The organism is Serratia sp. NA_13, assembly GCF_052691735.1.
In genome coordinates, this window is the sequence record NZ_JBQZFV010000010.1 from 56,878 (window position 1) to 113,214 (window position 56,337).

General features: G+C 55.0%; 55 protein-coding genes, 1 tRNA gene and 1 pseudogene (2 of these 57 cut by a window edge). 33 read left to right on the forward strand and 24 right to left on the reverse strand.

Features of this window, described 5'->3' with window-relative positions; genetic code table 11:
- The 3 genes from lysS to ACUTSU_RS14800 form a co-directional block, all read left to right on the forward strand.
- Positions 1-997 carry the 3' portion of a lysine--tRNA ligase gene (lysS, locus tag ACUTSU_RS14790; protein WP_445651967.1) on the forward strand. 521 nt of this gene lie to the left of the window's left edge, so 997 of the gene's 1,518 nt are visible here — the last part of the coding sequence; its start codon lies off the left edge, out of view; its stop codon occupies positions 995-997.
- A gap of 168 nt (positions 998-1,165) precedes the next feature.
- Positions 1,166-1,239 (forward strand) — tRNA-Gly (locus ACUTSU_RS14795).
- Between the two features lie 197 nt (positions 1,240-1,436).
- Positions 1,437-1,793, forward strand: coding sequence for a putative T6SS immunity periplasmic lipoprotein (locus ACUTSU_RS14800; protein WP_445651966.1), 357 nt, complete (start codon positions 1,437-1,439; stop codon positions 1,791-1,793).
- Between the two features lie 84 nt (positions 1,794-1,877).
- Here ACUTSU_RS14800 and ACUTSU_RS14805 read toward each other — a convergent pair whose 3' ends face one another.
- From ACUTSU_RS14805 to ACUTSU_RS14815, 3 genes are all read right to left on the reverse strand, one after another.
- The gene (locus ACUTSU_RS14805; protein ID WP_445654336.1) at positions 1,878-3,119 is read right to left on the reverse strand and encodes a cysteine desulfurase-like protein; all 1,242 of its coding nucleotides are present in this window, start codon (positions 3,117-3,119) and stop codon (positions 1,878-1,880) included.
- Positions 3,116-3,730: a 2OG-Fe dioxygenase family protein gene (locus ACUTSU_RS14810; RefSeq protein WP_445654337.1), complete on the reverse strand. Its 615-nt coding sequence runs from the start codon at positions 3,728-3,730 to the stop codon at positions 3,116-3,118. The genes ACUTSU_RS14805 and ACUTSU_RS14810 overlap by 4 nt, the downstream gene beginning before the upstream one ends.
- A gap of 207 nt (positions 3,731-3,937) precedes the next feature.
- The gene (locus ACUTSU_RS14815; protein ID WP_445654361.1) at positions 3,938-4,729 is read right to left on the reverse strand and encodes an oxidoreductase; all 792 of its coding nucleotides are present in this window, start codon (positions 4,727-4,729) and stop codon (positions 3,938-3,940) included.
- Between ACUTSU_RS14815 and ACUTSU_RS14820 the strand changes: the two are divergent.
- Positions 4,677-5,177, forward strand: a pseudogene (locus ACUTSU_RS14820) (helix-turn-helix domain-containing protein); the annotation flags it as partial. The gene ACUTSU_RS14815 and the pseudogene ACUTSU_RS14820 sit on opposite strands and share 53 nt — an antisense overlap.
- 15 nt (positions 5,178-5,192) lie before the next feature.
- Here the strand turns inward: ACUTSU_RS14820 and ACUTSU_RS14825 are convergent.
- The gene (locus tag ACUTSU_RS14825) at positions 5,193-5,321 is read right to left on the reverse strand and encodes a hypothetical protein (protein ID WP_445651963.1); all 129 of its coding nucleotides are present in this window, start codon (positions 5,319-5,321) and stop codon (positions 5,193-5,195) included.
- A gap of 438 nt (positions 5,322-5,759) precedes the next feature.
- On the opposite strand from ACUTSU_RS14825, the gene ACUTSU_RS14830 reads away from it, so the two are divergent.
- Complete coding sequence (locus ACUTSU_RS14830) at positions 5,760-7,100, forward strand: anaerobic C4-dicarboxylate transporter (protein ID WP_135317806.1); 1,341 nt, start codon at positions 5,760-5,762, stop codon at positions 7,098-7,100.
- 327 nt (positions 7,101-7,427) lie between these two features.
- Here ACUTSU_RS14830 and cspE read toward each other — a convergent pair whose 3' ends face one another.
- From cspE to ACUTSU_RS14850, 4 genes are all read right to left on the reverse strand, one after another.
- Positions 7,428-7,640: a transcription antiterminator/RNA stability regulator CspE gene (cspE, locus tag ACUTSU_RS14835; protein ID WP_445651961.1), complete on the reverse strand. Its 213-nt coding sequence runs from the start codon at positions 7,638-7,640 to the stop codon at positions 7,428-7,430.
- 1,161 nt (positions 7,641-8,801) lie between these two features.
- Positions 8,802-9,107, reverse strand: a complete 306-nt coding sequence (cbpM, locus tag ACUTSU_RS14840) for a chaperone modulator CbpM (RefSeq protein ID WP_261123881.1) — start codon at positions 9,105-9,107, stop codon at positions 8,802-8,804.
- Positions 9,100-10,029 carry a curved DNA-binding protein gene (cbpA, locus tag ACUTSU_RS14845; protein ID WP_445651960.1) on the reverse strand — a complete coding sequence of 310 codons (930 nt, stop codon included), beginning with the start codon at positions 10,027-10,029 and terminating at the stop codon, positions 9,100-9,102. The genes cbpM and cbpA overlap by 8 nt, the downstream gene beginning before the upstream one ends.
- Positions 10,030-10,184: 155 nt before the next feature.
- The gene (locus tag ACUTSU_RS14850; protein WP_445654338.1) at positions 10,185-10,559 is read right to left on the reverse strand and encodes a DUF308 domain-containing protein; all 375 of its coding nucleotides are present in this window, start codon (positions 10,557-10,559) and stop codon (positions 10,185-10,187) included.
- Positions 10,560-10,691: 132 nt separating this feature from the next.
- On the opposite strand from ACUTSU_RS14850, the gene ACUTSU_RS14855 reads away from it, so the two are divergent.
- Positions 10,692-12,458 carry an ABCB family ABC transporter ATP-binding protein/permease gene (locus ACUTSU_RS14855; RefSeq protein ID WP_445652026.1) on the forward strand — a complete coding sequence of 589 codons (1,767 nt, stop codon included), beginning with the start codon at positions 10,692-10,694 and terminating at the stop codon, positions 12,456-12,458.
- 45 nt (positions 12,459-12,503) lie between these two features.
- Here ACUTSU_RS14855 and ACUTSU_RS14860 read toward each other — a convergent pair whose 3' ends face one another.
- Positions 12,504-12,893 carry a tautomerase family protein gene (locus tag ACUTSU_RS14860; RefSeq protein WP_445654339.1) on the reverse strand — a complete coding sequence of 130 codons (390 nt, stop codon included), beginning with the start codon at positions 12,891-12,893 and terminating at the stop codon, positions 12,504-12,506.
- A gap of 140 nt (positions 12,894-13,033) precedes the next feature.
- On the opposite strand from ACUTSU_RS14860, the gene ACUTSU_RS14865 reads away from it, so the two are divergent.
- Positions 13,034-13,984, forward strand: a complete 951-nt coding sequence (locus ACUTSU_RS14865; RefSeq protein ID WP_445651958.1) for a LysR family transcriptional regulator — start codon at positions 13,034-13,036, stop codon at positions 13,982-13,984.
- 64 nt (positions 13,985-14,048) lie between these two features.
- Here the strand turns inward: ACUTSU_RS14865 and lldD are convergent, their stop codons facing one another.
- The 3 genes from lldD to ACUTSU_RS14880 form a co-directional block, all read right to left on the reverse strand.
- Entirely contained in the window at positions 14,049-15,191 is a 1,143-nt protein-coding gene (gene lldD / locus ACUTSU_RS14870) for an FMN-dependent L-lactate dehydrogenase LldD (RefSeq protein WP_445651957.1), read from the reverse strand.
- A gap of 23 nt (positions 15,192-15,214) precedes the next feature.
- Entirely contained in the window at positions 15,215-16,795 is a 1,581-nt protein-coding gene (locus tag ACUTSU_RS14875; protein ID WP_445654340.1) for an L-lactate permease, read from the reverse strand.
- Between the two features lie 334 nt (positions 16,796-17,129).
- On the reverse strand, positions 17,130-18,050 hold the full coding sequence (locus ACUTSU_RS14880; protein ID WP_445651955.1) for a LysR family transcriptional regulator: 921 nt from the start codon (positions 18,048-18,050) through the stop codon (positions 17,130-17,132).
- 153 nt (positions 18,051-18,203) lie between these two features.
- Between ACUTSU_RS14880 and ACUTSU_RS14885 the strand changes: the two genes are divergently transcribed.
- From ACUTSU_RS14885 to ACUTSU_RS14895, 3 genes are all read left to right on the forward strand, one after another.
- Complete coding sequence (locus ACUTSU_RS14885; protein ID WP_445651954.1) at positions 18,204-19,856, forward strand: multidrug ABC transporter permease/ATP-binding protein; 1,653 nt, start codon at positions 18,204-18,206, stop codon at positions 19,854-19,856.
- 390 nt (positions 19,857-20,246) lie between these two features.
- A complete protein-coding gene (locus ACUTSU_RS14890) occupies positions 20,247-20,360 on the forward strand; it encodes a YmiA family putative membrane protein (RefSeq protein WP_445651953.1) in 114 nt (37 codons plus the stop codon).
- An 11-nt stretch (positions 20,361-20,371) separates the two neighbouring features.
- The gene (locus ACUTSU_RS14895; RefSeq protein ID WP_445651952.1) at positions 20,372-20,545 is read left to right on the forward strand and encodes a hypothetical protein; all 174 of its coding nucleotides are present in this window, start codon (positions 20,372-20,374) and stop codon (positions 20,543-20,545) included.
- On the opposite strand, the gene ACUTSU_RS14900 is transcribed toward ACUTSU_RS14895, so the two are convergent.
- Positions 20,535-20,867 carry a hypothetical protein gene (locus ACUTSU_RS14900; protein ID WP_445654341.1) on the reverse strand — a complete coding sequence of 111 codons (333 nt, stop codon included), beginning with the start codon at positions 20,865-20,867 and terminating at the stop codon, positions 20,535-20,537. The genes ACUTSU_RS14895 and ACUTSU_RS14900 overlap by 11 nt on opposite strands.
- Before the next feature lie 16 nt (positions 20,868-20,883).
- On the reverse strand, positions 20,884-21,315 hold the full coding sequence (locus ACUTSU_RS14905) for a hypothetical protein (protein ID WP_445654342.1): 432 nt from the start codon (positions 21,313-21,315) through the stop codon (positions 20,884-20,886).
- A 514-nt stretch (positions 21,316-21,829) separates the two neighbouring features.
- Here ACUTSU_RS14905 and agaR point away from each other — a divergent pair.
- Genes agaR through agaF form a run of 6 tightly spaced genes read left to right on the forward strand, consistent with a single transcriptional unit; the run spans position 21,830 to position 26,511 of the window.
- Positions 21,830-22,603, forward strand: a complete 774-nt coding sequence (gene agaR / locus ACUTSU_RS14910; RefSeq protein ID WP_445651949.1) for a transcriptional repressor AgaR — start codon at positions 21,830-21,832, stop codon at positions 22,601-22,603.
- A gap of 23 nt (positions 22,604-22,626) precedes the next feature.
- The gene (locus tag ACUTSU_RS14915) at positions 22,627-23,910 is read left to right on the forward strand and encodes a D-tagatose-bisphosphate aldolase, class II, non-catalytic subunit (protein WP_445651948.1); all 1,284 of its coding nucleotides are present in this window, start codon (positions 22,627-22,629) and stop codon (positions 23,908-23,910) included.
- Between the two features lies 1 nt (position 23,911).
- The gene (gene agaV, locus ACUTSU_RS14920) at positions 23,912-24,388 is read left to right on the forward strand and encodes a PTS N-acetylgalactosamine transporter subunit IIB (protein ID WP_445651947.1); all 477 of its coding nucleotides are present in this window, start codon (positions 23,912-23,914) and stop codon (positions 24,386-24,388) included.
- 14 nt (positions 24,389-24,402) lie between these two features.
- Positions 24,403-25,182, forward strand: a complete 780-nt coding sequence (agaW, locus tag ACUTSU_RS14925) for a PTS N-acetylgalactosamine transporter subunit IIC (protein ID WP_445651946.1) — start codon at positions 24,403-24,405, stop codon at positions 25,180-25,182.
- Positions 25,172-26,065, forward strand: coding sequence for a PTS system mannose/fructose/sorbose family transporter subunit IID (locus ACUTSU_RS14930; protein WP_445651945.1), 894 nt, complete (start codon positions 25,172-25,174; stop codon positions 26,063-26,065). The genes agaW and ACUTSU_RS14930 overlap by 11 nt, the downstream gene beginning before the upstream one ends.
- Before the next feature lie 11 nt (positions 26,066-26,076).
- Positions 26,077-26,511: a PTS galactosamine/N-acetylgalactosamine transporter subunit IIA gene (gene agaF, locus ACUTSU_RS14935; RefSeq protein WP_445654343.1), complete on the forward strand. Its 435-nt coding sequence runs from the start codon at positions 26,077-26,079 to the stop codon at positions 26,509-26,511.
- A 39-nt stretch (positions 26,512-26,550) separates the two neighbouring features.
- On the opposite strand, the gene ACUTSU_RS14940 is transcribed toward agaF, so the two are convergent.
- Positions 26,551-28,287: an ABC transporter ATP-binding protein/permease gene (locus tag ACUTSU_RS14940; RefSeq protein ID WP_445651943.1), complete on the reverse strand. Its 1,737-nt coding sequence runs from the start codon at positions 28,285-28,287 to the stop codon at positions 26,551-26,553.
- Between the two features lie 190 nt (positions 28,288-28,477).
- On the opposite strand from ACUTSU_RS14940, the gene ACUTSU_RS14945 reads away from it, so the two are divergent.
- On the forward strand, positions 28,478-29,185 hold the full coding sequence (locus ACUTSU_RS14945) for a tetratricopeptide repeat protein (protein ID WP_445651942.1): 708 nt from the start codon (positions 28,478-28,480) through the stop codon (positions 29,183-29,185).
- A gap of 48 nt (positions 29,186-29,233) precedes the next feature.
- Here ACUTSU_RS14945 and ACUTSU_RS14950 read toward each other — a convergent pair whose 3' ends face one another.
- Together ACUTSU_RS14950 and ACUTSU_RS14955 are read right to left on the reverse strand one after the other, a co-directional pair.
- Positions 29,234-29,884 (reverse strand): DsbA family protein, encoded by a 651-nt coding sequence (locus ACUTSU_RS14950; protein ID WP_445651941.1) that lies wholly within the window; start codon positions 29,882-29,884, stop codon positions 29,234-29,236.
- A gap of 75 nt (positions 29,885-29,959) precedes the next feature.
- On the reverse strand, positions 29,960-30,844 hold the full coding sequence (locus ACUTSU_RS14955; protein ID WP_445651940.1) for an MBL fold metallo-hydrolase: 885 nt from the start codon (positions 30,842-30,844) through the stop codon (positions 29,960-29,962).
- Between the two features lie 109 nt (positions 30,845-30,953).
- On the opposite strand from ACUTSU_RS14955, the gene ACUTSU_RS14960 reads away from it, so the two are divergent.
- Both ACUTSU_RS14960 and ACUTSU_RS14965 read left to right on the forward strand, forming a co-directional pair.
- Positions 30,954-31,862 (forward strand): LysR family transcriptional regulator, encoded by a 909-nt coding sequence (locus ACUTSU_RS14960; RefSeq protein ID WP_445651939.1) that lies wholly within the window; start codon positions 30,954-30,956, stop codon positions 31,860-31,862.
- 315 nt (positions 31,863-32,177) lie between these two features.
- On the forward strand, positions 32,178-33,332 hold the full coding sequence (locus ACUTSU_RS14965; RefSeq protein WP_445651938.1) for an MFS transporter: 1,155 nt from the start codon (positions 32,178-32,180) through the stop codon (positions 33,330-33,332).
- On the opposite strand, the gene ACUTSU_RS14970 is transcribed toward ACUTSU_RS14965, so the two are convergent.
- Entirely contained in the window at positions 33,322-34,245 is a 924-nt protein-coding gene (locus tag ACUTSU_RS14970) for a LysR family transcriptional regulator (protein ID WP_445654344.1), read from the reverse strand. The genes ACUTSU_RS14965 and ACUTSU_RS14970 overlap by 11 nt on opposite strands.
- Positions 34,246-34,377: 132 nt before the next feature.
- On the opposite strand from ACUTSU_RS14970, the gene lysA reads away from it, so the two are divergent.
- A complete protein-coding gene (gene lysA / locus ACUTSU_RS14975) occupies positions 34,378-35,640 on the forward strand; it encodes a diaminopimelate decarboxylase (RefSeq protein WP_445654345.1) in 1,263 nt (420 codons plus the stop codon).
- 112 nt (positions 35,641-35,752) lie between these two features.
- Here lysA and ACUTSU_RS14980 read toward each other — a convergent pair whose 3' ends face one another.
- Positions 35,753-36,763: a LacI family DNA-binding transcriptional regulator gene (locus tag ACUTSU_RS14980; protein WP_445651935.1), complete on the reverse strand. Its 1,011-nt coding sequence runs from the start codon at positions 36,761-36,763 to the stop codon at positions 35,753-35,755.
- Positions 36,764-36,916: 153 nt separating this feature from the next.
- Between ACUTSU_RS14980 and ACUTSU_RS14985 the strand changes: the two genes are divergently transcribed.
- On the forward strand, positions 36,917-37,372 hold the full coding sequence (locus ACUTSU_RS14985; RefSeq protein WP_445651934.1) for a GNAT family N-acetyltransferase: 456 nt from the start codon (positions 36,917-36,919) through the stop codon (positions 37,370-37,372).
- Here the strand turns inward: ACUTSU_RS14985 and galR are convergent.
- Positions 37,369-38,388, reverse strand: a complete 1,020-nt coding sequence (gene galR, locus ACUTSU_RS14990; RefSeq protein ID WP_445651933.1) for an HTH-type transcriptional regulator GalR — start codon at positions 38,386-38,388, stop codon at positions 37,369-37,371. The genes ACUTSU_RS14985 and galR overlap by 4 nt on opposite strands.
- Positions 38,389-38,607: 219 nt before the next feature.
- Between galR and ACUTSU_RS14995 the strand changes: the two genes are divergently transcribed.
- The 3 genes from ACUTSU_RS14995 (at position 38,608) to lplT (ending at position 44,660) form a co-directional block, all read left to right on the forward strand.
- On the forward strand, positions 38,608-40,866 hold the full coding sequence (locus tag ACUTSU_RS14995; protein WP_445651932.1) for a molybdopterin guanine dinucleotide-containing S/N-oxide reductase: 2,259 nt from the start codon (positions 38,608-38,610) through the stop codon (positions 40,864-40,866).
- A gap of 444 nt (positions 40,867-41,310) precedes the next feature.
- Entirely contained in the window at positions 41,311-43,464 is a 2,154-nt protein-coding gene (gene aas, locus ACUTSU_RS15000; RefSeq protein ID WP_445651931.1) for a bifunctional acyl-ACP--phospholipid O-acyltransferase/long-chain-fatty-acid--ACP ligase, read from the forward strand.
- Positions 43,464-44,660 carry a lysophospholipid transporter LplT gene (gene lplT, locus ACUTSU_RS15005; protein WP_445651930.1) on the forward strand — a complete coding sequence of 399 codons (1,197 nt, stop codon included), beginning with the start codon at positions 43,464-43,466 and terminating at the stop codon, positions 44,658-44,660. Before aas ends, lplT begins: the two co-directional genes overlap by 1 nt.
- 40 nt (positions 44,661-44,700) lie before the next feature.
- Here lplT and ACUTSU_RS15010 read toward each other — a convergent pair whose 3' ends face one another.
- From ACUTSU_RS15010 to mutH, 4 genes are all read right to left on the reverse strand, one after another.
- Complete coding sequence (locus ACUTSU_RS15010) at positions 44,701-45,741, reverse strand: NADP(H)-dependent aldo-keto reductase (protein WP_445651929.1); 1,041 nt, start codon at positions 45,739-45,741, stop codon at positions 44,701-44,703.
- A gap of 198 nt (positions 45,742-45,939) precedes the next feature.
- Positions 45,940-46,158 carry a YgdI/YgdR family lipoprotein gene (locus ACUTSU_RS15015; protein WP_445651928.1) on the reverse strand — a complete coding sequence of 73 codons (219 nt, stop codon included), beginning with the start codon at positions 46,156-46,158 and terminating at the stop codon, positions 45,940-45,942.
- 168 nt (positions 46,159-46,326) lie between these two features.
- Entirely contained in the window at positions 46,327-47,043 is a 717-nt protein-coding gene (locus ACUTSU_RS15020) for a TerC family protein (RefSeq protein WP_445651927.1), read from the reverse strand.
- Between the two features lie 95 nt (positions 47,044-47,138).
- A complete protein-coding gene (mutH, locus tag ACUTSU_RS15025; RefSeq protein ID WP_445651926.1) occupies positions 47,139-47,825 on the reverse strand; it encodes a DNA mismatch repair endonuclease MutH in 687 nt (228 codons plus the stop codon).
- 696 nt (positions 47,826-48,521) lie between these two features.
- On the opposite strand from mutH, the gene rppH reads away from it, so the two are divergent.
- From rppH to recC, 9 genes are all read left to right on the forward strand, one after another.
- Positions 48,522-49,049, forward strand: coding sequence for an RNA pyrophosphohydrolase (gene rppH, locus ACUTSU_RS15030; protein WP_012146527.1), 528 nt, complete (start codon positions 48,522-48,524; stop codon positions 49,047-49,049).
- A gap of 12 nt (positions 49,050-49,061) precedes the next feature.
- Positions 49,062-51,308, forward strand: a complete 2,247-nt coding sequence (gene ptsP, locus ACUTSU_RS15035; RefSeq protein ID WP_445651925.1) for a phosphoenolpyruvate--protein phosphotransferase — start codon at positions 49,062-49,064, stop codon at positions 51,306-51,308.
- Between the two features lie 192 nt (positions 51,309-51,500).
- Complete coding sequence (gene lgt, locus ACUTSU_RS15040; RefSeq protein ID WP_445651924.1) at positions 51,501-52,373, forward strand: prolipoprotein diacylglyceryl transferase; 873 nt, start codon at positions 51,501-51,503, stop codon at positions 52,371-52,373.
- A gap of 7 nt (positions 52,374-52,380) precedes the next feature.
- Positions 52,381-53,175, forward strand: a complete 795-nt coding sequence (gene thyA / locus ACUTSU_RS15045) for a thymidylate synthase (RefSeq protein WP_445654346.1) — start codon at positions 52,381-52,383, stop codon at positions 53,173-53,175.
- A 199-nt stretch (positions 53,176-53,374) separates the two neighbouring features.
- A complete protein-coding gene (locus ACUTSU_RS15050) occupies positions 53,375-53,881 on the forward strand; it encodes a prepilin peptidase-dependent protein (RefSeq protein WP_445651922.1) in 507 nt (168 codons plus the stop codon).
- A complete protein-coding gene (locus tag ACUTSU_RS15055) occupies positions 53,869-54,447 on the forward strand; it encodes a prepilin peptidase-dependent protein (protein ID WP_445651921.1) in 579 nt (192 codons plus the stop codon). The genes ACUTSU_RS15050 and ACUTSU_RS15055 overlap by 13 nt, the downstream gene beginning before the upstream one ends.
- Positions 54,444-54,890 carry a YgdB family protein gene (locus tag ACUTSU_RS15060; RefSeq protein ID WP_445651920.1) on the forward strand — a complete coding sequence of 149 codons (447 nt, stop codon included), beginning with the start codon at positions 54,444-54,446 and terminating at the stop codon, positions 54,888-54,890. The genes ACUTSU_RS15055 and ACUTSU_RS15060 overlap by 4 nt, the downstream gene beginning before the upstream one ends.
- Positions 54,880-55,233: a prepilin-type N-terminal cleavage/methylation domain-containing protein gene (locus tag ACUTSU_RS15065; RefSeq protein WP_261110397.1), complete on the forward strand. Its 354-nt coding sequence runs from the start codon at positions 54,880-54,882 to the stop codon at positions 55,231-55,233. Before ACUTSU_RS15060 ends, ACUTSU_RS15065 begins: the two co-directional genes overlap by 11 nt.
- 33 nt (positions 55,234-55,266) lie before the next feature.
- A protein-coding gene (gene recC / locus ACUTSU_RS15070; protein ID WP_445654347.1) for an exodeoxyribonuclease V subunit gamma crosses the window boundary here: on the forward strand, positions 55,267-56,337 show its start. The gene runs 2,301 nt beyond the window's last position; only the first 1,071 of its 3,372 coding nucleotides appear in the window; the start codon lies at positions 55,267-55,269; the stop codon falls past the right edge of the window.

Here is a 56,337-nt window from a genome sequence, read left to right on the forward strand (position 1 = left end):
GATTGCCAACGACGAATCGCGCAAGACCTTCCAGGTGCGTTCTCAGATCATGGCGGCAATGCGTAACTTCATGGTGGAACGCGGTTTCATGGAAGTCGAAACCCCTATGATGCAGGTGATCCCGGGTGGGGCTTCTGCTCGTCCATTCGTGACTCACCATAATGCGCTGGACATCGATATGTACCTGCGTATTGCTCCAGAGCTGTACCTGAAGCGTCTGGTGGTCGGTGGTTTTGAACGCGTATTCGAAATCAACCGTAACTTCCGTAACGAAGGCGTTTCTCCGCGTCATAACCCAGAGTTCACCATGATGGAACTCTATATGGCTTACGCGGATTACAAAGATCTGATCGAACTGACCGAGTCGCTGTTCCGCACCCTGACCCAGAACGTGCTCGGCAATACCCAGGTGCAGTACGGTGATGAAGTATTCGACTTCGGCAAGCCGTTTGTGAAGCTGACCATGACCGAGGCGATCAAAAAATACCGTCCGGAAACCGATCTGGCTGACCTGGCTGATATGGGCAAAGCGGTGGCTATCGCTGAATCCATCGGTATCAAGGTTGAGAAGAGCTGGGGTCTGGGCCGCGTAGTGACCGAGATCTTCGAAGAAGTGGCGGAGAGCCATCTGATTCAGCCGACCTTCATCACTGAATACCCGGCAGAAGTTTCGCCGCTGGCGCGCCGTAACGACGTTAACCCGGAAATCACTGACCGCTTCGAGTTCTTCATCGGCGGCCGTGAAATCGGCAACGGCTTCTCCGAGCTGAATGACGCAGAAGACCAGGCGCAGCGTTTTGCTGACCAGGCTAATGCGAAAGACGCAGGTGATGACGAAGCGATGTTCTACGACGAAGACTACGTTACCGCGCTAGAGCACGGCCTGCCACCAACCGCAGGTCTGGGCATCGGTATCGACCGTATGGTGATGCTGTTCACCAACAGCCACACCATTCGCGACGTGATCCTGTTCCCGGCAATGCGCCCACAGAAATAACTTCGTAGTAATGAATATCAACCGGCATAGGTGACTGTGCCGGTTTTTTTTCGTCTGATGAGTGAGAATAGAGCCTATTACCGCTAACTGCTTAAAACACCAGCAGTTACGCGTTATCTCCGCTTGCCCGACAGGGATAACCGGTTATAATGGCAGTCGCACACCGATGCGGGTGTAGTTCAATGGTAGAACGGCAGCTTCCCAAGCTGCATACGAGGGTTCGATTCCCTTCACCCGCTCCAAAATCTCCTTATAAATCAACTTTTTGATTTATAAGCGCTTCAAGCAAAGGTGATTTCTCACCTACAATGCTTTCAGCCCCATTGAACGACATCCGTAACTGTCACTGTTTGGTGTGTAGTTGATCTGCGAGCATATTAAACCGTTGGCGGTCGTTCCTGCGTCTCCAGAAAATCGTAACAGGGAAGGGGCGTTAATCATGAAAAATAGAATGTTGCTGGCTGTCGTATTCCTCTTAACGGGATGCCCTGGGCCAGGTGACCAAATGGTAGATCGAGAATCTACAACGGCATTTATCAAAGACAATCATGTTTGTGTGGTGTCGCCACTGGAGCCACAGGAACGGATCACTGCTATTCAAATCAACAGCGATAAAAACGACTCTCTTCACAAGATTTTTGATGACAAGCCTGTTTATGTACCGAAGGGGGAGTGTCTTCCTGTGTTCGGATTTAAGTTTACATCTGGAGGGCGGTATACCTTCGCGTACGATGTTCAATCTAAGAAATTAGAGTCACATTTAGTCACTGCTGAATTTTCTTATCCCAAAGAATAAGGGGCATTGCGCCCCTGTCATGGAGTGACTCCGATTCCATAGACAATATCTGTCCTCACGACTTGGCGTCCCCTCCTATAAACTTTACGCATGGAGCAAGCGTTCGCTGGCGAGCACCTCAAACAGCATGTCAATTTCCTGCTGAGTATTGTAATGCATCATCCCGATGCGCAACACGCCGCCGCTGTCCTGCAGGTTCAACCGCCGGATTAACCCCAATGCATAGAAGTGTCCGCTGCCAGCGCAGATATTGTGCCGGCCAAGTCGACGGGCAATTTCCTCAGGCGCATGGCCGATAAAGGTCAGAGCAAAGGTCGGCGTGCGACGGTGAATGTCTGCCTGCGAGGTACCGTAAAGCTGCACTCCGTCGACGTTCTGCAGGCCTTGCAGGAAGTATCTGCACAGGTTCTCTTCATGGCGGTGATAGTCGGCAAAACTTTCCTGCAAACGCTGCCTTAAAGGAGCGCCTGGCGTACCCCATTGCGCCAGGTAGTCAATGGCTGCCGTTACGCCGGCCAACCCTTCGAAACTTTGGGTGCCGGTCTCAAAACGGCCTGGGCCGATGTCGGTGGCCGGCTCGACTTTATAGGGTTGCAGCCGTTGCAGCCATTGCGGCGCGATATAGGCCATGCCGAGATGCGGGCCAAAGAACTTATAGGCAGAACACACCAGAAAGTCGCAACCCAGCGCCTGCACATCGATCAGGTTATGCGGAGCATAATGCACTGCGTCGACATAAACCTGTGCGCCGACCCGGTGGGCGGCTTCGGTGATAGCTTTAATATCGACAATGCTGCCGGTGACATTAGATGCATAGCTGACCGCGACCAGGCGCGTTTTAGCGGTGATTTTTTCGCACAGCCGGGCGGTATCCAAAGAACAATCCGATTGTTGCAGGGGGATTTGATGCACTGTGACCTGTTTGTCATTTGCCGCCTGCTGCCAGCTGGAGACATTGGCGTAGTGATCCAGCTCGGTAACGATGATCTCGTCTCCGGCTTGCCAATCACGGCTAATGATGCGGCTGAGGTGGAACGTCAGCGAGGTCATGTTCATGCCAAAAACGATATTGTCGGGCGAGGGTGCATTCAAGAAGGCGCGCACCGATTCCCTTGCATTATTCATCACCTCGGTTGTTTTATGGCTGGAAAAATAATGACCGCCCAGATTGGCGTTATATTTCCCCAAGTAGTGAGTCATTTTCTCCAGCACGCCTTGCGAAACTTGGGAACCGCCAGGCCCATCGAAAAAGATAACGGGTTTATCATCATAGCGTTGGGCTAGTGCACTAAACTGAACCCGGACGAGTTCGGGAGTAAATGTCATGCTTTTTTCCCCTGTGCGGTCAGAACAAACAGATCAAGATGCCCCTCTTGTTCTGGGACAACGGCGCTGATCGGCGTGGCGTTATGCCATAGCTTACTGTCCGCCAGCAAAACGGCCTCACCGTCCGCCAACACTTTTTTAAAGAACGGGGGCTGGTGATTATCGGCATATAGCATGATCTCGCCGCCGACAATATTCTGCCGATGGATACCAATCATCGCGATATGGTCAAAACCATCCTGATGGATCCCTTCCGGCGCCACCTGCGTTTCATGATCAATAGCGACAACGCGCATCTGGTGGATTTCTATTTCCGTTCCTTCAGGTAAATCATTGCTTTCAGCAAACAGATTGCACATTTCTTCCATGCCAGCGCTTTGCAATACGGCTACGTCAATCGGCTCGAAATGGCGAACCACATTGCCCTGAAAGTGGTTGATTTCATCCGACTGAACGAAATTACGCGGACCAATCTCAACCACATGACCATCGAGATGTTTGACGACCGAATAGCGGCGTAAGCGGTACTTCCCGTCGGCGTGTTGTGTATGGGGTAATCCGGAAAACGACGGCATTAATTGTTGGGTGGCCTGGTGGCTAAGTGCAGTCATACTTATTACATTTTCGTGTTTATGTAACATAATCACCTCAAATATGAATCAAGACTGACTTTGTAGGGAGGTATTTCGATTGAATTGTAGTCGACACTATTGCCAACGCAATTTTTAGCCAGTGCCGACTACCTTCAAGCTATATGTTGCTGTAAACAAGAATGAACGCAGGCAGTATTAACCGTCGGTTGAACGGCTGACAGTTTCTCAGGCATCGATATCGCTGTTCATTTGCTGCAGTTTTTCTCTGACATACATGAGGGCATCGCTGCCCAGCAGCAGAAATGCCGGGGGCTCAGGGGTATTGATGAGTTGCAGGATGGCTTTGGCAGCCTTAATCGGATCGCCCGGTTGATGGCCGCTGCGTTTTTCGCGTGTTTCACGGATTGGCCCGAAGCTCTGATCGTAATCACTGATGCTACGTGCTGATCGTACCATCGAACGTCCTGCCCAGTCGGTTCGGAAAGCTCCGGGCTGGATGGCGGTGACTGCAATATTAAAGGGCTTTAGCTCTTTGGTCAGCGTTTCGGAAATACCCTGCAAGGCAAATTTGCTGCCGCAATAGTAGCTGATCCCCGGCAGGGTAATGAAGCCGCCCATGGAGGTCACATTGAGAATATGGCCGGCCCGACGCGCCCGAAAATAAGGCAGGAAGGCTTTAATTACGGCTACCGCACCAAACACGTTGACCTCAAACTGGTGGATAGCATCAGTTAACGGCGACTCCTCCATAGTTCCTTCGTGGCAATAACCGGCATTATTGACCAGTACGTCAACGGCCCCCAGTTCCTGTTCTACGGCATTGACCAGCGGGGCAATCGCAGCGAAATGGGTGACATCGAGAATGTGGCCAAAGCTGCGGTCCGGTGCCAGGGCTTCGAATTCATCTTTGGCCTGCTGGTTGCGTAATGTTTCTACCACGCGGTGACCTGCTTTCAGCGCTTCTCTGCAGGTAATGGCTTCACCGCTGGATGCCGAGATATTGGGGCCGGCGATGATGCGGGAAATTTATTATCGCGTAATGACCGGGGCGCAGGGGCAGATGTTGCGAAATGCGCTGACCACCCAGGGGCAGTTTGGCAAAGTGGCGAAAGCGTTGCGAAAATTGCATGCCGAATATGATTCTCATCTGGATGTGAATGCGCTGGCGAAAGAGGCGGGAATGAGTCTGCCAACATTCCATAGCCATTTCAAAACGGTGACCAATATGTCCCCGATGCAATATTTGAAGTCTACGCGACTACATCAGGCCAGATTACTGATGCTGCGAAATAATCTCTCCGCTTCAGCAGCCTGCGTGCGCGTGGGGTATGAAAGTGTTTCTCAGTTTAGTCGTGAGTTTAAACGCCTGTTCGGGCTAACACCGCTTAATGAAGTTGAACGTATGAGGCACAACTTTTCGCTACCTGCGCCAGTGACCCCTTCTGATTTTATTTCTTCTCATTGACCGGGATCCTGCGTTTTAAGAAATGGCGACCAGAGCACCGATGATGGCGATCATCAGGATCCAAAACCATTTGGAGGTTTTTCCCGGTCTCCATTCTTCGCCATATTTAACCTGGTAATCGGGTTTGCGATCCTTGCTTTTCATCCTGTTTTCCTGGACGCCCATATCCATAAACACGTTGGTTTTATTTTAAGATGAGTCCTAATGTTATTGAATTTAAAACTGTTTTTTGGGTAAAAATCCTAATTTTGCATGGCTATGTTGAATGGTCTTATGAAGGAGGAGGAACGGCAGTCTGATATCGAACTGAGGGGACTTCTACGGCTTTCATCCTTGGGTGATGTCTCGTCGGCAGTCTTAAGGGATATTTATAGCTATATTTATTTACCGAGAATGATGGCAATTAATTTCTATTTTTTTACAAAAAAAACATAAAAATAACCGTATTTAAACAAACTGGTTTTCACTTGATTATCTGGTCTTTTTTTAACTAAAAAAACTATCTATATGTGATCGCTATCCCTCAATGAAAATGAAAAGAAGTTAATTATTAACCTTCTTAACAATAATAATGAGGTTAGCATGTTATTTACCATTCAGCTTATTGTCATACTGATCTGTCTATTTTATGGGGCCAGGAAAGGTGGGATTGCACTGGGGCTGCTCGGCGGTATTGGATTAATCATCCTGGTTTTCGTTTTTCATTTACCCCCCGGGAAACCGCCGGTGGATGTCATGCTGGTTATCATTGCCGTAGTGGCCGCATCGGCGACGCTGCAGGCATCAGGTGGGCTTGACGTGATGCTGCAGATTGCCGAGCGTATGCTGCGCCGCAATCCTAAATATGTTTCCATTGTCGCTCCCTTCGTGACCTGCATCCTGACCATTCTTTGCGGCACCGGGCATGTGGTATACACCATTTTGCCGATTATTTATGATGTGGCAATCAAAAATAACATTCGCCCGGAAAGGCCGATGGCAGCCAGTTCTATCGGGGCACAGATGGGTATTATAGCCAGCCCGGTATCCGTCGCTGTGGTATCGCTGGTCGCCATGCTGGGTAATTTTACCTTCAATGGTAAACACCTCGAGTTCCTCGATTTGCTGGCCATTACTATTCCCTCGACCCTGTGCGGCATTCTTGCTATCGGTATCTTCAGTTGGTTCCGGGGTAAGGATCTGGATAAGGATGAAAAGTTCCAGAGCTTCATTTCAGACCCGGAAAACTATAAATACGTTTATGGCGACACGGCAACCTTACTGGATAAGAAATTGCCTACCAGCAACTGGGTAGCCATGTGGATTTTTCTGGCAACCATAGCCATTGTTGCGCTATTGGGCGCTTTTTCTGAACTGCGGCCATTAATTAATGGAAAACCACTTTCCATGGTATTGGTTATCCAGATGTTTATGCTGTGTGCAGGTGCAGTAATTATTATCGCGACCAAAACGAATCCGGCCAATATCTCAAAAAACGAGGTTTTCCGTTCAGGAATGATTGCCATAGTGGCGGTTTACGGTATTGCCTGGATGGCCGAAACCATGTTTGGCGCGCATCTGGAAGAGATAAAGTCTGTACTGGGAACCTTGGTGAAAGAGTATCCCTGGGCCTACGCGATCATTTTGCTGCTGGTTTCCAAGTTTGTTAACTCGCAGGCCGCTGCACTTGCCGCCATTGTCCCTGTCGCATTGGCTATCGGTGTTGATCCGGCCTATATCGTGGCCTCTGCCCCCGCCTGCTATGGCTACTATATATTACCCACCTACCCAAGCGATCTGGCGGCCATTCAGTTCGATCGCTCCGGGACAACCAACATCGGGCGGTTCGTCATCAACCACAGTTTCATCATGGTGGGTTTGATCGGAGTGTCCGTATCTTGCGTGATGGGTTGGGTGCTGGCTGCAGCATACGGCTTCTTGTAACGGGGTGGGCGCAACGCTGGATAATGCTGTTTGTTGATGAATCACTCTTTTTCTTAGATGTGAAATGCAAAAAAACCGCTCAAAGCGGGTTTCAGACTGATGACAAACCTCATTCCTGCCCAGAGCGAGTAGAGGCCGATAAACAAAAATCAGGAAAATCAATTTATTGATTTTCGGCTGCTCACCACAAAGCAGGAAAAACCACGCTTTTTCCTGCTTTGTCAGCAACCTAAAACCCGCTCAAAGCGGGTTTTTTTATCACTAATGCTTAACTGCTCAGGCTGGTGCCTTCATCGCTATCGTAAGTATTAGCGAGATTATCGGCGATTAAAGCGCGATAACATTAACAGCAGATGGGCCTTTAGCGCCGTTCTCAATCGAGAACTCTACATTCTGACCTTCATCCAAGGTTTTAAAATCGTTGCTCTGGATGGCGGAGAAATGTACGAAGACATCTTTGCTGCCATCTTGTGGAGTGATAAAGCCGAAGCCTTTGTCAGCATTAAACCATTTTACTAAACCAGTCATTTTGTTAGACATAGATATATCCTTTTCATTTTTTTGAGCCACTCAGCGTGGCGAACATGGCCTGTTTTGCAGATTTTTACTTATGGGGCACTTAGGAGGAGGCTCATGAAGAAGGGTATCTAGAGATAACGCTTGAACTGAGAACTGCTTTACTAAAACTGCTTTCATAAGGTCTGTGTTCCAAACCGATGCCGCCATAGTAGGCTTGGTTTGATTTATTAAGCAAGGATTAATTTTTTTAATGTCATTGGCAGGTCAATATTGCCTTGGCACCGCATGAGTGATGATGACAGGGCTCAGGCTGGGTGGCGGGCATCTTTTTATCGTCATGTGGCTGATGCATAAAAGATAAAAGCCCTGACAATGGTTGCCAGGGCTTTTAAGGTACTATCAACTTCAAATTTAACATTAATGAACTTACTGATTTCTTACTGCTAAGGTACTACCATTAAATGTACATGTTTATCACAGATAATATTAGGCGAACTAAAACCTCCCCTATATTTACCAGTTTACGTTTATCATCAATCTTAATAGATATTCAAAGATTGATGGCTCAACCAGGTACATCTCCCCTCGCGATATAGACTCTTTGATGCGTGGCCTCACCTCTATTGCGATCTGTTGCAAAAAACTGAAGAATCGCAAACAAAAAAACAATTAGAACATAGCCTTACATCATCGCGTTTTGGTACACACCCTGCGATTGTAGGTACTGACTACATGGCCTGAAAGCGTCATCAATAGAGATTTTTGCTTTTCTCAATACCGATGCCCATACAAAAATGCTTCGTGGCCTTTATCGCAAAAATAACTGTAATAACTAATCTTCAATACTTCTACTATTATCAACTAGCTATTGTTGCGCTGTTGATGATTACTAATCTACTGGTTTTTTAAGGGGTGTCAATACTGTTTTTAATAACATGTTTTTAATGACATGTATTTATTAACAGTATTTATAATAATCATCGATTAAGCATCATGGAACGCTTATTTTCAGCCCAGAATCTGGAGCCTCAGGGGAATTTATTATGCTCGAAATTGGTTCGGCCAGGGCAGGGTAAAACTTATTTTTTATTAATTAAGGAAAAAAAATTATAGTTGGGGCAATAGGGAAAGGCAGTGCCTGACATCGCCCGCCGCCGAAGCCACGGGCTGGTTTTAACCCTATCAGGGCTTGCCGATGAAGCGGGCCAACCGTTGATGCAATTGGCTGTTTTCTTTACGCAAATGCTCAATTTCTTCCAGCAGCGTCAGCGTAACCGCAATGCCGGGCCAATCCAGAGCCAGCTCGCGGTGCAACTGCTCTGCACGATGGAAGGTGATTAAAGCGCGATCGTCAAAGATCCACTCTTCAGTCGCGGGATCTCGCGGCTGGATCACACCCAGCCCGACAATTTCCGTTAGCTCATCCTGTGAAACACCGGTGTGCAGGCAAAACTCGGTAATGGTGAAAGTTACTGTTACGTTAGCCATTTTGCTTACTCCACTCTTTGCGTGGATCGAAGGTCTGCTGGGCTTCTGACAACTGTTGCCATAGCGCTGCGCTTTTTTCGTCCGACTTCGGTGGCATCATAACCTTGATCACGGCATACAAATCCCCGGTTTCTTTTTTGCCGACCAGGCCTTTTCCCTTGATGCGCAAGCGCTGCCCGGTTTGGCTACCGGCAGGAATGGTCAACAGGATACTGTCTTTCAGAGTAGGGACCGGCACCTTGGCGCCGAGCGCCGCTTCCCACGGGGCGACGGGCAGCACGATTTCCAGATTGTGACCGACGATGTCGAACAGTGGATGCGGAGCAATGCGGATGATCAGATACAGATCGCCGCTGGCGCCACCGTCAGTTCCTGGTCCGCCCTGGCCTTTCAGACGAATGCGTTCCCCATCGCCGACGCCGGCGGGGATTTTCACATTAAGGGTTTTAGGGATTTCCTGCTCCACTATGCCGAAAGCGTTATACACCGGCAGGGTGTAGCGAATAGTGCGGGTTTGCTCGGCCTGGGTTTCTTCCAGGAATATAGCCACTTCCATTTCAACATGTTGGCCGCGCATGCCCTGACGCCGCTGACGATGTTGCTGAGCACGGGCATGTTCGCCGAACATGGAGGAGAAAATATCGGAAAAATCTTCGGCGTTATGGGCACTGCCATGCTGTGTCTGGCGGCCAAAGTTGGGATCGTTACGGTGCTCCCGCAGTTGATCGTATTCGGCGCGGCGTTCGTCGTCTTTTAGCACTTCATAGGCTTCGGCGACCTGTTTGAACTGTTCTTCGGCATTCGATTCGGTGCTGACGTCGGGGTGATACTTTCGCGCCAGTCGGCGATAGGCAGTTTTGATTGCCTTGAGATCGTCCGCTGGCTTAACCCCTAAAATGGCGTAGTAGTCCTTGAATTCCATAGCGTTATCATCTCACTTCAATCTTTCGTCAGGGGGATAGTTGAACCTGTATTGGGTGAAACTTTACTCTTAGTCGGGTCGTTTGTCGTGGACGTACCGATGTAATCAGGTGGTTTGGCAAGCTAAAAGCGGAGCCGGGCGGCTCCGCAGCGGTATCACGTCCGTTTCAAGAGTCGGGCAACCTGGAATAGGCTGAAAGAACTGAACAGCATTTCAATGCCGACAATGGTGGTGACCAACACCACCGACGTCGCGGGATCGGCGCTAAGCAGCAGCCAGGCAATCGTCAGATCCAAAACGCCAATCACCAGTTGCAACCAACTGCCTTTAACTTCACGCAGCTTATAGCCGGCAATCAGCCGCACAATCCCGCCGATCATCGGCCAGGTATTTTGCAGTCGGTTGGCAACCATGGCGAAAATCAGCCCGAATCCGCTCAGCAACAAAAAAATCTCCACAACCATACTGATTGTCGCGCCGGAGGCAAAGGGGCTGAACAGGCAGAAAAGGCCGCCTTGAGGATGATGCATGGCTGCGGTGTATTTCTTCCCGTATCAAAAAGAGCCGTCCAGGTGGATTAGGTAAGGTTTTTCATGGCATACGTGCCAGAATAGAGATAAAACCGATGCCGCTATGCTGAGCGAGATAATAGATATCCGATGATGGCTCCTTCCCGTTTGCTGAAATTCCTGCTGCCTTATCTTTGGCCTAAAGATAACCCCAAACTGCGTTATTACCTGGTTATCGCCTTTGCTTTCATGGTGATTTCCAAGGTCAGTATTACGCTGGTGCCGCTGGCATACAAAGCGATGATCGACTCCCTGAGTGGCGAAACCGCCAAAATACTGGCCATCCCCATAGGATTAATTTTGGCCTATGGCGTTGCCCGTATCGGCGGGGCGTTATTTGAAGAATTACGCAACGTGATGTTTGTGCATGTCAGCCAGAATGCAACCCGATTACTGGGGCTTCGGGTTTTCAGACAGTTGCACGCGTTGAGCCTGCGCTTTCACCTGGAGCGCCAAACCGGTGGGCTGTCGTTATCGATTGAACGCGGCACTCAGGCGGTGGCAACCGTGCTTTCGCGGCTGCTGTTCTCCATTTTCCCAATCCTGTTCGAAATCACCCTTGTCGCGGTGATCATGTGGCATCTGTTAAACGGTTGGTTTGCGCTGGCCATTTTGCTGACGGTCGGCTGTTATATCCTGTTTACCGTGATGGCAGTCAGTTGGCGCAGTCGCTTTCGGCGCGAGCTGAATCAGGCGAATGCCGATGCCAATACCAAGTCTATCGACAGCCTGCTCAATTATGAGACGGTAAAATACTTCGGTAACGAAGACTTCGAGGCCGAGCGTTTCAATATGTCGCGCCGGTTGTATGAATATGCCGCCATCAAAAACCAGTTCAGTTTTACCGCCCTGAACCTCGGGCAAACTGCCATTATTTCCATCGGACTGATCGTGATGATGGCGATGGCGGCGCAGGGTATTGTTCAGGGGCGCATGACGATTGGTGACTTTGTATTGGTGAATGCCTATCTTCTGCAACTTTATCAGCCGCTGAATTTCTTTGGTTTTATTTATGCCGAAGTCAGGCAGGCGCTGATCGATATGGAAAACATGTTCGATTTGTTGCAGGAAGAGCAGGAGATCGTCGATCGGCCGGATGCGAAGGCGTTACACCTGACTGCCGGCGAGGTGAGTTTCGACTCGGTCAGCTTTGGTTATGATGCGCGTAGACCGATCCTGAAAAACGTCAGCTTCACTATTCCGGCCGGTAACACGGTCGCGGTGGTCGGTGCTTCGGGGGCGGGAAAATCCACGCTGTCCCGGCTGCTGTTTCGTTTCTATGACGTGAGCGGTGGCTCGGTCTCGATTGACGGCCAGGATATCCGCAGCCTGAAACAAGCCAGCCTGCGCGCGGCGATCGGCATCGTGCCGCAAGACACTGTGTTGTTTAACGATACGTTGGGCTACAACATTGGCTACGGTAAAACCGGCTCGAGCCAGGAAGAGATCGAGCGGGCCGCCAGGTTGGCGCATATACATGAGTTTATCGTCAGCCTGCCCGACGGCTACCAGACCCGGGTGGGGGAGCGTGGGCTTAAGTTGTCCGGCGGTGAAAAGCAACGGGTGGCGATTGCCCGTACTATCCTGAAAAACCCGGCGATTTTGGTGTTTGACGAAGCGACCAGCGCACTGGATACCCAGACCGAACGCGAAATCCAGTCGCATTTGCGTGAAGTGAGCCGTGACCACACCACGCTGGTGATTGCGCACCGTTTATCGACGGTGGTCGACGCCGATGAAATTATCGTGCTGGAGGCCGGTGAAATCGTTGAGCGCGGTCGGCATGAAGCCCTGCTGGCAGCCAACGGCCGCTATGCCGCGATGTGGCAAAACCAATATAACGACGAACAGCAGCCCTGAGGGCGTTTAACCCCAGGCGGTAGATAACGCCTGGGGAATGGCCGGTTAAAGATCGCCGGTCAGATACTGCGCCACGCCGTTCGCGAAACTCCAGTCACCTTTGTCGTTAGTGGTGACAGACACCATCAGGTCACTGCCTTCAATCCCACAACTCTCCTTAAGCTCACGGCTGAGCTCGGCATAAAACCGCTGTTTCTGCTGCTCGGGCCGCGGGCTGGTAATCACCCGTACCACCACCAAATTGCGGGTGCGCGTCAGGTTCAGGCCGGTGTCTTCAATCACCATGTGATGAGCTTTGTTTTCATGAACAATCTGGTAGCGGTCACGTGATGGCACCTCGAAGGCGCTGAGCACTGCACGGTGGGCGGCATCGAGCAGGGTTTTCAGTTCGGCTTCGCTGCGGCCCTCAATGACTTCAAAGATAAGTAATGGCATTTTTATAATCCTGTCAGTGGGTTAATCTCGATGTGAGGCAGCGAGTTATCTTCGCCCTGGAGAACCTATCTTAGCGAAGCGCCGACAGGGGAAGAAGCGCTATACTTGAACTCATTGTTTACAAAAATGAACAGTCGACGATGAAAAACCCAAATGTAGAAACCCTGTGGACCCATTTGCACTGGCTCACCGTGCTGGCTGAGCAGGGGAGTTTTACCCGTGCGGCGGAACGGCTGGATGTCAGCAAAGCGGCGATGAGTCAAAAAATCAAAGAGATTGAAATGCTGGCCGGGGTGCCTCTGGTACAGCGCACGACTCGCAGCGTCAGGCTGACCGATGCCGGGCTGCGGTTGGTGGAGGAAGTGCGCCAGCCTTTCGCGCAGATAAAGCAGAGTTTTTCCGGCATTTGTGATTCGACCGGGCCGCTGCGTGGCTCGGTGCGGGTGACGGCACCGGTGGCATTTGCCCGCCAGCAGTTGGTGCCGCGCATTACCGGTTTTTTGCGTGCCAACCCAGAGGTACGGGTACAGCTTGAGGTGTCCGATCGGTTGGTGTCGTTAACCGGCGAAGGGTTCGATTTGGCGATCCGCCACAGTGACCAGCTGCCCGATACCCATGTTGCTTGGCGACTTTGCCCAACCGCCACCCTGGCGGTGGCGTCGGCGGATTATGTGCAGCGTCAAGGCATGCCGGTTTCACCGGCCGATCTGCAACGGCATCAGTGTCTTTATTATCCCCGCAGCAGTGAACCCCCAAGCTGGAGCTTTGTCGCCAAACAGGCAGCACAGAGCAAGACAGAAAAGATTCGGGTACCGGTCAGCGGCCCGTTTGCCACCAATAACAGCGAATCGATACGTGATGCGGCAGCGGAAGGCTTGGGCATTGCCCTGTTGCCAGACTTTAGTGCGCAGCAGGCATTGGCGGACGGCAGATTGATCGAGGTATTACCGGCCTGGCGGCCGGTCGATGCCTTTGCTGACAGTCTGTATGTGGTACGCCCTTATGCGCCGCAGGTCTCGCGGGTCGTGGCAGAATTCAGCCGTTATCTGCGCGGTGCCTTTGCCGGGGGCTTTTCGTCTGCCGGATGCTGAACTGCCAGCGTGACCACTCATCAAGGCTGGCGCAATGGTAAGGCTAATGATAAGAAGGATGTCATTAACGCAACCCCTGAACCAGCGAGTCGGTGTTAATGTCTGCAATGGTTTTCGCGCCGATCAGCGTCATGGCAACGCGCATTTCTTTATCGATCAGCTCGAGCAGGTTGGCGACGCCGGCCTGCCCGGCGGCGGCCAGCGCATAGGCAAAGGCACGCCCCAATAGCACGCCGTCGGCACCCAGAGCAATCATGCGCACCACGTCCAGCCCGCTGCGAATACCGGAGTCGGCCAGCAGAGTAATCTCGCCTTTAACCGCTTCGGCAATCGCCGGCAGCGCATGAGCGGTAGACAATACGCCGTCCAGCTGGCGGCCACCATGGTTGGACACCACAATACCGTCGGCACCAAAGCGCACTGCATCTTTGGCGTCTTCGGGATCCAAAATGCCTTTGATGATCATCGGGCCTTGCCAGAACTCGCGGATCCAGTCCAGATCCTTCCAGGAGATTGAGGGATCGAAGTTGGCACCCAGCCAGCCGATATAGTCTGCCAGACTGGTAGGTTTGCCGCGATAGGCCGAAACATTACCCAGATCGTGCGGCTTGCCGCACAGCCCTACGTCCCAGGCCCACTGCGGATGGGTCACCGCCTGTAGTATGCGGCGAGCGGCGGCATTGGGGCCACTCATGCCGGAGTGGGCGTCGCGGTAACGCGCACCGGGCACCGGCATATCGACGGTGAATACCAGGGTTTTCACCCCGGCGGCTTTGGCGCGTTCAAGCGCATTGCGCATAAAACCCCGGTCTTTCAATACGTACAGTTGGAACCACATTGGCCGATCGATTGCCGGTGCCACTTCTTCTATCGGGCATACCGAGACCGTTGACAGAGTAAAAGGGATGCCTTTCTGCGCGGCGGCTTTAGCCGCCTGCACCTCACCGCGGCGGGCGTACATACCGGTCAACCCGACCGGGCCGAGGATCACCGGCATCGCCAGTTTTTCACCGAACAGGCTGGTTTCCAGGCTGAGGTCGGACATATTGCGCAGTATGCGCTGGCGTAGCGCGATGCCCGCCAGGTCTTCCGTGTTGCGCCGCAGCGTATGTTCCGCGTAGGCCCCGCCGTCAATATAGTGAAACAGAAAAGGCGGGAGCTTAGCCTGAGCTGCGGCCCGGTAATCGGTGGAAGCGGAGATAATCATATTTTTACCTTATTTCTTTACGCTCAGAGAATCATGATCTGCGCCATCACTGCGGCGATTCCCCCGTACACCAGCAAGGGTAATACGGTTTTTTTAATAATTTTCCCCTCGGCATTGCCGATCCCGAGGATTGAGCAAACGGCGATAATATTGTTCAGGCATACCATGTTACCCATGGCACCGCCAACGGACTGTAGTGCCAGCGTCAGGTTGACGTTTAGCCCGCTGCTTAGGGCGATCGAATGCTGAATGCCGCCGAATGTCAGATTGGAAACGGTATTGGAGCCTGAAAAGAACGCTCCCAGGGCGCCGAGGAAGGATGAGAACAGCAGCCAGCTTTCTCCGGTAAGTGAGGCCAGTGTCTTGCCAATAAGGATCACCGGAGCCTTGTCGCCGCCCAGCATCATCAGGTTGACCATCACCAGGGCACCAAACAGGGCGATAAAGGGTTTGGCTATGCGCCCACCGGTTTCTGCGAACATTTGTTTTACCTGCCTGCCGTTCAGTCGGAACAGGGGAATGCACAGCAATACCACCAATAAAAAAGGAATTAATGCAGGGACATACAGCGTTTTGTAGCTGGCGGCGGCGGAAGTGCCTAACACCTGCTGCAATTCAACGATCAGAGCATTGCTGACGCGTAACTCGCCCAACCCGCTGAGCTTGCCCTGCCATAAAGGCGTGCTGCTATTGAGGAGTGCCTTAATCCCCAACTGGTGAATGCGCGTCACTATCAAAATAGCAATCAGCAGCAGAATTGGCGTCATTGCTTTTATTACTTGAATGAACTCCACCGGTTGGGAATCGGTTTTGCCTTCGCAACGGGTCAGGCCAACGCCGGTACGCGCGAACAGAACCGACAGCATCAGACCAATGGCACCGCCCACCAGAGCCGGGAATTCATAATTAACCTGGGCCAGCAACAGATAAGGCACCGTACAACTTAAGACGCTGAGTAAAATAAAGGGCAGATTGAGGCGAATTTCACTCCAGGAAACGATAAAGCGCAGGGCCAGTAATGGGATAACAAATCCGGCGACAAAGTGGATCAACGCAGTCTGACGGCCAATTTCCAGCAGGCTGGCGTCGGACAAGCCCAAGTTGGCAAAGCCGAACCAGGTAGGGGTACCGACGGCACCGAAGGAGACGGGAACCGAGTTCATGATCAGCGTCAGCAGCGTTACGCGCAGGGGGTTAAAGCCCAACCCAACCAGAATGGGCGCGGCAATGGCGGCTGGGGTGCCAAACCCGCTGGCACCTTCAATCATAAAGGCAAATGCCCAGCCGATGATCATTAACTGGGCTACAGGGTTAGGGCTGATATTTTCCAGCCAACGGCGAACCACATTTTCCGCACCGCTGATTTGCATCAGTTTATTGAGCAAGATTGCACCGGCAATGATGGTTATCGGGGTGAAAACCGATACCAGTGCGGTGATGATATTGGCGTGCAACAGCAGTGGCAGACTATCGAACCAAAACATCTGCACCCCATACACCACGGCGGCCGTTAAGGGAAGCGCGATATAAGAGGGAATACCGCGTTTTTTGGTCATCATCCAAATCAGCAGGACGATGGGCGCAATACTGAAAAGTAGGGACATAGAAGCCTCAGCGTTATTATTGTTATTTGTGGAGGTATGTAGCCGAAAGGTTAATTACCGCAACATTTTCATTCTAATCACAACGCTGGCTGATGTTCTATTCTGCAATTTTCCAAAATGGAGAGATGGGGCGATATAGCGACTTTTCGGAACCTTTCTTTATCAAGGGGGGAGTTTTTATTGTATTAAAAATCAGATGGATAGAATAAATCATTGTGTGATGAATGTGTGAGATCACATTGATTACACAACAATTATCAATGGATTATATTCAAATGTGGGGTAATCCCGTTGGCTCGCTCACGAGCCGGGCAGAATAATTATGTGACCCACTTCAAAAATAGTGGCTGATATTTTGGTAGGCGGTGATGATATGTTCGGTTAATAAACGGGTCTTTAACGGCAAATTGCGGGTGTAAGGGTAAACCGCATAAACGCCTAATACCTTGCCGCAGTGGCCGCTCAAAACCTCCACCATGGTACCTTCTTGTAAATCCTTGTACACCATGCAGCGTGGCACCATGGCAATGCCATAACCGCCGAGCACCGCTTTGCGGATCGCCCTGGCATTATTGGCGGACAGGTTGCCCTTGACCTGCAGTTCGTAAATCTCGTTGCTGCCTGGCTGCTTCATCAACCAGTTGTCGGTACCGCTTTCCTGATAGGTATAGGTCAGGCAGTTATGCTTGAGCAGGTCGCCTGCTGCTTGCGGCTCAGAATATTGTTGCAGATAGCTGGGCGAGCATACGATCACCCAGCGAGAGTTCAGGATCGGACGGGCAATCAGGCTGGAATCCGGCAGGGTGCCGGTGCGGATCGCCAGATCTATCCCTTCATTAACCAGATCGACGAAGCGATTTTCCAGCCGCATTTCCACTTTCAGGTTCGGGTGAAGGGTACAGAATTCCGCCACGCTTTCACTTAACAACAATTCCCCTGAAATGGTCGGCACCGACATGCGGATGATGCCGGTCAGTTCATCACTGTTTTCACTGATGACGTTCAAGGCTTCCTGAGTTTTTGCGCTGATTTCTTTGGCCTGACGATACAGGCTTTGGCCGTTTTCGGTTAGCGTCAGGCTGCGGGTGGTGCGGTACAGCAGGCGTGCGCCGAGGGACTTTTCCAGGCGACCGATGCGCTTGCTAACCACCGAACTGGTGATACCGGCGGTTTCAGCGGCTTTGCTGAAAGAACCACAGTCCACAATCAGGGCGAACAGGATCAGGTCGTTGGCATATTCATGTGTGGGTAACATCGGTGGGGTTTTTCCTCGTCCCGGAGTAACCGCCAGTGTAAATCCTCAGGTTCAGGAAGCCAACGCCGGCGACAAAATGAGAATTGTTATTGATATCACTTTGTGGCCGCTTACAATGCCTGCCATCTCAAGATTTCAGGTTAAGGGTTCTTCATGGAGTTGCTACGGGTGGTTTACCGCCAGTATCGCTGGCCGTTTCTGGCGGTAATGGCGTTGACCATGGCCAGTGCGGCACTGGGTATAGGCATCATCGCCTTTATAAATTTGCGGCTGATGACGGTGGCGGGCAACCCGCTGGCGGTATTGCCGGAGTTCCTCGGGCTGCTGGCGCTGCTGATGGTAGTCACGCTGGGTTCGCAACTGGCGCTGACCACGCTCGGCCACCATTTTGTGTTCCGGCTGCGCGGCCAACTGGTGAAACAGATCCTGGATACCGATATTGAGCGGATAGAGCAACTAGGCAGCGCCTCACTGTTGGCGAGCCTGGCCAGTGATATACGTAATATCACCATTGCCTTTGTTCGCCTGCCGGAGCTGGTGCAAGGGGTGATATTGACGCTGGGGTCGGCGGCCTATCTGGGCTGGTTATCTCCGCAGATGCTGGCGGTCACTGCCGTTTGGGTCGCGGTGACGGTATTGGGCAGCGGGTGTCTGGTATCGCGGGTGTATCGTCATTTGACCAGCGTGCGAGAGGCTGAAGAGCACCTCTATGAACACTATCAGTCTGCGATTGAAGGCCGCAAAGAGCTGGCATTGAACCGCGATCGTGCAAAAGCGCTATACCGGCAGGCCTACCAGCCGGATGCCGAAGATTATCGGCAGCACATCATCCGCGCCGATACCTACCATCTCAGTGCGGTGAACTGGTCGAATATCATGATGCTGGGTGCGATTGGTTTGGTGTTTTATATGGCCAACAGCCTGGGCTGGGCCGATACTACTGTCGCGGCAACTTACTCGCTGACGTTGCTGTTCCTGCGTACCCCGTTGCTGCAGGCTGTGGGGGCATTCCCGACGCTGATTGCTGCCGAAGTCGCCTTCGGCAAGGTCAAAGCGCTGCGACTTGCCGATTATCAACCCGAGTTTCCTGCGGTAGCAGCCAAAGCTTGGCAAACCCTGGAGCTGCGCGATGTGATGTTCCACTATGGCGCGACGGAGCAAAAAGCGGGTTTCGCCGTTGGGCCGATTGACTTGACCTTGCAACGCGGTGAACTGGTCTTCCTGATTGGCGGCAACGGCAGTGGTAAATCGACGCTGGCGATGTTGTTGACCGGGTTATATCAGCCGGTCAGTGGGCAAATCTTGCTGGATGGCATTGTGCAAACTGCGGCTGATATGCCCGACTACCGCCGCTTGTTTTCCGCCATTTTTACCGACTTTCATCCGTTCCACCATTTGCAGGGGCCGGAAGGCGAGCAGCCGGATGCTGAACTGGTGGAAAGCTGGCTTAACCATTTGAACATGAAAAGCAAATTGCAATTCGACGGCCTGCGGGTTACCAATCCGCAGTTATCGCAGGGGCAGCGCAAGCGTCTGGCGCTGTTGCTGGCGGTGGCAGAGCAGCGGGATATTTTGCTATTGGACGAATGGGCGGCGGATCAGGATCCGCAATTTCGCCGAATATTCTATCGTGAACTGCTACCGCAGTTACGCGCTTTGGGCAAAACGGTATTTGCCATCAGCCATGACGATCATTACTTCGAACATGCCGACCGGCTGCTGCAAATGCGTGACGGGCGACTCAGCGAGTTGACCGGCAGCGAGCGTGAACGTGCCAGCAAGGACTCGGTTTCGCAGATTGACTGATATTAATATCACCCAGCCTGCACTATTGGGCTGGGTGATACATTCTCCTTGCAGGGCGCTATCCGCTCAAACCAGCATATCCCCCACTTCAGGCTTGCCCTCCGGCCCAAATTGTTGCCAGTTTAACTTAAGTTATGCTGATTAATTATGTGAGTAGTGGTTTAATTTTGATCTATCTGCTTGTGTCACACTGCTGCTTGTCGATTAATCCACCCCAACGTTATCGGCAATGACCTGACTAATTTTGTTGTCTTTCTGCCGCCCAACTGACGTTAGGTGTATGACTAGCAGGTATTTTTTAAATTTCCATAGGAAAAAACCTCTTTATTGATCGTTTAAATAGATCAATAATTGGATTTTGATCAGTTTAATCTATTATGTGGAGCGGCAGTGATAAGCAAGGATGACGCGGATATCAAACGTAAAGCTTGGCTGTGCGTATTTATCGGCTGCGGGGTGTTTTGGCTGGCCATCGCCGCCGTGATTTATTGGCTGCTTATTTAGGAAACAAATCGATGGACAAAAAACGCGTCAAGAAGAAAGGGGGCGCCCGGGATGACAGCCCGGTCAAGATCCCCCCTTCCTGGCAGTTGACCCAACAACAACGAGACTTTATCAACGATCTCTGGCAGGACGATGCCACGGAGTCCGTACCGAAACCGGCCACCCGGCCCGGCGTTAACGAATAACCCGATTGCGTCCGGCCAATATGCCGAACAGCGTCGGCCCCAGTGCGGCCAGCAAATAGCCTACCGATTGCGCCATGCCTGACCGTTGCGTAGCCTGGTGATGATGGCTGCTGCGCAGGCCAAAGAACGACAGCGCCAGTACCAAAGAACTTCCCGCCCCCAGACCGGCAAAGATCAACCATAACAGAGAATAGGCCGGCAGAAGCAGCAGCCTGGCGACGCCGGTAAAAATCAGCAGTGAGCTGCACAGCGCAATAGCCCGCTGATTGCGTGCGCGCGGCAGAATAAATACCATGACAAAGTTGGCGGCGATTGCCACCACCTGATAGATAAACAGCTCAAAAACCGCCTGCTGCGGCGCGGCCTGGAAAGTCGCGTTTCACCAGCGTCGGTAAGATCACGTTGGCAAAGGCGATGGTTGCGCCGATCAGGACAGTACCCAGCCATAACATGCCGGGTTGTGCGATGCCAATCACCAGCAGTAGCAGCGCCATACCGAGCGTGCGTTCAATCCCCAGGTGTTTGGCCAGGCCGGGAGTGACCGGCGACAGCACGGCAAACAGGATCAACGGCAGCGAATTAAGCAGACCGGCCGAGGTAGAGGACAGCAACAACTGCTGCTGGATCTGTTCCAGTAACGGCCCGACGCTGGTTAGCGCGGCGCGCAGGTTGGCCGCGACCAGCATAATGTCGGTGACCAGTAATAATGGGGGGCGTAAACGGCTGCGTTTTAGCGGGGCAGCCGTTGGGGGTAAGTCGGATTGGGGCACCAGTTCCTCGCACCGGGGCAGGCAGTCAATCAATACTGCATGGCATGATGCGTTGATTGACGTTAACGCTTACGTACCGGCAGGGGGCCGATATTTGCGCGCAAGTGTAGGGAAGAGCCCCTAGCCTGACAAGAAGCAGGTTTTGCGACAAATGCGCCATTTCGGCGTCTGCGACACAATGCCGGGAGGGGATAATTGCTGTTATGTGATCCCGATCACCTGATGAACTAAAAGTCGGCCAGCCGGCCCGCAAAGTCGCCGCTTTCGTTTGCTGCTGTGCTTTGGGAGCTGCATCCCGGCAACCGCGCCTGCCCTGATATTTCACTTTGCCTTTCACTGCCGCTTAATATTTTCACTTCATTTCGATCCGAAAGGTTTTTAGCCTCTTTTTCTGCTAAAACAGCGCTGTAACCCCGATCACAATTTCATTGCTTTCGCTTTGCTGTAATGCCAGCGCAGTAGAGCGAAAGCCATCTTCTCCCCGGCCCGGCCGGAAACCTGAGGACCGCAGCTCATGCCAGTGAATACCGCCAAGCGACGTGAACACATTATCGATCTGTTATGCGAGCACGGTAGCGTGCGCGTGGAGCAGCTCAGCAAACAGTTTGCAGTATCCACGGTGACGATCCGCAACGATCTGCGCTTTCTGGAACGAAAAGGGTGCGCGCTGCGGGCCTATGGCGGCGCGATGCTCAATCAGCAATTCGCCTTCGATCGCCCATTGCATGACAAAGGGCGATTAAACCGCGACGTGAAGTCGCAGATCGCAAGCGTAGCGGCAAGCTATGTGCGTGATGGCGACGCGCTGATCCTCGATTCCGGTTCCACCACTACCCAGATAGTGCCGTTCCTCAAAGGACGACGCGATCTGGTGGTGATGACCAATGCGTTGAACATTGCCTATGAGCTTTCAGGTCACGATGGGGTGGAGGTAATGGTGTTGGGCGGCAGCGTGCGCCGTAACTCCTATTCGCTCTACGGTCCGGCTGCCGAGCAGCAATTGCGCCAGTACCGCTTCGACAAACTGTTTTTGGGCGTCGACGGTTTCGATCTGGTTGCCGGTATCACCACGCCTCATCCCGGTGAGGCCCACCTCAATCGCGTGATGTGCGAGGTGGCGCGCGAGATCATCGCCGTGGCAGATGCCAGCAAGTTTGGTCGCAAGAGCTTTTGCATGATCCGCGAAGCCGGACAAATTCATCGGCTGATTACCGACAGCCTTCTTCCGGACGATTACGAGCGGGCGTTAACCGAGTTGGGCGTGGAGGTTGTCATCGCCGATCGGTAATAGGGCGTCTGCGTGGGGGTTTCATGCAGCAGTTGTTAAAGCTTGTTGAGCAGCACAAGGCCGGAAAACCGGTTGGCGTTTTTTCCGTTTGTTCCGCTCACCCTTGGGTGCTGAAAGCGGCCCTGCGGCAGGCCAGGGCGCGTGGCACGCCGGTGCTGGTTGAGGCCACCTCGAATCAGGTCAATCAGTTTGGTGGTTACACCGGCCAGACGGCGCAGCAGTTCCGCGATGCGCTGTGGCAACTGGCGGATGAAGTCGGGCTGTCGCGTGACCGCCTATGGCTGGGGGGCGATCATCTCGGTCCCAATGCCTGGCAGGATAGACCGGCAGAAGAAGCGATGCAGCTGGCGGAAACGCTGATCGACGATTATGTCCGCGCCGGTTTTCGCAAAATTCACCTCGATTGTTCCATGTCCTGCGTGGGCGACCCTTTCCCACTGAATGATGAAACCGTGGCCGTTCGTGCGGCCCGGCTGTGTAGCGTCGCGGAACGCGCCTGGCAGGAAAGCGGCGGCGAGCCACCGGTGTATGTCATAGGTACCGAAGTGCCGGTGCCGGGCGGCGCGCAGGAGGCGCTGGAAGGCATGCAGGTCACAACGCCGCAGGCGGTGCAGCAAACGCTTGAGGTACATCGCCTGGCCTGGCAGCGGGCGGAGCTGGTCGACGCCTGGAGGCGAACCATTGCGCTGGTGGTACAGCCGGGTGTGGAGTTTGATCATCACAGCGTAGAACACTACCAACCTCAACGGGCCCATGAACTTAGCCGCTTTATCGAACGGCAGCCGGGCATGGTCTACGAGGCGCATTCAACGGATTACCAACCCCCGCAGGCCTACCGGCAACTGGTTGGCGACCATTTCGCCATCCTGAAAGTCGGTCCGGCGCTGACATTTGCCCTGCGTGAGGCGCTGTTCGCCCTGGATCATATTGAACGTGAATGGCTGGGCGAACATCAGTCGGCGCAACTGTGCGCCACGCTGGAACAGGTGATGCGCGAGCAGCCGCAGCAGTGGAGTCGCTACTACCACGGCAATCCACATCAACAGTATATCGACCGCCATTACAGCCTGAGCGACCGGGTGCGTTACTACTGGCCGCAGCCACAGGTTCAGCAGGCGGTTGAGCGGCTAATTGACAACCTGCGCCGCAATCCGGTGCCGTTGGCGCTGTTAAGCCAGTATCTGCCCGACCAGGCCCGTGCGATGAATGCCGGCGAACTGAGCGAGGATCCGCAGGACTGGGTGATGCATAAGGTCACGCAGGTACTTAATGATTATCACGCCGCCTGCTACCCGGAGGTGCACTGAAATGCCGAATATCCTGATGACCCGCATTGATAACCGACTGGTCCATGGCCAGGTCGGCGTTACCTGGACCAACACCCTGGGGGCCAATCTGGTGGTGGTGGCCAACGATGAAGCGGCGGCCGATCCGGTGCAGCAGAACCTGATGGATATGGTAGTGGCTGAGGGGGTGCAGACACGTTACTTCACGCTGCAGAAAACCATCGACGTGATCCACAAGGCGGCAGATCGCCAGAAGATCTTTTTGGTGTGCAAAACGCCGCAGGATGTTTTGCGGCTGGTACAGGGCGGGGTGCCGATCCGTTTCGTCAATGTCGGCAACATGCATTTCGTCGAGGGCAAGCGGCAGGTGCATAAAACGGTCTCGCTGGATGAGGGTGACGTGGCCGCCTTTCGCGAACTGGCGGCGCTGGGCGTCGAATGTGAGGTGCGCAGGGTGCCGGATGAAGCGGGTGAGCCTGTCGGCAAACTGCTGTTTTGAGTTTGGGGGAAATCATGTTGACTGATGCGTTATTGATTGCACTGCTGGCCGGATTGGCGGGGGTCGACCTGTTCGACGGCCTGACCCACTTCCACCGTCCGGTGGTTCTGGGGCCGCTGGTCGGCCTGATCCTGGGGGATGTCTACACCGGCCTGCTGGTCGGCGGCACGCTGGAACTGGTGTGGATGGGCATGGTGCCGCTGGCGGGGGCTCAGCCGCCGAACGTGGTGATTGGCGGGGTGATTGGCACGGCATTCGCCATTCTTACCAAAGCCGATCCCAAGGTGGCGATTGGCGTTGCGGTGCCGTTTTCGATTGCGGTGCAGGGGTGTATCACGCTGCTGTTCACCCTGTTTTCACCGATGATGCATCGCTGCGATCGCATGGTGAAAGAACTGAACTGGCGCGGAATTGAACGGGTGAACTACCTCGGTATCAGCATCCTGTTCGCGTTCTATTTTGTGGTGGCGTTTCTGCCGATTTATTTCGGTGCCGACGCGGCCAGTGCCATGGTGCAAAAGGCCCCGGTCTGGCTGTTGGACGGTCTGGCGGTGGCAGGTGGCATGATGCCGGCGATTGGCTTCTCACTGCTGATGAAAGTGATGATGAAAAAAACCTATGTGGCCTATTTCATCCTCGGTTTTATTGCCGTCACCTTCCTTAAATTGCCGATCCTGGCGGTGGCGCTGGGCGCGCTGGCGATCGCCCTGATCGACTTCTTTAACAGTCAACGGGCCGCTGCCGACCCGCTCAAACAACCTGTCCCCCAGGAGGATGCTGAAGATGGCATTTAACGATACCGACGATCTGCTGGCACAAAAAGCGGAAAAACGTATGGCGCAGGCGCTGGCTACCAGCCAGGTGGAGCAGGGCGATTATGTCGATAGCCAGCCCGCCGAGGCTCTGACCCGCGGGGATATCAACCGCATGGCCTGGCGCTCGTTGCTGCTGCAGGCCTCGTTCAATTATGAGCGTATGCAGGCCGGTGGCTGGCTATATCAGTTGATCCCGGCGTTGCGCAAGATCCACCGCAATCCGCAGGATCTGTCCAACTCGATGAAAATGCACATGGAGTTTATCAATGTGCATCCGTTTGACGTCACCTTCCTTTCCGGGCTGGTGCTGGCGATGGAGCAAAACAAAGAGAAGATCTCCACCATTCGCGCGGTAAAAGTGGCGCTGATGGGGCCGCTGGGCGGGATTGGCGATGCGCTGTTCTGGCTGACGCTGCTGCCGATCTGCGCCGGGATTGGTGCCTCGCTGGCGTTGGAAGGCAGCCTGTTTGGGCCGATCGTCTTCCTGCTGCTGTTTAACGTATTTCACTTTGGGCTGCGCTTCGGGCTGGCTCACTATGGTTATCAGGCCGGTACCAGCGCGCTGGCGCTGCTGAAAACCCATACCCGGCGAATATCCCACGCCGCCTCGATTGTCGGCATGACGGTGATCGGTGCACTGGTGGCTTCTTATGTTCATCTTTCTACTCCGTTGGTGATGCATGCCGGCAAAGCCAGCGTGGCGCTACAGACCGATGTGCTGGACAAGCTGATGCCCAACCTGTTGCCGCTGTGCTTTACGCTGCTGATTTTCTTCCTGATGAAGCGCGGCTTCTCACCGGTGAAGCTGATTGGCGTGACGGTGGTGATTGGGGTGGTGGGTAAGTTTATCGGTTTATTGTGAGGAGCAGTTTTATGCCAGGCATTGTGATTACCGGCCATGGCGGCTTCGCCAGTGGGCTGTTGCAGGCGGTTGAACAGGTGGTGGGGCCGCAGCCGGACTGCGTTGCGGTCAATTTTCCCGAGCAGATGAGTACTGCTGAGTTAAAGGCTGCGTTGATCTCGGCGTTGGCCGAAGTGGCACAGCCGGACGGCGTGGTGTTTCTCACCGATATGCTCGGCGGTTCGCCGTTTCGCTGTGCCAGCGAAACGGCGGATGCGCACGGGGATTGTGAGGTGCTTACCGGGGTGAATATGCAGTTGGCGGCGGAAATGATGCTGGAAAGGGACGGGCTGAGCCTGCATGAATTCCGCGAAGTCGCGCTGGCGTGCGGTAAGCGTGGGTTGACCAGCCTGTGGCACGAAAGACGCCGGGTAAAATGTGAGGGTGTACAGACCGACGGCATTTGAGGGAAGCCGGGCGCGGCTAGGGGAGCAGCGCCCGGTTGATCAACTCGCGACCGGCAGTGGGCTTAGTGCCATACGGGCCGGTTGGTTCTCTTCTGCGCGGGTAAAGCGCCAGCAGCTCTGGTGGTATTTCGCCACGCTGTTGCGGTGCGCCACGCTGACCAACGTCACCTGCGGCAGCTCATCGACCAACAGGCAATACATCAACTGCTCGGTTTCATCGTCCAGCGCGCTGGTGGCCTCGTCGAGGAACAAAATGTCCGGGCGGGTCAGAATGGCGCGGGCGAACGCCAGCCGCTGTTGCTCGCCCGGCGACAGACGGTGGCTCCAGTTGGCGCTGGTGTCCAGCCAGCGCTGAAGGTGTTTAAGGCGGCAGTTATCTAGGGCTTTCAGCAGTTGCCCATCACTGTATTCGGCTGAGAGATGCGGATAACTGAGCGCCTCGCGCAGCGTGCCTATGGGAATATAACTGCGTTGCGGCAGGAATAACGTACTGCTGGCGGCGTCGAGCCCAATGGTACCGGAGCCGTAAGGCCAGATCCCGGCAATAGCACGCAGCAGCGTGGATTTACCACAGCCCGAAGGGCCGACGACCAGCACTTTCTCACCGCGTTTCAGCGCCACCGACGTTGAGCCCAGCAAACTTTGGCCGTCCGGCAGTTGCAGGCTGAGACGGTCGAGGATCAGCGGTTGATCGTTCTCCGCTTGCAGTTGAATGCCGCGTTGCTGATGGTGTACCTGATCCACGGCGGCGTTAAAACCGGCCAGACGGTTAACGCAGGCTTTCCAGGTCGCCAGATCGCTAAAGGCATCGATAAACCATGACAGCGCGCCTTGCACCTGGCCAAAGGCGGAGGCGATCTGCATCATGCCGCCCATCTGGATAGCGCCGGAGAAGTAACGCGGTGCCGCCACCAACAGTGGGAAAACAATGGCAAACTGGCTGTAAAAGTTAGAGGCGATATTAAGTCGGCGGGTGATGCGCATGATTGACCACCAGTTGGTGCGGATGCTGTCAAAGCGGTCACCCAACTGTTGCGCTTCGCGCGGTTCGCCGTGATAAAGCGCGATGGCGTCGTTGTTTTCCCGGATACGGATCAGCCCAAAACGGAAGTTTGCCTCATAGCGCTCCTGATTAAAGCCGAGCTGGACCAGCGGTTTGCCGACCCACCAAATCAGCAGCGAACCTAGCACTGCGTACAGCAGGGCGAACCACACCATGTAGCCGGGCAGGGTGACGGCATGCTGATGGATAACAAAAGTCATTGGCCCGCTGACGTGCCAGAGGATGGTGATAAAGGAAAACAGCGTCACCAGACTGGAGAGCAGCCCAAGCGACAGCGACAGCGTGTATTGGGTCAGTACATTGAGATCCTCGGCAATACGCTGGTCCGGGTTATCGACGATCTGTTGCTGTTCGGTATGGTAATAGGCCTGATGCGCCAGCCATTTACCCATAAATTTTTCCGTCATCCAGCGCCGCCAGCGCATCTGCAGGCCCTGCGTCAGGTAAATTTTATACACCGCCAGAACGATGAAGATCAGCGCCAGATAGGTAAAACGCCACAGTTGTGCCTTGAATACCGGATAGTTTTTGTTTTGCAGCGCGTCGTAAAACACCTGGTTCCACTGATTGATCAGCACGCTGATGTACACCAGCCCGAGCGACAGAGCGACAATGGCGATCAGCATCGACCAGGCTCGCAGTTTCTCTTCCGAGACCCAAAAGGGCTTAATCAATTGCCAGACGGCGTGTTTGGGGGGTGGGGTCGTGTTCATGGGCTCTCGTCGATTCTGTATTTTCTTCAGCATGGGCTGCGGACAAGTAACAAACAAACCTGGACTGTAAGCAGTTCTAACGCAGCTAACCGTTTGAAATATTAAGGTTGGATCGTCAGAGGTGTCGCCGGGAGCAATGGCGGTTATACTGGCGCCGAATTTGGGGTGTTTACTGCGGAAAGGAAAAGTAATGAAGGCGTTGGTTCCCTTGCTGTTGACCTGTGGTGCGTTCGCCAGCGCCCAGGCCAGAGCACATATTGATGAGCCGGATATTGATGCCGATTGCCACAAAGTGGCGAGCTATGCCGAGCTGGGGAAAAGTGCCTACCAGCGCGGCGATTACCCGCGCGCAGCCGACGTTTTCCGCGATCAGGCCGCCTGGAGCGAGTTCTGTGGCCTTGACAGCCAGGCGACCGCCACCGCTTACAACAACGTGGCACTGGCGCTGATGCATGCCGGTGAACTGCTCAAGGCACGCGCCTATCTGGAACTGGCACCGCAGGACAGTAAATCCCAACATAATTTAAAACTGCTGCAGCAGCGCCTGGCGAAGCAACCGCCGTCGAACGGCCCGGGCGGCGTCTACTGGCAGTATGCCGGGCGCGGGGTGTGGAGCGAAGTGGAGGTCAAGCCGCAGGACGGTCGCTGGCTGATCGACTATTCCGGTTATTACATGCCGCAGATGGGGTTGTATTACGGCCCGAATATGGGTGAGTTCGCCGAGGTGTTGCCGATTGAACAGGGCAAGGCGCTGTACCGTCAGCGGGAGCCGGAGGACGCGATAACCTGTGATGTGGCGATACAATTCACGGCGGATGCGCTGCAAATGCATACCAAAGGCGACTGCGGTTTTGGTTTTAACGTACGGGCGGAAGGGCGCTTTGTGCGGGTCGAATAAATAGCCCAGGCACCCAACAGAGTGGATGCCCGGGCAGATTAACCCGGTTTACGCCCAGGTAACAGCACCGCTCAGTAATTCTTTCCAGGCTTCAACATTCCCCAGATAGTTGCCCACCGGGATCTGGCGCAGCCGGCCTTCACTTTCTTCGAGTGCAAAGGTCGGGAACCCTTGCCCCTGAACTTTGGCAAGCATCGCCCGGCTTTGCGCTATATGTTGCGCGGTCTGCACGCCGGCGTTGAAGCGCATTTCGGCGATGAACGGGGCAGAAGCCAGACCCAGCTCTTTCGCCAGAGCTTCCAGCACCGGCGTATCGGCGATGCGTCGACCTTCCTGATAATGCGCTTCCTGAATGCGATGCAGCATATCCAGCCCACGTCCCGCCAGCGCCTGCGCCGCCAGTATCGCGGTAATCGGCGGTTCTGAGTCCATCACTGCGGTGGTATCACGTAGCAAGCCATTGAAATAGGCTTCGCCAAAGGTCTGTCCGGTTAACTCCGCAATACGTTTGTCGTGCGGGATAACATAATTACGCCATTCGTCCGTGATTTGGCGGCGGTTGTTGCCGGTCATCATGCCACCGGCATGCAGGACGATGTTCAGCCCTGGAATGGTTTTGGCCGCCTTCACCAGCGGGGCCGCGCCATAACACCAGCCACACAGCGGATCGAAAATGTAATGCAGAGTCGTGCCGGTCATAATTATTCCTCTTTATCCCCGCCCCCTTTCAAGGGCGGGTGGCAGTAACGCTTTAATCTGTGGGTATAGGCGGGCTTATTGAGGCCACTTCATTTCGCCTTTCAGCACCTTGGCGCTCAGTTCCAAGCTGGATTCATCTTTCAGGTTCGGGTAATGCTTTTTCATTGCCGCCACCAGTGCCGCAGAATCTTTGGCTTTCGGCAGTTCAGCTTCCAGCGTGGTCAGGTAGTTCTGGGTAAAGGTAACGGATTTCAGCGTCTGGTCGGCACCCGGCAGGAAATGGCCAGGGACAACGACTTTCGGTTTCAATGCCTTGATGCCTTCCAGCGTTTGCTGCCAGTGCGCGCGGGATTCTACGGTCTGGTTATCGGCGATCCACGGATGGATATTGTCGCCTGCGACCGGAACACCGCCCACTACCGCTTTCAGCGCCGGGATCCACACGTAGGTGCGCTCCGGCGTTGGGCCGGTCAAGCCTTTCACTTCGACTTTCTGGCCGTCAACGGTGAAGCTGTCACCCTGCAATGCCTGTGGAACCACTACCGCTTTCGGCGCGTTGTCTTTCAGAATTGGGCCCCAGTAGGCTACTTTGCCGTCTTTGGTGGCGTTGATTTCTTCGATGGTGCCCGGTGAAGCGATGATTTTCGCCTGTGGGAACGCGGCTTTAATCACGTCCAGACCAAAATAGAAATCCGGATCTGAATGGCTGATGTAGACGGTGGTCAGCTTCTTGCCGGTGGCCTTGATCTTTTTCACCAGTTCTTCTGCGTCATTGCGCTGGAACTGGGCGTCGATTAGTGCCACTTCGTGCTTGCCGCTGATGATTTCAGAAGATACCGGGAAAACGCTTTTCTCACCTGGGTTGTACACTTCCATGGTCAGAGTGTCGGATGCGGTGGCGTAGGCGCTAAAGGTGGTGATGCCGGCGAAGGCCAGGGTCAGTAATGATTTGTTAAACATGGTCAGAGGTCCTTGGGTAGCGATTAAATGTTGTGTAGATGTTAGGTTGCATAAAGCGATAGAAAAACCGGATAATGAGCAATTATTCATTGCGTAAATCGGACGAATCATGGATCGCATCACTGCCGCTGAGGTTTTTATCACCATCGTTGACCGTGGCAGCATGATTGCGGCGGCGGAAACGCTGGAAATGTCGCGCGCTATGGTGACGCGTTATCTGGCCCAGATGGAGCAATGGGCCGGTGCACGTTTGCTGCATCGTACTACTCGTAAGCTTAGTCTGACTGACGCTGGTGAGCGTACATTAGAGCGTTGCCGACAGATGCTGGCGCTGGCGGGGGAAATAGATCTGGTCGAAGGGGAGCAGAGTGATGAACTGCGCGGTCTGCTCCGGATCACCTGTTCGCAGTCGCTGGGCCAGACGGCGCTGGTGGGCGCGGTAGCGCAATACCTGAAGCGTCATCCGCAGGTGGCGGTGGATCTGCAAATGAACAATCGCGCGGTGAATCTGGTCGAAGAGCGTATCGATTTGGCGCTGCGAATTACCAATGAGCTGGATCCCAATCTGATCGCCCGACCGCTGTCTTCCTGCGCCTCGGTGGTCTGCGCTGCTCCGGGCTATCTGGCGGCGCATGGCACGCCGCGTCATCCGCAGGATCTGGCGCTGCACAACTGCCTGACTTACTCCTACTTCGGTAAAAGCCTGTGGCATTTTGACCACCAGGGGGTGAAGTCGGCAGTCGCAGTCAGCGGTAATCTGAGCGCCAACGAGTCGGTGGTATTGATGGCGGGAACGGTGCAGGGGGCGGGGATTTCCATGCAGCCTTACTATTCGGCGGCACCGCAGCTGGCCAGTGGCGAACTGATTGAGCTGATGCCGGATTATCGGCCCCAGTCGATGGGCATTTACGGTATTTATACTTCCCGTCGACAGATGCCGGCGACTCTGAGGACCATGTTGGACTTTTTAGTGGAGTGGTTTGCCACCGATGCCGGCTGGCGAGCGACGTTGCGCTGATATCGTTAACGCCGTAGTAACATTTTCACACATTTTTCATCATCAGCGCATTCAAGTGGTTAGCGAGTTTAGCGGGGTATTTTGTGCGCTGTTGCGGCTTTGTCACTGGTTAACCGATGGGGTGACGTGTAGTTTTTGTAGCGTGAGAAGAGTGAATAAGACTTAATAATTATAGGGTTAAATAGATAACCCGGCTCTTTGAACATCCTCTCTGACCTTTCCACGGACAGCCTGCCAGGCTGGCCGATAATTTTGTGTTTTTTTACCAGCCTCGCGCGCCTTACGCCGGGGCTTTGTTGATTGGGAGCGTTACGCATGCCTGTTTCTCTGCTCGCACTGGCATTAAGTGCATTTGCTATCGGCACCACCGAGTTCGTTATTATGGGGTTGCTGCCGGAAGTCGCGAGGGATCTGCAGGTCTCTATTCCTTCCGCCGGCTGGTTGATCAGCGGTTATGCCCTTGGCGTGGCTATCGGCGCACCGATCATGGCGTTGCTAACGGCGAAGCTGCCGCGCAAAAAGACGCTGTTACTGCTGATGGTGATTTTCATCTTCGGCAATATTATGTGTGCGCTGAGTTACAGCTACGATTTCCTGATGCTGGCGCGCATTATCACCGCTCTGTGTCACGGTGCGTTCTTCGGCATTGGCGCTGTAGTGGCGGCTAACCTGGTGGCGCCAAACCGTCGGGCTTCTGCCGTGGCGTTGATGTTCACCGGTCTGACATTGGCCAACGTGTTGGGGGTGCCGCTCGGCACTGCGCTAGGACAAGCATTGGGCTGGCGCTCAACCTTCTGGGCTGTGACGGTGATCGGCGTGTTATCCCTGTTGGCGCTGTATAGCAAGCTGCCGATCGTCAAGGATGAACAACCGACCGACCTGAAAAAAGAGCTGACGGCACTGCGTGGCGGCGGCATCTGGCTTTCGCTGCTGATGACCGTGGCCTTTGCCGCATCCATGTTCGCGCTGTTTACCTATATTGCCCCGTTGCTGACCGAAGTGACTGGGGTTTCCTCACATGGCGTCAGTTGGACGCTGCTGTTGATGGGGGTGGGCCTGACGCTGGGTAATATCCTTGGCGGCCGTCTGGCCGACTGGCGTTTGCCACTGACCCTGACCTGTACTTTCCTGGTCATCGCCTGTTTCGCGGCGCTGTTCAGTTGGACCAGTCACTCAATGGTGCCGGCGGAAATCACCTTGTTCCTGTGGGCCGCGGCGGCGTTTGCCGCAGTGCCTGCATTGCAGATCAACGTGGTGACCTACGGTAAAAAGGCACCGAATCTGGTGTCAACGTTAAATATTGCTGCGTTTAACGTCGGCAATGCGATTGGCGCCTGGGTTGGTGGCGTGGTGATTGCGCAGGGGTTGGGGTTGACCCGCGTACCGCTGGCGGCCGCGGGGCTCGCGCTGCTGGGACTGGTACTTTGTCTGGTGACCTTCAGTCGTGCCAAGCGCCCGGCTAGCGTGTAATGACTGCCGCCAGACGGGCGGGGAGTGTCTGCGCCTGCTGTTGCAAATGCTGAGTAAAGGCCGTGACCAGCGCCGAAGATGGGCGGTGCAGCGGCCGGATCAGGCTAACGGTAAAAGGCACTTCAACGCTGAATGTCCGCACGTGAACACCGCTGCCGGCGTAATCGAGCGCCGTCAGCGGGTTAACGATCGACACTCCCACTCCCGCTTTCACCATGGCGCAGACCGATGCGGCACTATGGGTTTCCATCACCAGACGGCGCTTGACGCCTTCCTCACTGAACAACGAATCCAGTAGCTGGCGATAGCTGTCGGTGTTCGACAGGCTGATAAAGTTTTGTCCGGCAAAGTCCTGCGGTGTTAACACCGTTTTCGCCAGCAGGGGATGCCCGGCCGGTAGCACGCACACCTCGTTCAGTGTCATCAGCGTCATGCGCTCGGTCCCTGCCGGGGTCAGGGTATTTTCTGTCAGTCCCAAATCGTGGCGCTGCGCTGACAGCCACTCTTCCAGCAGCGGTGATTCCTGCGGTATTACGCTGAAACTCACCTCCGGATAGAGATCGATAAAAGGTTTGCACACCGCGGGCAGCAGTGATTGAGAGAACACCGGCAGGCAGGCAATCGACAGTTGAGCCTGCTGGAACTGGCGGATACTGGCGGCGGCGGCGGTGATACGATCCAGGCCGTAGTAGGAGCGCTGCACCTCCTCTAATAGCCGCAGGCCTTGTACCGTTGGGGATAACCGACCTCGTACCCGTTCGAACAATTGCAGCTGGATGAGCTTCTCAAAGCGCGCCAGCTCACGGCTGACGGTGGGCTGCGAGGTTTGCAGCAGCGCGGCGGCTTCGGTCAGGTTGCCGGTGGTCATCACCGCATAGAAGATTTCAATCTGGCGTAGCGTTATCGCGTGCATCGGCAGCTCTTTTAATCAGCAAAGCCATATCATAAATGAATAGACTCTGGCTAAATAGATATTTTCCATCCAAGAAAGCGTGCGGCAATATTGGGGTATTAGAGTCACTAAATTTTATTCAGGGATACCACCATGCCACGTGCTTTACACGATACGACGACTGCCCTTAATGCCGCTAACCTGTTGGCCTTGCCTGAGCGCTTTGGTTGCCCGGTATGGGCCTATGACGCTGCTATCATTAGCGAGCGCATTAGCCAGCTGCGTCATTTTGATGTCATTCGTTTTGCCCAAAAGGCCTGCTCGAATATCCACATTCTGCGCCTGATGCGTGAGCAGGGCGTTAAGGTGGACTCGGTGTCGTTGGGAGAGGTTGAGCGTGCATTGCAGGCCGGTTTTCAGCCGGGTGGTGAGCCAAGTGAGATTGTGTTTACCGCCGATGTGCTGGATCACGCTACCCTGGCACGCGTCAGCGAATTGAAAATTCCGGTTAACGTCGGTTCTATCGACATGCTGGAGCAACTGGGCCAGGTTTCTGCTGAGCACCCGGTATGGTTGCGCATCAACCCAGGCTTTGGTCACGGCCACAGTCAGAAAACCAATACCGGCGGCGAAAACAGCAAGCACGGCATTTGGTATGCTGATTTACCGCAGGCGGTGGAGAAAATTCAACAGTACGGCCTGAAACTGATTGGCGTGCATATGCATATTGGCTCGGGCGTGGATTACCAGCATCTGGAGCGAGTGTGTGATGCCATGGTGCAGCAGGTGATCGATCTTGGCCAGGATATCAGTGCCATTTCCGCCGGTGGCGGCCTGTCTATCCCTTATCAGTACGGTGAAGAGGCGATTGATACCGAACACTATTTTGGCCTGTGGAACAGTGCCCGTGAGCGCATTGCCGCCCACTTGGGCCATCCGGTAAGCCTAGAGATTGAACCTGGGCGCTTCCTGATGGCGGAGGCTGGGGTGCTGGTGGCCGAGGTGCGCGCGGTGAAAGACATGGGCAGCCGCCACTTTGTGCTGGTGGACGCCGGTTTTAACGATTTGATGCGTCCGGCGATGTACGGCAGTTACCACCATATTTCTCTGCTGCCGGCCGATGGCCGCGATACTGCCAATCAGCCGCTGCGCGATACCGTGATTGCCGGGCCGCTGTGCGAATCCGGTGACGTCTTTACCCAACAGGCCGGTGGTGGCATTGAAACTCGCGAACTGCCGCCGGTGCAGGTCGGTGATTATCTGGTGTTCCATGACACCGGTGCCTATGGCGCGTCAATGTCATCGAATTACAACAGCCGTCCGCTGCTGCCGGAAGTGCTGTTTGAGAACGGCGAAGCGCGTTTGATTCGCCGTCGTCAGACCATTGAAGAGTTGATTGCACTAGAATTGATCTGATGATTTGGGCGCAGTTCGGTGCTGCGCCCGCGCATTAATCATATCTTATGAAGGGAAACTACAGAGAAGGAAATGCGGCGCGGCATGCAATCGGCGGCAGCGCCCAGATAAGTCAGTTGGCGTAGGGGCCGGGTACCACGGATTCCCGCAGCCGCAGTTCACCGGTGAAAGGAGTGAGTGGCTGTATATCCTCCCCTTTAATCAGTCGGAAAGCCTGGCTGATGGCGGCTTCGATCATCACATCGATCGGCAGATAAACGGTAGACAGCGCCGGCTGCAAATAGGCGGCGCTGGGTTCGTCGTCAAAGCCGAACAGTGAGACATCCTGCGGCAGGCGTTTGCCCGCATCGTGCAATGCTTTCATTGCGCCGACCGCCATGTCGTCGTTACAGGCGAACAGGGCGCTAAAGCTGCTCCCCCTACTCAGTAAACTACGCACAGCCTGATGGCCGCTCTGTACGCTGCTGTCACCATAGGCTACGCGGGCATCGTCGAAGGCAATGGCGTGATGCTCAAGTGCCTGCCGATAACCGGCTAACCGAGCCTGGGCGGTAGGCGTGGCAATCGGCCCGGTAATGCAGACTATCTCGCGGTGCCCTTGCTGAATCAAATAGTCCACCGCATGGAAGGCGGCTTCCTGCTGTTCGAAGGACACACAGCGTGCACGGGCTTGTGGCAGATCGCGGTTGATCACCATGATCGGCACCGGCAGGCTGTCCAACAGCTTCATTAGCGTGGGTTCGGACATAAAACGGGTATACAGGATGATGGCGTCACAGCGACGGTCGGCCAGCAGTTGCACCGCCTGTAGCTCGTCTTCCGGCGTGTCGTGGCCGTCGGTGACAATCAGATGCTTGCCGCTGGCCTCGATCAGCTTGGCGGCTTTGCGTAGCAGGCGACCGAAGTAGGGGCCATCGAAGTTGGAAACCACCAGCCCGATGCTGTTGGAGCTTTTATTCGCCAGCGATTGGGCCAGGAAATTCGGGCGATAACCCAGATCGTTCATGGCCTTGAACACTGCGTCGCGGGTGCTCTTTTTCACCTGGCCGGTGCCATTCAACACGCGAGAAACCGTGGCTTTAGATACCCCCGCGCGAATGGAAACATCCAACATGGTGATCATCAATGGCTTACCCCTTCAACATCCGCTGTGGCAAATAATGCTCAGTCTAGCATAGGGTTAGCCCTTGGCTGCGCGGCTTTTTATCGCGGTGATTGCGTTGTGATGAAACGTCCGTAGACTGCTTTCAGGCAACGAGAATAAAGGGACGGCGGGATGACTAATATTGCGCTTCTGGCGGACTATCCGCAGCACCGGCAACAGGTGATCGACTGGCTATGGCGGGCGTTCGGCAGTGAAAACAGCAGGGCATTTTTCGCCAGTGTGGTGGACAGTGGGCTGCGTGGAGCAGATTTGCCCATCACTTTTATCGCCTTGCAGGGGGAAAAACTGGTCGGCACCGTCGGTCTGTGGCGCTGCGATTTAATCAGCCGCCAGGATCTGACACCCTGGCTGGCGGCGTTGTATATCGATGAAAGCCAGCGCGGCAGCGGTCTGGGCTGGCGGCTGCAGCAGCATGTGCAGGACTACAGCCGCCAGGCCGGTTTCAACGAGCTGTATCTCTACAGTGACTTCAGCGGCTATTACGAACGTCACGGTTGGCACTATATCGGTGACGCGCTGGACTACCCTGACCGCCCGGTGCGGCTCTATCACCGCGAGCTGGACTAGTTCTGCTCGTAAACGTTATTGATGCTGGCCACCGAATGGCGACGTACCAGCGTCGGGCTGAACATATTGGTGATCTCCGGCAGCGGCTGGTTATTGGCCAGCGCCAGTGCCAGTTCGGCTGCCTGGGTCGCCATGGCCACCACCGGATAACGGATGGTGGTCAGGCGGGGGCGCAGATAACGTGAAATCAGCACGTCATCAAAACCAATCAACGACATTTGGCCCGGTACGTCCACGCTGTTGTCGCTCAGCACCGAGAGCGCACCTGCGGCCATCGAATCGTTATAACAGGTCACTGCGGTGAAGTTTTTACCGCGCCCGAGCAATTCGGTCATTGCTTGTTCACCGCCGATCTCGTCCGGCTCACCGTAGGCAATCAGCCTTTCATCTACCGCAATACCATGCTCCTGCAATGCATCGAGATAACCCTGCAGACGGTCTGAGGCGTCGGAAATTTGGTGGGTGGAGCAGACGATGGCAATACGCTGATGCCCTTGTTGAATCAGATGGCGAGTCGCCAGCCAGGCACCATAGCGGTCGTCCAGCGCCACACAGCGCGATTCAAAGCCCGGCAGCGTGCGGTTAATCAGCACCATGCCCGGGATCTGCTGCATCCAGCCGCTTAACTCAGGATCGGTCAGCTTTTTGGCATGCACCACCAGTGCTGCACAGCGGTGACGTACCAGTTGTTCAATCGCCTGACGCTCTTTTTCCGCCTCATGGTAACCGTTGCCAATCAGCAAGAAGTTGTGAGTCGCGTAGGCCACTTGCTCGACTGCTTTGACCATAGCGCCAAAAAAGGGATCGGACACGTCGGAGACGATCAGCCCCAGCGTTTCGGTCGATTGCTGCGCCAGCGCACGGGCGTTGGCGTTTGGGTGGTACTGCAGTTGTTCCATCGCGGCCAGCACAGCGGTGCGTGAGCTTTCGCTGGCCTTCGGGGAATGGTTTATTACGCGGGATACCGTGGCCACGGAAACACCCGCCAGCCTGGCAACATCCTTTATGGTAGCCATATCTGTCATACATCCTGGGTAATCGCTTACATTCCTCAGTCTTGCGGAAAAAACCCGGGGCTGCAAGCGCTGGCGATCGCAACTTGTGGCGGCTGTTGCAGATATGGGCGATTTATTCTGTGCTTAGACCTGGGTAGCTCAGTAATAGAGCCATTTGTACTTTGGCACCACGGGTTGGCAGATGGTACTTTTGTGCATCCAATTTTGTTTGAGAACCGCATGTCGATTAAACGTTACCCGCAACTCGTTCACTGGGGGGCGTATACCGCCGTGGTTGAAGATGGCAGGCTTATCCGCTGTGAGCCTTTCGCAGGCGATCCGGATCCTTCCCCGATGCTCGACTCCATCGCGCCGATGGCCTATTCCGACAAACGGATCCGCAAGCCGGCGGTACGCCGTTCCTGGCTGCAAAAGCGTGAAGGCAGCGATCGCACGCTGCGTGGCCGCGAGGATTTTGTCGAAGTTGACTGGGATCTGGCGCTCGATCTGGTGGCGGAGGAAAACCGCCGCGTGCGCGATCGCTACGGCCCCTCGGGCCTGTTTACCGGCTCCTATGGTTGGTCATCCGCCGGGCGTTTGCATCATGCGCGCTCGCTGGTGCGGCGCTTTTATTTCGGCGGTGGCGGCGGTGTTGATCAACTGGGTAACTACAGTTGGGGCGCAGCGCAGTTTTTCCTGCCGTATGTGATTGGCACCTTTACCCCATTGACCGGGCGCGTCACCAGTTGGCCGAGCGTGGTTGAGCACTGCGAGCTGTTTGTCGCCTTTGGTGGTCTGGCGCTGAAAAACGCCCAGGTATCGTCCGGTGGCGCGGCGGAACACTCGCTCAAACCGTGGCTGCAAAAGCTGGTGCAGAAAGGTACCCCGGTGATCAACATCAGCCCGATGCGGGACGACTGCCCGGCATTTGTGAATGCCGAATGGATCCCGATCCGCCCGAACACCGACGTGGCGTTAATGTTGGCGCTGGCGTATGAAATTCAGCGGCGTGGCGCGCAGGACGAAGCATTCCTTTATAGCCACTGTGCTGGTTATGACCAACTGGCGCGTTATCTGCGCGGCACCGATGACGGCGTGGCGAAAACCCCTGAATGGGCCAGTGCGATCACCGGTATCCCGGCGGCGCGCATTGGCTTGCTGGCGCAGCAACTGATTGGCGTGCGCAGCTTTCTTACCTGTTCCTATTCCGTTCAGCGCGCTCACCGTGGCGAACAGCCCTATTGGATGATGATTGCTCTGTCGGCGATGCTCGGCCAGATCGGGTTGCCGGGCGGTGGTTTCTCGTTCGGACACGGTTCCATGAACGGCGTTGGCAACCCGCGCGTGGATACGCCAGGGCCAATGATGCCGGTGGGCCCTAATCCTTGCGGGTTGGCGATCCCGGTGGCACGCATTTGCGACATGTTGCTGCAACCTGGCGAACCCTACCCGTTCCGTGGCGAGACGCTGCATTACCCGGATATCCATCTGGTGCATTGGGCCGGTGGTAACCCGTTCCATCATCACCAGCAGTTGAATCGGCTGGTGGAGGGTTGGCAGAAGCCGGATACGGTAATTGTGCAGGATATCTGGTGGACACCGGCCGCCAAAATGGCGGATATCGTGCTGCCGGTAACCACCTCGCTGGAACGTAACGATATCGGCGGTTCATCGCGCGATCGCTACGTGTTGGCGATGCATCAGGCCATTGCGCCGCAGCATCAGGCGAGAAATGACTTTGATATTTTTGCCGATCTGGCAGAGCGCCTCGGTTACCGCGAACAGTTCACCGAAAACCGCGATGAACGAGCCTGGATCGAATCTATCTATCAGCAGTGCGGTCAGGCGCAGACCGGTACCGGTGTGGAATGGCCCGAGTTCGAGGATTTTTGGCGTAAAGGCTATGTCGAGCTGCCGGCTCCGGCAAAAGAATTTGTGTTCTTTGACGACTTCCGCGCCGACCCACAGGCTAATCCGCTGCAAACCCCAAGCGGCAAGATTGAGCTGTTCAGCGAGAAAATCGCCGGCTACGGTTATGCTGATTTTGCACCGCATCCGCAGTGGCAGCCGCCGGTCGAATGGCTGGGAGCGCCGCAGGCCAAAGAGTGGCCGCTGCACCTGATTTCCATCCAGCCGAGCGATCGTTTACACAGTCAGATGGACCCGGCCCCCCTGGCGCAGGGCAATAAAACCGCCGGTCGCGAAACGCTGTATATGCACCCGCAGGATGCGATAAAACGGGCTATTACCGATGGGGCGGAGGTGTTGGTCAGCAATGCGCGTGGCAGTTGTCTGGCGGGCGTCGCTATTACCGACGGCGTTACACCGGGCGTGGCGCTGATGGCCACCGGCGCCTGGTTTGATCCGGGCTTCGACAGCCAGCGGCTGCAGGTGGAACAGTCCGGCAATCCGAACGTATTAACCCTGGATATCGGCACCTCGCCGCTCACTCAGGGGCCGAACGCCATGAGCTGCCTGGTCGAGGTGAGCGCCCGATAGGTAATATACCCTATGAATTTCGAGTTGCGGCTAGGCGTCCAGCTCGCTCATTCCCAGGCGCTTACTTGAGTAAGTAACTGGGGATGAGCGACAAATCTGTCGGGAACAGATTTGAACGCTGCTTGCAGCGGCCCCGAAGGGGCAAGACCCATGGATGGATCTTGTAAAGCAGATAACAACGCCGCGGCTTGAAAGGCGACGGGTATAAACAGCTGGTTACACTTTGCGGCCCAATGTTGCGATTGCCCGCTGGCTGGCTTTTGCCGGCACGGGTAAATTGAACGTCCCAGAGGTATTGATTGGTGAGAAATCAGCATACTCTGTATGTTGAAGCCATTTTCAATTGCACCAACCTACGCGGATGCGTAGGTTTTTTTTTGCCTGCCATATAGTATTCTTTTCCCTACAACCATTTACGCTCATCTTGGCCAAGGGGAGAAGGGCATGATCTTTTCTATACTGCGGGTGCTGTTCCGCCTGCTGTTCCGGGTACGTGTCGAGGGCGACGTCCGGCATTTCGACCAGCAAAAGCTGCTGATTACGCCCAATCATATCTCCTTCCTCGACGGCGTTTTGCTGGCGTTGTTTTTGCCGATCAAACCGGTGTTTGCCGTTTACGCCAGCATTGGCGATCGCTGGTTTATGCGCTGGCTGCGGCCCTATATCGACTTCGTCTCACTCGATCCGACCAAACCCATGGCCATCAAGCAACTGGTGCGCACGGTAGAACAGGGCAGGCCGGTAGTGGTGTTTCCCGAAGGGCGCATTACCGTTACCGGTTCGCTGATGAAAGTTTATGACGGTGCCGCGTTTATCGCCGCCAAATCTGGGGCGACCCTGGTGCCGATACGGCTCGATGGTGCCGAGTTCAGCCCCTTTGGCCGCATGGCCGGCGTGTTCAAGATCCGCTGGTTCCCGCAGATCAGCATCCGTATTTTACCGCCGACCTCGTTGCCGATGCCGGTAGCGCCACGCGCCCGCGATCGCCGTGCGTTGGCCGGGGATCGGCTGCACCAGATCATGATGCAGGCGCGGATGGATACCCGTGAGCCGCAGACCCTGTTTCAGGCTCTGTTGGCGGCGCAGCACCGTTATGGTCGAAGCAAGCCGTGCATCGAGGATATTAACTTCAAGGAGGACAGTTACCGGACGTTGATCAAGAAAGCGCTGGGCGTCAGCCGTATCCTGCAACGCTTTACCGCCGAGAGTGAACATGTCGGCATGTTATTGCCGAATACGACCATCACCGTAGCGGCTATTTTTGGCGCTTCATTGCGCAACCGCATTCCGGCGATGCTCAACTACACCGCCGGTTCCAAAGGCCTGAAAAGCGCCATGACCGCCGCCAGCCTCAAAACTATCGTTACGTCGCGCCAGTTTCTGGAAAAGGGCAAGCTGACCCATTTGCCAGAGCAGGTGCCGGAGGCCAACTGGGTGTACCTGGAGGATCTGAAAGATACGGTGACTCTGGCGGACAAGTTGTGGATCCTGCGCCATCTGTTGCAACCGACACGGGCCATGCTGCCACAGCAGCCTGACGATGCGGCGCTGATCCTGTTCACCTCGGGTTCGGAGGGCAATCCGAAAGGCGTGGTACATTCCCATGCCAGCCTGTTGGCCAACGTTGAACAGATCCGTACCATCGCCGATTTCACCCCGCGTGACCGCTTTATGTCATCGCTGCCGTTGTTCCACTCGTTCGGCCTGACGGTCGGTCTGCTGACGCCGCTGATGACCGGCAGCCGTATTTTCCTTTACCCCAGCCCGTTGCATTACCGTGTGGTACCGGAGCTGGTGTACGACCGTAACTGCACCGTACTGTTCGGCACCGCGACCTTCCTCAATAACTATGCGCGTTTCGCTCACCCGTATGATTTTGCCCGTTTGCGTTATGTGGTTGCCGGTGCGGAAAAACTGGCGGACAACACCAAACAGATTTATCAGGACAAATACGGCATCCGTATTCTGGAAGGTTATGGTGTGACTGAATGCGCGCCGGTGGTGTCGATCAACGTACCGCTGGCGGCCAAAGTGGGTACCGTCGGCCGTATTATGCCGAACATGGAGGCACGGCTGATGAAGGTGCCAGGCATCGATAACGGCGGGCGTCTGCAGTTGAAGGGGCCTAATATCATGAAAGGCTATCTGCGGGTGGAACGTCCGGGCGAACTAGAGCCACCGGCGGCGGAAGATGAACACGGCAACCTGCAGCCGGGTTGGTACGATACCGGCGATATTGTCACCCTGGACGAGCAGGGGTACTGCGTGATCCGCGGTCGGGTGAAGCGCTTTGCCAAACTGGCGGGTGAAATGGTCTCGCTGGAAAGCGTTGAACTGCTGGCGCAGCGTATCGCGCCGGAAGCGCAGCACGCCGCCACGGTAAAAAGCGATAGCAGCAAGGGCGAGGCGCTGGTGCTGTTTACCACCGACGCCGGCATCACGCGTGAAGCTTTGTTGAAGGTGGCGCGTGAAGTGGGCAGCCCTGAACTGACGGTACCGCGTGATATCCGTTTTTTGAAAACCTTACCGGTGCTGGGCAGCGGTAAGCCGGACTTTGTGACCCTGCGTAACATGGCTGAACAGCCGGAGATTGCCTGATGAACCCGACGTTGCCTACTGTTTCACCTTTGCTTTCGCGCAGTATGATCGCCGTCATTTGCGCCCAGTTTCTGTCCGCATTCGGTGACAATGCGCTGCTGTTCGCCACGCTGGCGTTGATCAAACAACAGCTCTACCCCGACTGGAGCCAACCGATTTTGCAGATGGCGTTTGTTGCCACCTATATAATCCTGGCGCCTTTTGTCGGCCAGGTCGCCGACAGCTTCGCCAAAGGGCGGGTGATGATGGTGGCCAACGGCCTGAAACTGGCTGGTGCGTTGGTGATCTGCTTCGGGTTTAATCCGTTCCTCGGCTATACGCTGGTGGGCGTAGGGGCAGCAGCCTATTCACCTGCCAAGTACGGCATTCTGGGGGAAATCACCAGCGGTGAAAAGCTGGTCAAGGCCAACGGCCTGATGGAGGCTTCCACCATCGCCGCGATCCTGATTGGTTCGGTGGCCGGCGGCATACTGGCCGACTGGCACATTGTGGCGGCGCTGGCGGTGTGTGCGGTGGTCTACGCTGCGGCGGTGATAGCCAACTTGTATATTCCACGCTTGCCGGCGGCACATCCCGCCGTTTCCTGGACACCGCGTGCTATGACACGGGCTTTCTTCAATGCCTGTGTGGTGCTGTGGCGCGATGGACAGACGCGTTTCTCCTTGATCGGTACCAGCCTGTTCTGGGGGGCCGGGGTCACGCTGCGCTTCCTGTTGGTGCTGTGGGTGCCGGTGGCACTCGGTATTGCTGACAACGCTACGCCGACGTTGCTCAATGCGATGGTGGCAGTCGGGATAGTGATAGGCGCCGGGGCTGCCGCGCGTTTCGTCACGCTGGAGACGGTGAAGCGCTGCATGCCTGCCGGGATCCTGATCGGCGTGGCGGTGGCGATATTCGCGCTGCAAACCACTCTGTTTAACGCTTATGCGCTGTTGTTGATTATCGGTGTATTGGGCGGCTTTTTTGTGGTACCGCTGAATGCGCTGTTGCAGGAACGGGGCAAAAATTCGGTGGGGGCGGGCAATGCGATCGCGGTACAGAACCTGGGGGAGAACACCGCCATGTTGCTGATGCTCGGATTGTATTCGCTGGCCGTTAAAGTCAGTGTGCCGGTGGTCGGCGTGGGGATTGGTTTTGGCGTAGTGTTTGCGCTGGCGATTAGCGCGCTGTGGCTGTCGCAGCGGTGGGCAAAATAAATAACGAACGGGGCGCGGTTTTGAACTGCGCCCCGTGTTTTTATGGTGCCGGAATAGTAAAGCGGGTGTGGATCTCTTCCAACGCCTGCAGTACGTCTTCATTCAATACCACATCGAAACTGTCGATGTTGGTTTTCAGCTGTTCCAGCGTGGTTGCACCCAGCAGAGTACTGGCAACGAACGGCTGCTGGCGCACAAACGCCAGTGCCATCTGCGACGGATCCAACCCGTGCTTTTTAGCTAATGCGACATACTCGGCAATCGCCAACTGAGTTTGTGGCGCAGAGTAGCGGTTAAAGCGCGTGAATAACGTGTTGCGCGCACCGGCCGGTTTGGCACCGTTGAGATACTTGCCGCTCAGGGTGCCGAATGCCAGGCTGGAATAGGCCAACAGTTCTACCCCTTCGTGCTGGCTGATCTCCGCCAGGCCAATCTCAAAACTGCGGTTCAGCAGGCTATAGGGATTTTGAATCGAAACGATACGCGGCAACTCGTGTTTTTCAGCCAGTTGCAGGTAACGCATTACGCCCCATGGCGTTTCGTTAGACACCCCGATATAGCGGATTTTACCGGCACGCACCTGTTCGGTCAGCGCTTCCAGAGTTTCCAGCAGCGTAACGGTAGCTTTATCGTCGGTGTATTGATAATTGAGCTTGCCGAAGTAGTTGGTTGGACGTTGTGGCCAGTGCAGTTGGTAGAGATCGAGATAATCGGTGTTGAGTCGTTTCAGGCTGGCATCCAGCGCGACACGAATATTTTTGCGATCCAGCGCCTGCTGTGGGCGAATGCTGCTGTCGGTGCCGCGCACCGGCCCGGCAATCTTGCTGGCCAGCACTAGCTTCTCACGGTTGCCGCGTGCCTTGATCCAACTGCCGATGTATTGCTCGGTCAGCCCCTGGGTTTCAGGACGAGGCGGTACCGGGTACATCTCTGCGGTGTCGATCAGGTTGACGCCAGCGGCTAATGCATAGTCGAGTTGCGCATGGGCATCGGCTTCACTGTTCTGTTCGCCAAAGGTCATGGTGCCCAGTCCCAGCACGCTCACTTCTAAAGAACTGTGGGGAATACGGTGGTATTGCATTAACGGCCTTCCTTTCATGTTAGCGCTTACGGGCTGAACCGCCCGGTGAAACAGGAGCCAAATGGCAGGCTGTGGCAAACAACCCGCAAGGCGGTGATATCGCCTTTGCCGACTATAACCAAGCCGAGAAGATGGGGGAAGTGGATTAAGTGCGGGGAAGGCTATCACGCAATACGAGAGCGATAGCCGACGGGGAGTTTAACGTTCGATAACCTGTGAAACCTGATCGCCGTTGATTTGGCGGCTGTTGCCTTTTTCATCTTTATAGCTGATCAGGCCGGTATCTTTATCAATCTCCGGCTTACCCTGAGTCAGGATCATATTGCCGTCTTTGGTTGCCATCACGTAATCGCTGGAACATCCCGCCAAACCGGCGGCGATGATCAACGCAGACACTGCCATTACCCACTTTTTCATCCTGCGGATCCTCAGTTATATATGCAAAAAAGAAGCTTCTTTTAAGATTAGCAAAATATGTATGCGTCGTGTTTCGGATAAATCTTTATCTTGATAAGGGAAAGTGACATTGAAACAGGGCTGCAGAAAATAATAACGGGAGTGGCTGGCGCGCACTCCCGTGGGGAATTATTCAGAGACGGTATTTTTCTTGCTGCGCATCAGGTTGAGTGCTTCGACCGACATTGAGAAGAACATCGCAAAATAGATATAGCCTTTCGGTACATGTATCTGGAAGCTTTCCAGCATCAGGGTGAAGCCCACCAGGATCAGGAACGCCAACGCCAGCATTTTCACCGAAGGGTGGCGGTTAACGAACTCGCCAATAGGTCGGGCGGCAAACATCATGACGCCAACGGCAATCACCACCGCCGCCATCATAATAAACAGATGGTCGGACAGGCCTACCGCGGTAATCACCGAGTCCAGGCTGAAAATAATATCCAGCAGCATAATCTGCACGATGGCGCCAAAGAAGCCGTGCACCTTCGTGTTGTGTTCTTCCTCTGAACCTTCGATGGTTTCATGGATCTCTTTACTGGCTTTCCAAATCAGGAACAGCCCACCCAGCAGCAGGATCAGATCGCGTGCCGAGATACTGTGGTCCATGATGCTAAACAGCGGGTGGGTCAGACGGATCACCCAGGCGATAGAGGCCAGCAGCCCCAGACGCATTATCATTGCGCCGGCCAGCCCGATGCGGCGAGCCTTGTTCTGCTGCGCTTTCGGTAGCTTGGACACCACCAGCGAAAGGAAAATGATGTTATCGATACCCAGAATGATCTCAAGAATGGTCAGCGTACCTAACGCTAACCAGGCATTGGGATCCATAATCCACTCAAACATTGTCGAGCCACACCTTAATAAAAAACAAAGGCTGAATTATACGCGTTTATTGAGACAGCGACACTGTTAGCTAAACGCCACCTAAACAAAAGGGGTCAAACTAAGAAATGTCTTGCCAATAATGCGCCGGTGAAGCTTTTTTTCAGATAAAAGCCGCGCGGCAATGTAAGGATTGGCTGACCCTGTTCGCCGATAGCTTCGGTCAGGGCCTTACTGTTGGCGGCTTTGGGACGCAGTTGCAGCACTTCACCGTGGCGGGCGGTGATCCGCTCTACGTGGCCGAGCACGATCAAATCCATCAGTTCCTCCCAGTCGCGGCGCAGCATCTCTTCTTCTTCGGCGTTTGGGCTCCACAACAGCGGTGAGCCGATACGGCGCTGCGCCAACGGGATTTGTCGCTCGCCTTCTACCGGGATCCACAGCACCCGCGCCAGCTTATGGCGTACATGACTGCTGGCCCAGGTGACACCGCTGTTGCCGGTTAAGGGGGCTACGCAGACGAAGGTGGTTTCCAGCGGTTTGCCGGCGGCGTCTATCGGGATGGTTTTTAGCTCGATGCCCAGCTCGGGGAAATCCTGTTCCGGTTTGCTGCCCGCCATGGCACCAAGATACTGCTCCAGCAGCATGCCAACCCAGCCTTTATCACGTTTCAGATCCCTGGGGATAGCCAACCGCGCACCTTCGGCCAGTTCGCCCAGATGACAGCCGGCAAGCCGTTGTGCTCTTTCAAACAGCTGTTGTTCGTTTTCTGGAGGAGGGGGCAAAGGAGAGAAAAACGCCATAATACAAGCCTGTTAGATTTGGTTGAAAAACGTACTGTATTTGTCCACAGAGAACTTTGGCCGGAAAGGACTGGGGAAAAGAATAATAGTAGCATGATTTTCCATGACTTTTTCTCTCCCCCCCGGTAAAGGAAAAATTCCGACTGACGCTTGTGCACCTGTAGCCACCGACAATAAACAGGATCTTACACCTATTTATCCACAGATTTATGGGATAACCCAAATTTTTACCGATCACTGGTTCGATTTACAGCCTTGACGCAGGCACTTTTTTGCGAAATTGTCCGTTTTGTGCGTAACTCATACGGATAATCTGTGGATAAAAACGACGTTGGTGGATCTTTCACCAGGGTAAGATCCTAAACGGACATAGATCACGTTTTGGCTCTGTGTAGGGCTGCTTAGGGTTGTATATGTATATGTTTTTAAATATTTAATTTGATTTTTATATTTCCGGGGTTTTTAGGCTCACCAGAGTTTTACCGGCTTATCCCTTGAGTTCTTCACATACCTATCCACAGAAAAAGTGAATAAAACCCGGTGTAAATCCTTCCGCATGTTTATAACTTTGCCATTATCTGTGAGTTATCCCAATGTTATCCGGTTTGCAGCGCCGCAAAGCAGTGGTTTACCGCCTGTAGCTTGTGTGAAACAATCAGGGTATCTATGCGAATTTAAGCTTATCGAGGTAGTCCGGTGATCGATGATGATGGCTACCGCCCGAATGTTGGTATCGTAATCTGTAATCGTCAGGGGCAAGTCCTGTGGGCTCGCCGTTACGGTCAACACTCCTGGCAGTTTCCCCAAGGTGGGATTAACCCTGGTGAAACCGCAGAACAGGCAATGTACCGTGAGCTGTTCGAAGAAGTGGGACTGAGTAAAAAGGATGTCCGTATCCTGGCCTCAACCCGCAACTGGTTGCGCTATAAATTGCCAAAACGTTTGGTGCGTTGGGACACAAAGCCGGTTTGTATCGGCCAAAAGCAGAAATGGTTTCTGTTGCAGTTAATGTGCAATGACGCTGATATCAATATGCAACGCAGCAGCACGCCGGAGTTTGACGGCTGGCGCTGGGTGAGTTTTTGGTATCCGGTGCGCCAGGTGGTGTCGTTCAAACGCGACGTTTACCGCCGGGTGATGAAAGAATTCGCCGTCACCGTGATGCCGATGCAGGAGCAGGCAGCACAGCGGCAGACCCCCGCTTATCGCCGGAAGAGAGGTTAAGTTAAGCCGACTATGCTCACGCGCTTGCGAGAAATTGTTGAGAAGGTGGCCGCGGCGGCCAGCCTGACAGATGCGCTGGATCTTTTGGTCAATGAAACCTGTCTGGCAATGGATACAGAAGTCTGTTCCATCTACCTGGCGGACAACGACCGCCGCTGCTATTACCTGATGGCGACACGCGGGTTAAAAAAACCGCGTGGGCGCGCTATCGCACTGGCATTTGATGAAGGCATTGTCGGATTGGTCGGACGCCTTGCGGAGCCGATTAACCTGGCAGACGCGCAGAGCCACCCCAGCTTCAAATACATTCCCCAGGTGAAAGAGGATCGTTTCCGATCCTTCCTCGGCGTGCCGATCATTCATCGTCGCCAGTTGCTGGGGGTATTGGTGGTGCAGCAGCGTGAGCTGCGCCAGTTTGACGAAAGCGAAGAATCCTTCATGGTGACCCTGGCCACACAAATGGCCGGGATCCTCTTGCAGTCACAGCTTAACGCCATTTTTGGCCAGTATCGTCAGACGCGCATTCGTGCACTGGCGGCATCGCCGGGCGTCGCCGTAGCGGAAGGTTGGCAGGACAGCAGTCAGCCGTCTCTCGACCAGGTTTACAAAGCCTCGACGCTCGATACCGCCAGCGAACGCGAACGCCTGACTCAGGCACTTGAAGAAGCCGGTGCGGAATTCCGCCGTTTCAGCAAGCGCTTTGCCGCCAGCTCGCAAAAAGAGAGCGCGGCGATCTTCGATCTTTACTCTCACCTGCTCAACGATGCTCGCCTCAAGCGCGAACTCTTTTCCGAGATTGATGCCGGTTCTGTGGCGGAATGGGCGGTTAAACAGGTGATCGAAGTCTTTGCCGCTCAGTTTGCCAGCCTGCAAGACACCTATATGCGTGAGCGCGCCAGCGATCTGCGCGCGCTCGGCCAGCGTCTGCTATTCCATCTCGATGACACCACCCAGGGCGCTACCCAGTGGCCGGCGCGCTTTGTGCTGGTAGCCGATGAGCTGACCGCGACACTGTTGGCTGAAATGCCGCAGGACAGGCTGGTCGGCGTGGTGGTGCGCGACGGTGCTGCCAGCTCCCATGCAGCCATATTGGTGCGGGCGATGGGCGTACCGACGGTGATGGGCGCGGATATTCAGCCTGCGCTACTCAGCCAGCGGCTGCTGATTGTCGACGGTTATCGCGGCGAACTTTTGGTCGACCCCGAACCGGTGCTGGTGCAGGAATACCAACGGCTGATCAGCGAAGAGCTGGAATTAAGCAGGTTGGCGGAAGATGACGTTGAGCAACCGGCCCAGCTTAAAAGCGGTGAGCGAGTTCAGGTGATGCTTAATGCCGGCCTCAGCCCGGAACATGAAAAACTGTTGGGCGGGCGGGTTGATGGCGTTGGCCTATACCGTACCGAAATTCCTTTTATGCTACAGAGCGGTTTCCCTTCTGAAGAGGAGCAGGTCGCACAGTATCAGGGCATGTTGCAGATGTATCCAAATAAGCCAGTGACGCTACGCACGCTGGATATCGGTGCCGATAAACAACTGCCTTATATGCCGATCAGCGAAGAAAACCCGTGCCTGGGCTGGCGTGGCATCCGCATTACCCTGGATCAACCGGAGATCTTCCTGATCCAGGTGCGAGCCATGCTGCGTGCCAATGCCGGAACTGGCAATCTGGGCATACTGTTGCCGATGATCACCAGCCTGGAGGAGATCGACGAAGCACGCAGGTTGATCGACCGCGCAGGGCGGGAAGTGGAAGAGGTGCTGGGGTATGAAATCCCCAAACCCAAATTGGGCATCATGCTGGAAGTCCCTTCGATGATCTTCATGATCCCGCATCTGGCCGGGCGCGTTGAGTTTATTTCGGTGGGGACCAACGACCTGACCCAATACCTGCTGGCGGTAGATCGCAACAATACCCGGGTGGCCTCACTGTACGACAGCCTGCATCCTGCCATGTTGCAGGTGCTGAAGCTGATAGCCGTTCAGGCCAGGGCCGTCGGGCTGCAGGTCAGCCTGTGTGGTGAACTGGCCGGCGACCCTATGGGGGCGTTGCTGCTGGTGGGGATGGGCTACCGCAACCTGAGCATGAACGGCCGCAGCGTGGCGCGGATAAAATATCTGCTGCGGCATATTGAGCTGTCCGATGCCGAAGTGCTGACCCAGCGGGTGCTTAACGCCCAAATGACCACCGAAGTGCGCCACCAGGTGGCGGCATTTATGGAGCGTCGTGGTATGGGCGGTTTGATCCGCGGCGGCAAGTAAGCCGCGGGCTGACTGATTTTTTTACAGAACTTTTCCCGGCGTGCCAGTCCGGAGGCGGTTAAGCTTATGCTATTATCCGCTTCCTCAACTGCGTTGAAAGCCACGGAAAAATAGTGTTCCCGCTGAGTTTCACCGCGTTTGGCACCTGCCGCCCCCGGATGGGGAAGAATAATAGACATGTTGTGGTGATAGATGACCAATAGCTATCTGGCGTTTCCTAAATTTGATCCGGTGATTTTCTCTATCGGCCCGGTTTCTCTGCATTGGTACGGTCTGATGTACCTGGTTGGCTTTGTTTTTGCCATGTGGCTGGCGGTACGCCGGGCTAACAAACCCGGCAGCGGCTGGACCAAGGATGAAGTAGAGAACCTGCTGTACGCCGGTTTCCTAGGTGTGTTCGTCGGTGGTCGCGTGGGTTATGTGCTGTTCTACAATCTGCCGCTGTTCCTGGAGAACCCGCTCTATCTGTTTAAAGTCTGGGATGGCGGCATGTCATTCCACGGCGGTCTGATGGGGGTGATCCTGGTGATGTTCTGGTTCGCTCGCCGCACCAAACGCACCTTCTTCCAGGTTTCTGATTTCATCGCCCCGCTGATCCCGTTCGGTCTGGGTGCCGGCCGTTTGGGTAACTTTATCAACGGTGAGCTCTGGGGCCGTGTGACTACCGATACCCCATGGGCGATGCTGTTCCCAAGCTCGCGTGCAGAAGACGTGGCGCTTGCCGCCGCCGATCCGCAACTGCTGCCGCTCCTGAACCAATACGGCGTGTTGCCGCGTCACCCGTCCCAGCTGTATGAACTGCTGCTTGAAGGCGTGGTGCTGTTTATCATTCTGAACCTGTTTATCCGCAAACCGCGGCCAATGGGGGCCGTCTCCGGCCTGTTCCTGATTGGTTATGGTGCATTCCGTATTATTGTCGAAGCCTTCCGCCAGCCGGATGCCCAGCTCGGCCTGTTTGACGGCGTAATCAGCATGGGGCAGATCCTGTCAGTTCCTATGGTGGTGGCCGGTATTATTATGATGATTTGGGCGTATCGTCGCCGCCCACAGCAACAACTGTCGTGAGGAACAAATGAAACAGTATCTGGATTTGATGAACAAAGTGCTCGCCGAGGGCACCCCTAAAGCCGACCGTACCGGCACTGGCACCTTGTCGATATTCGGCCACCAGATGCGTTTCAATTTGCAGGAAGGGTTTCCGCTGGTTACTACCAAGAAGTGTCACCTGCGTTCGATAATCCATGAATTGCTGTGGTTCCTGAATGGCGATACCAACGTGGCGTATCTGCGGGAAAACAACGTCAGCATTTGGGACGAGTGGGCCGACGAAAACGGCAGTCTTGGCCCGGTATATGGCAAACAGTGGCGTGCCTGGGGGACGGCGGACGGTCGTCAGATCGATCAATTGACTACCGTGCTGAACCAGCTGAAGCAGGACCCGGATTCGCGCCGTATCATTGTTTCAGCCTGGAACGTGGGGGAGTTGGATCAGATGGCGTTGGCACCGTGCCATGCGTTCTTCCAGTTTTACGTGGCGGATGGCAAATTGTCTTGCCAACTGTACCAGCGTTCCTGCGATGTGTTCCTCGGCCTGCCGTTCAACATTGCCAGCTATGCGCTGTTGGTCCATATGATGGCGCAGCAATGTGGCCTGGAAGTGGGTGATTTCGTCTGGACCGGCGGCGATACCCATCTGTACAGCAACCATATGGAACAAACCCAGCTGCAGCTGACGCGTGAACCGCGTGCCTTGCCGAAGCTGGTGATCAAACGCAAACCGGCATCGCTGTTCGATTACCGTTTCGAAGACTTTGAAATCGAAGGTTACGATCCGCACCCCGCCATCAAGGCACCGGTTGCCATCTGATTTTTACCCGATGATTGATCCCCAAGGGCGCACTCGTTGCGCCCTTGTTTATTTTTGCCGATCCCGTCTTGGTTGTTTCTGCGTTCTGCTTCGCATTTTGTTGGTTTCGCCCGTCAGTTTCATAGAAAGGTTGCGTGGCGTGCTTCAGCTCGGGTAACTCCGTCTTTATCCTGCGCTGCCCCGGGTTACACTGGCCGCCATGAATGACAAGATGACTTTCAACATTGATGGCCAGCGCGGGATGACGCTGATTGAGCTGCTGGTGGTGATAACCCTGGCAGGCCTGCTGACTGGTTGGGGGGTTAGCCACTGGCGTCATTATCAACAGGCTCTGCAGTTGGAACATACCGCGCAGCAACTGCTGGCATTTCTCACCCGGTTACAGGCGGATGCCAACTGGCGCAACCGCACGGCATTGCTGGATTTTAAAACCGGCGATCCCTGGTGCATCGGCAGCGGCCAGGCGCCAGTGGATTGTACAGCGCTCGGCGATGATGTGTTCAGCCCCGGCTATCGGGACGTGCAACTGGCGGGTTTTACTCAAAAGGATATGGGGTTTTATGGCCTGCGTAACAATGCGCAGGCCGGGCATATCTTGCTCCGCAATGGCGCTGGTAGCCTGCGGTTGGTGCTGTCTGCCAAGGGGCGGCTACGGCTATGCAGTGAAGGCGTGAGCATAAGAGGAATTGCGACATGCCAGCCCTAGAACGTGGTTTTACCTTGCCGGAGGTGATGCTGGCGCTGACGTTTGGCAGCCTGATTGCGTTGGCGGCGGCTAAAACTTATCCGGTATTACGCCAGCATAGTGTCGATGTTGGCCGGCATTATCGGCTGGAGTCGGTGCTGCGGCAGTTAGCCTTTGGCATTGAGAAAGATCTACGCCGCGCCGGTTTCTGTGTCGGTCAGTGCCAGGGGCAACCCTTGTTGATTGGCCGAGTGGGTGGGGAGGCCGTGGGAAGTTGCGTGATAGTCGCCTATGACATCACCCGCAACGGGCGCTGGGAAACTCTCGGCGCTGACGCTGGATACTTCGGTTACCGTTTACGGCAAGGTCGGCTGGAAGGGCAACGTGGGGTGAGACACTGCCATGGCACTGGCTGGGAGCGTCTCCTGGATAACGACGAAGTACGCATTGAAGCCTTCAGCGTCAAGGTGAAGGCGGGCGACAGTGGTAAACGCTGGGTTACCTTGACCTTGAGTGGCCGTTCAAAAGCGGATGGCGGTATACGGCGCAGTCTGCAGTGGGCGGTTAATATGGCCTCGCTGCCATGAGCGCTGGTGGGCAGCGGGGAGGCAGCACCCTGGCGGCAGTGATGATGCTGCTGGTGATGGGGCTGATGCTGTTGAATGCCCAGCATCGCCAGTTGGACAGTGCTTTGCTGCTGGCTGCCGACGAGAAGCATTATTTACAGGCTTACAATCAGGCCGCTTCGGGGCTCAGTTGGGGTGTTGCGCAGTCCTGGCCACGCGGCAGGCTCGCCGCCAACGGCTGGTGGTGCCAGCAAACCGGCGAATTGCGGGCCTGTGCAAAGTTATCCTCTCAGGCAGGCATGGTGCTGGTACGTGGTGATGCGCAGGTGAGCCGTGGGGAACCGTTGCGGTTATATCAACGAACCCAACCTGATGGTTCAGGGGGCGACATCGGACTAAGAGCGGAAACCGGCGGCTGGTTGGATTTTTGCCCTGAAAAAAAGCAGGCTGACTGTGCGGAGTAGCAAGCTATGGCGTCAGCGGGGCTTCAGCCTGCCGGAGGTGTTGATTGCCGCTTTGCTGTTCGCGGTGTCGCTGCTGGGGTTGTTACAGTATCATCAGGTGCTGTTGCAGTCGTTTCAGCGTCAGTGGCAGTATCGACAGGCCTGGTCGTTGGCGCATCAGCAATTGGAAGTTTTCGCCGCTACCGGGCGGGTTGATGTTGGGCTACCGCTTCCGTCCCCCGGATGGCAGCGTCAGACCGGGTTAAGCACTCCGCAAGCCGCCTGCCAACGGCTGACGGTAAGAATACAAACGCCCCAACGGCAGTGGGCGGAACTCAGTCGTTGGTACTGCAAGCGTCAGTGAACCGGCAGATATTTTGTTTTAAGGGAGCTCCCAATGTTTAGGGTTTATCATTCCAATCAGTTGGATTTGCTGAAAACGTTAACCAGCGCGTTGATAGCCAGAGAGCCATTGGCCGATCCTTTTCAACAGGAAGTGGTGTTGGTGCAGAGCCCCGGTATGGCGCAGTGGCTACAGATGCAGTTGGCGGAACAGTTTGGCATTGCTGCCAACATCGCTTTCCCGTTGCCGGCTACCTTCATCTGGGACATGTTTACCCGGGTGTTACCGGGTATCCCGAAAGAGAGCGCCTTCAGCAAAGACGCCATGACCTGGAAGCTGATGTGGCTGCTGCCCGATCTGCTCACTCAGCCTGAATTTGCCCCGCTGCAGCATTACCTCACCGACGACGGCGACAAGCGTAAGATTCACCAGCTTGCCGGCCGGGTAGCCGACCTGTTTGACCAATATCTGGTGTATCGTCCGCAATGGCTGGAAAGCTGGCAGAAAGGCGAGTGTATTGACGGATTGGCGGAAGCGCAGCAGTGGCAGGCGCCCCTGTGGGCACGACTGGTCGAATACACTCAGGAACTGGGGCAACCGGAATGGCATCGTGCCAATTTGTATCGCCGTTTTATCAGCGCGTTAGATAAAGCTGAAACCCCACCTGTGGGGTTGCCGCCTCGGGTGTTTATCTGCGGCATCTCGGCCTTGCCGCCGGTCTATCTGGAAGCGCTGCAGGCGCTGGGCAAGCATATCGATATTCATCTGATGTTCACCAACCCCTGCCGCTACTATTGGGGGGACATTCAGAGCCAGTCCTTCCTGGCGAAATTACAGAGCCGCAAAAGGCAGCATTATCGCGATAAAACAGAATATTCGTTATTCAGGGATCCTGATAACGCCTCTGCATTGTTTAACGACGCCGGCGAGCAAGACCTGCCGAACCCGCTGTTGGCTTCATGGGGCAAGCTGGGGCGCGACCACCACTTTTTACTCTCGCAGATCGAATCCTCAGAGGAAGTTTTTGCCTTTGTGGATATCCCAGCGGATAACCTGCTGCATGGCATTCAGCACGATATGCTGGAGCTGAAGAACAGCGCGGTGATCGGTACCACCCCGGCAACG

Coding starts and splice junctions, on each gene's coding strand:
- ACUTSU_RS14800 (WP_445651966.1), top strand. CDS start 1,437: ATGAAAAATAGAATGTTGCTGGCTGTCGTATTCCTCTTAACGGGATGC.
- ACUTSU_RS14805 (WP_445654336.1), bottom strand. CDS start 3,119: ATGACATTTACTCCCGAACTCGTCCGGGTTCAGTTTAGTGCACTAGCC.
- ACUTSU_RS14810 (WP_445654337.1), bottom strand. CDS start 3,730: ATGACTGCACTTAGCCACCAGGCCACCCAACAATTAATGCCGTCGTTT.
- ACUTSU_RS14825 (WP_445651963.1), bottom strand. CDS start 5,321: ATGAAAAGCAAGGATCGCAAACCCGATTACCAGGTTAAATATGGCGAA.
- ACUTSU_RS14830 (WP_135317806.1), top strand. CDS start 5,760: ATGTTATTTACCATTCAGCTTATTGTCATACTGATCTGTCTATTTTAT.
- cspE (WP_445651961.1), bottom strand. CDS start 7,640: ATGTCTAACAAAATGACTGGTTTAGTAAAATGGTTTAATGCTGACAAA.
- cbpM (WP_261123881.1), bottom strand. CDS start 9,107: ATGGCTAACGTAACAGTAACTTTCACCATTACCGAGTTTTGCCTGCAC.
- cbpA (WP_445651960.1), bottom strand. CDS start 10,029: ATGGAATTCAAGGACTACTACGCCATTTTAGGGGTTAAGCCAGCGGAC.
- ACUTSU_RS14850 (WP_445654338.1), bottom strand. CDS start 10,559: ATGCATCATCCTCAAGGCGGCCTTTTCTGCCTGTTCAGCCCCTTTGCC.
- ACUTSU_RS14855 (WP_445652026.1), top strand. CDS start 10,692: ATGGCTCCTTCCCGTTTGCTGAAATTCCTGCTGCCTTATCTTTGGCCT.
- ACUTSU_RS14860 (WP_445654339.1), bottom strand. CDS start 12,893: ATGCCATTACTTATCTTTGAAGTCATTGAGGGCCGCAGCGAAGCCGAA.
- ACUTSU_RS14865 (WP_445651958.1), top strand. CDS start 13,034: ATGAAAAACCCAAATGTAGAAACCCTGTGGACCCATTTGCACTGGCTC.
- lldD (WP_445651957.1), bottom strand. CDS start 15,191: ATGATTATCTCCGCTTCCACCGATTACCGGGCCGCAGCTCAGGCTAAG.
- ACUTSU_RS14875 (WP_445654340.1), bottom strand. CDS start 16,795: ATGTCCCTACTTTTCAGTATTGCGCCCATCGTCCTGCTGATTTGGATG.
- ACUTSU_RS14880 (WP_445651955.1), bottom strand. CDS start 18,050: ATGTTACCCACACATGAATATGCCAACGACCTGATCCTGTTCGCCCTG.
- ACUTSU_RS14885 (WP_445651954.1), top strand. CDS start 18,204: ATGGAGTTGCTACGGGTGGTTTACCGCCAGTATCGCTGGCCGTTTCTG.
- ACUTSU_RS14895 (WP_445651952.1), top strand. CDS start 20,372: ATGGACAAAAAACGCGTCAAGAAGAAAGGGGGCGCCCGGGATGACAGC.
- agaR (WP_445651949.1), top strand. CDS start 21,830: ATGCCAGTGAATACCGCCAAGCGACGTGAACACATTATCGATCTGTTA.
- ACUTSU_RS14915 (WP_445651948.1), top strand. CDS start 22,627: ATGCAGCAGTTGTTAAAGCTTGTTGAGCAGCACAAGGCCGGAAAACCG.
- agaV (WP_445651947.1), top strand. CDS start 23,912: ATGCCGAATATCCTGATGACCCGCATTGATAACCGACTGGTCCATGGC.
- agaW (WP_445651946.1), top strand. CDS start 24,403: ATGTTGACTGATGCGTTATTGATTGCACTGCTGGCCGGATTGGCGGGG.
- ACUTSU_RS14930 (WP_445651945.1), top strand. CDS start 25,172: ATGGCATTTAACGATACCGACGATCTGCTGGCACAAAAAGCGGAAAAA.
- agaF (WP_445654343.1), top strand. CDS start 26,077: ATGCCAGGCATTGTGATTACCGGCCATGGCGGCTTCGCCAGTGGGCTG.
- ACUTSU_RS14940 (WP_445651943.1), bottom strand. CDS start 28,287: ATGAACACGACCCCACCCCCCAAACACGCCGTCTGGCAATTGATTAAG.
- ACUTSU_RS14945 (WP_445651942.1), top strand. CDS start 28,478: ATGAAGGCGTTGGTTCCCTTGCTGTTGACCTGTGGTGCGTTCGCCAGC.
- ACUTSU_RS14950 (WP_445651941.1), bottom strand. CDS start 29,884: ATGACCGGCACGACTCTGCATTACATTTTCGATCCGCTGTGTGGCTGG.
- ACUTSU_RS14955 (WP_445651940.1), bottom strand. CDS start 30,844: ATGTTTAACAAATCATTACTGACCCTGGCCTTCGCCGGCATCACCACC.
- ACUTSU_RS14960 (WP_445651939.1), top strand. CDS start 30,954: ATGGATCGCATCACTGCCGCTGAGGTTTTTATCACCATCGTTGACCGT.
- ACUTSU_RS14965 (WP_445651938.1), top strand. CDS start 32,178: ATGCCTGTTTCTCTGCTCGCACTGGCATTAAGTGCATTTGCTATCGGC.
- ACUTSU_RS14970 (WP_445654344.1), bottom strand. CDS start 34,245: ATGCACGCGATAACGCTACGCCAGATTGAAATCTTCTATGCGGTGATG.
- lysA (WP_445654345.1), top strand. CDS start 34,378: ATGCCACGTGCTTTACACGATACGACGACTGCCCTTAATGCCGCTAAC.
- ACUTSU_RS14980 (WP_445651935.1), bottom strand. CDS start 36,763: ATGATCACCATGTTGGATGTTTCCATTCGCGCGGGGGTATCTAAAGCC.
- ACUTSU_RS14985 (WP_445651934.1), top strand. CDS start 36,917: ATGACTAATATTGCGCTTCTGGCGGACTATCCGCAGCACCGGCAACAG.
- galR (WP_445651933.1), bottom strand. CDS start 38,388: ATGGCTACCATAAAGGATGTTGCCAGGCTGGCGGGTGTTTCCGTGGCC.
- ACUTSU_RS14995 (WP_445651932.1), top strand. CDS start 38,608: ATGTCGATTAAACGTTACCCGCAACTCGTTCACTGGGGGGCGTATACC.
- aas (WP_445651931.1), top strand. CDS start 41,311: ATGATCTTTTCTATACTGCGGGTGCTGTTCCGCCTGCTGTTCCGGGTA.
- lplT (WP_445651930.1), top strand. CDS start 43,464: ATGAACCCGACGTTGCCTACTGTTTCACCTTTGCTTTCGCGCAGTATG.
- ACUTSU_RS15010 (WP_445651929.1), bottom strand. CDS start 45,741: ATGCAATACCACCGTATTCCCCACAGTTCTTTAGAAGTGAGCGTGCTG.
- ACUTSU_RS15015 (WP_445651928.1), bottom strand. CDS start 46,158: ATGAAAAAGTGGGTAATGGCAGTGTCTGCGTTGATCATCGCCGCCGGT.
- ACUTSU_RS15020 (WP_445651927.1), bottom strand. CDS start 47,043: ATGTTTGAGTGGATTATGGATCCCAATGCCTGGTTAGCGTTAGGTACG.
- mutH (WP_445651926.1), bottom strand. CDS start 47,825: ATGGCGTTTTTCTCTCCTTTGCCCCCTCCTCCAGAAAACGAACAACAG.
- ptsP (WP_445651925.1), top strand. CDS start 49,062: ATGCTCACGCGCTTGCGAGAAATTGTTGAGAAGGTGGCCGCGGCGGCC.
- lgt (WP_445651924.1), top strand. CDS start 51,501: ATGACCAATAGCTATCTGGCGTTTCCTAAATTTGATCCGGTGATTTTC.
- thyA (WP_445654346.1), top strand. CDS start 52,381: ATGAAACAGTATCTGGATTTGATGAACAAAGTGCTCGCCGAGGGCACC.
- ACUTSU_RS15050 (WP_445651922.1), top strand. CDS start 53,375: ATGAATGACAAGATGACTTTCAACATTGATGGCCAGCGCGGGATGACG.
- ACUTSU_RS15055 (WP_445651921.1), top strand. CDS start 53,869: ATGCCAGCCCTAGAACGTGGTTTTACCTTGCCGGAGGTGATGCTGGCG.
- ACUTSU_RS15060 (WP_445651920.1), top strand. CDS start 54,444: ATGAGCGCTGGTGGGCAGCGGGGAGGCAGCACCCTGGCGGCAGTGATG.